The following is a 55,632-nucleotide window of genomic DNA, read 5'->3' as shown; positions in this document are numbered from 1 at the left end:
CTGCCCGGGCGCATAGCGCTGCCCTTGCATCGTCTCGCCATGTTCGGGGGGGATGCCCAGCAGGTGCGCGATCTTCTCGTCGATCGGCTGGAGCAGCGGGTGCCAGCGGTCGAGGTCGCAGCTGTCCGACGTCCGGAAATTGGGATCGTTGCTTTCGGTCAGCAACGTCGACTTGCGACTGCCATGGTCGATCGTCGCCATCAGCAGGTGGCATTCGGCCTCCGACAGGAAATCGGTCAGCGCGAACAGGACGGCGGCGTCGGTCTTGGCGCGGCGGATGCCGGGCACGGCGGACAGGGTCGCCTCGACCGACCGGCCCCATTCCGCCCGAACGGGGGAGGGGCCGCCGGGAGCCTTGCGGACGGGACTGTTCATGCAACGCGTTCAACCAGATAGGGGTGGGGGTGTCGAGGGGGCTGCTCTATCCGGCAGTCCATCGTCATTCCGGCGAAGGCCGGAATCCATTGTGTCGGGCGCCCTCGACTCCATCGGACTACTCAGCGACCATGGATCCCGGCCTGCGCCGGGATGACGATCAATGCTCCGGCGTCTCCATCAACTCGATCAGCACCCCGCCCATGTCGCGTGGATGGACGAAGACGATCGGCGTCCCATGCGCCCCGATCCGCGGTTTGCCCAGCACCCGCGCGCCCTTGGCAACCAGCCCGGCGACCGCCTCGGCGATGTCCGCCACCTCGAAGCACAGGTGATGCTGTCCACCGGCCGGGTTCTTCGCCAGAAACCCCGCGATCGGCGAACTGGCGTCATACGGCTCGATCAGCTCGATCTGCGTATTGGGCGCATCGATGAAGCACACCTTCACCCCCTGCGCCGGCAGGTCGAACGGCTCCCCGATCGCCTCCGCGCCCAGCAGGGTGCGGTACATCTTGATCGACGCCGCGATCGATGGCGTCGCGACGCCGACATGGTTCAAACGACCGAGGCTCATAGATCCTCCCCGGCACGGGGAGGGGGACCAGCGAAGCTGGTGGAGGGGGCGTGCCCCGCAGCGCAACCGTGGTGGAACAGGACGCCCCCCTTCGCCATCCTGCGGATGGTCCCGTTTCCCCTGCCGCGGAAAATTTCACAGCGGGATATTGTCATGCTTCTTCCACGGGTTCTCGAGCTTCTTGTTCCGGAGCTTGCGCAACCCCAGCGCCACCCGCCGCCGGGTGGAGTGCGGCAGGATCACCTCGTCGATGAACCCCTTGCTCGCCGCGACGAACGGGTTGGCGAAGCGCGCCTCGTACTCCGCCGTCCGCGCCGCGACCTCGACCGGGTCCTTCGACCGGAAGATGATCTCCACCGCGCCCTTCGCCCCCATCACCGCGATCTCTGCGGTCGGCCACGCATAGTTCAGATCGCCGCGCAGATGCTTCGACGCCATCACGTCATACGCCCCGCCATAGGCCTTGCGGGTGATGACCGTGATCTTGGGCACCGTCGCCTCGGCATAGGCGAACAGCAGCTTCGCGCCATGCTTGATGATCCCCGAATGCTCCTGCCCGACGCCGGGCAGGAAGCCCGGCACGTCGACGAACGTCACGATCGGGATCTCGAACGCGTCGCAGAAGCGCACGAACCGCGCCGCCTTCTTCGATGAATTGATGTCGAGACACCCGGCCAGCACCATCGGTTGGTTGGCGACGATGCCGACGGTGCGCCCCTCGATCCGGCCGAAGCCGATGATGATGTTGCCCGCATGCGCCGGTTGCAGTTCGAAGAACGCGCCGTCGTCGAGCGTGCGGACGATCAGCTCGTGCATGTCGTAGGGCTGGTTGGCGCTCGGCGGGATCAGCGTGTCGAGGCTGGGCTCGGTCCGGTCCCACGGATCGTCGCTCGGCCGCCCGGGCACGCCGCTGCGATTGTTGGCAGGCAGGAAGTCGACGAAGTCGCGCGCCGCCAGCAGCGCATCGATATCGTTCTCGAACGCGCAATCGGCGACCGACGATTTGGTCGTATGCGTGATCGCGCCGCCCAGCTCCTCCTGCGTCACGACCTCGTTCGTCACCGTCTTGACCACGTCCGGCCCCGTCACGAACATGTACGACGAATCCTTCACCATGAAGATGAAGTCGGTCATGGCGGGCGAATACACCGCGCCGCCTGCGCACGGCCCCATGATGAGCGAGAGCTGCGGCACCACGCCCGACGCCAGCACGTTTCGCTGGAACACCTCGGCATAGCCGCCCAGCGACGCGACACCCTCCTGAATGCGCGCGCCGCCCGAATCGTTCAGCCCGATGACCGGCGCGCCGACCCTCATCGCCATGTCCATGATCTTGCAGATTTTCTGCGCATGGCGTTCGGACAGCGACCCGCCGAACACGGTGAAGTCTTGGCTGAAGACATAGACGAGGCGGCCGTTGACCGTGCCCGATCCGGTCACCACGCCGTCGCCGGGGATCACCTGCTCCGGCATGCCGAAATCGACGCAATTATGTTCGACATACATGTCGAGTTCCTCGAAGCTGCCTTCGTCGAGGAACACGTCCAGCCGTTCGCGCGCGGTCAGCTTGCCCTTGGCGTGCTGCGCGGCGACCCGCTTCTCACCGCCGCCGGCCCGCGCCGCCACACGCCGCTTTTCCAGCGCTTCGAGTGCTTCGAGCATCGTCTCTCCTTGGCCCGTCGGTCGGGCATTTCCGCCCTTGTGCCAGCAGGCGGGGGCCAAGCGCAATATTCTTGCGCCATCCCGCTGTATCAGCCGAAGCGATATCCCGACACGACCCAGCCCATCACCACGTCGCGATACTCGCGCACCGCCGCGTCGTCGCTCCCCGCGCCCAATGCGACCATCAGCGGCAGGAGGTGTTCGGCCTCCGGATGCGCGAAGCGGGCATGGGGCAGGCTTTCCCATGCCGTCACCCGTTCGGCCCGCCGGGCCGGATCGGGATCGGTCACCGCCGCGCCCAGCGCATCGTCCCATGCCTCGGCGACCGGCGTCACCGACGGCCCGCGGGCGCGCAGGTTGTGGAAGCTCATGCCCGATCCGACGATCAGCACGCCCTCGTCGCGGAGCGGCGCCAGCGCCCGCCCCATCGCGATATGCCCCGCCGGGTCGAGCGAGCGGTCGAGCGACAGCTGTACCAGCGGGATATCGGCTGCCGGCATCGCGACCATCATCGGCACGAAGACGCCATGATCCCAACCGCGCGCCGCCTCCTCGTCCGTCGCGAAGCCGGCACCCCGCAGCAACGCCGCCGCCCGCCGCGCTACGTCGGGCGCACCGCCCGCGTCCCAGCGCAGGCGATAGGTATGTTCGGGAAAGCCGTAATAGTCGAACAGCAGCGCCGGCCGCTCACCGACATGCACCGTCGGCCGCGCCGCCTCCCAATGGCCCGACACCATCAGGATCGCACGTGGTCGTTCGGGCAGCGACGCGACCAGCCCGGCCAGGTAGGCCTGCATCGGCCGCCACATCGGATCGGGCGCCGCGCCGGGGTTCAGGAAGAAGCAGGGGCCGCCGCCATGCGGCACGAACAGGGTGGGGAGGGTCATGGCCGAAAGATCGGTCGCACCGCCGCCGCGCTCAAGCCCGCATCCGGAAACGGCCCGTTTCGCGGGGGTTGGCGTTGTACGGGCAACCCCCCTACAAGGTCGCCCGCATGACCCGTTTCACCGTCAACAACCTGCCGCAGGAATATCGGCTCGATCCCGACACGCCGCTGCTCTGGGCGTTGCGCGACGTGTCGAACCTGACCGGTACCAAATATGGCTGCGGCACCGGGCATTGCGGCGCGTGCACCGTCGATATCGACGGGCGCGCGGTGAAATCGTGCCAGGTCGCGATCGGCAGCCTCGAGGGGACGTTCGTCACCACGATCGAGGGGCTGGCGCGCGATCGCAGCCATCCGGTGCAGGCCGCGTTCCTTGCCGCGCAGGTCGTGCAATGCGGCTTCTGCATCCCCGGCTTCGTCATGGCGACGGTCGCGCTGCTGCGGCAGAACCGGAACCCGAGCGAGGCGGAGATCGTCGCCGCGCTCAACCAGCTGTGTCGTTGCGGCATCTATCCCCGGCTGATCGATGCCGTGCGACAGGCCGCGGCGGCGGCCCGCGGCGACGCGGCGCTGGCACCCCCGCCGCGCCCCGGCATCGACCGCGAGGAAGCGGCGCGCGAAACCCCGGCGCTGACCCCGCCCGCCCGATAGCGTCGTTCCTTTCAATCGGCTGTCATCGCCATTCAGCAACGGTTGATCGCACGCGTAATAAACCACATCCATCGACGCCGGCGACCCCCGGCGGTGGAGGATGGAATGAAGAGCCGTTTCCTGCTGGCATTGTTGAGCGTGTCGGCGCTGGTGCCGACGGCGGCCATGGCGCAATCCGATCCGGAGCAGCGCGGTCCGCGCGGACGCGAGCGGATCGAGCGGTCGCCGGGTGGCGAGACGCCGGGTGCGCGTGCCGAGTTCCGCAACGACATCCGTGTCGAAGCGCCACAGCCGCGTCCCGAGCGCCCTCGGATCGAGGAGCGTCGCAGCGAACCGCAGCCGGGCGGCGATGCGCCGCGCTGGCAGGGGCGCGGCGACCGCGGCGACCGCGGCGGCTTCGACCGTCGCGACCCGCCGCGCGACACGCGGGGGCAGATCGACCGCGAATCGCTGCGCCGCGACCGGCCGCAGGGCGACCGCCCCGATCGCGGGTGGCAGCGCCCGGATCGGCCCGACCGCGTCGAACGGCGCGATCCGCCCCGCGATGCGCAGGGACAGATCGACCGCGAGGCGCTGCGGCGCGACTGGCCGCGGGCCGACGGGCGCGGCGTGCAGGAACGCCGCGAACAATGGCGTCGGGAACAATGGCGCCGCGAACAGGGCGAACGCGACCGCTGGGATCGCGGCACCGAATGGGACCGGGGCAATCGCGACTGGAACCGCGGCGGCGACTGGAACCGTGGCGACCGCGACGGCAATCGCGGCGGCTGGGACCGCAACCGCGGCGGCTGGGACCGCAACCGCGGCGGCGGGCAATGGGATCGCGGCTGGCGACGTGACGACCGCTATGACTGGAACCGCTATCGCCAGCAGAACCGCAACCTGTACCGGCTGCCGCGCTACTATGCGCCGCAGGGCTGGGGCTATGGCTATCGCCGCTTCGGGGTCGGCGTCACGCTCAATTCGTTCCTGTTCGGATCGAACTACTGGATCAACGACCCCTATTCCTATCGCCTGCCGGAGGTGTGGGGACCGTATCGCTGGGTGCGCTATTACAATGACGCGCTGCTGGTCGATGTCCGCTCCGGACAGGTCGTCGACGTGGAGTACGACATCTTCTGGTAAGCCGGTGCGGCGGGGGGCGCCTCCGCCGCAATCGCGTTTGCGCTGGCGTTCGCGCCATCCTTTCCGCAAACCGTATCAAAAGATACGGGAGAGCGATTCGATGGCAGGCGATATCCGGGTGGAACGGGACGGCGATGTGCTCCGCATCGTCCTCGACCGGCCCGATCGGCTGAATGCCGCCCCACCGGCGATGTTCGATGCGATCCGCGACGCGCTGGCCGATCTGGGCAGTGCGCGGGCGGTGCTGCTGACCGGGGCGGGGCGGGCATTCTGCTCGGGCGCGGACGTGATGGCGGCGTTGGGTGGGGAGGACGCCCCGGCCGCGACCCACGCGGCGCTCACCGATCACTATAACCCGACAGTGCAGGCGATCGCCGATCTCGACGTGCCCGTCGTCAGTGCGGTGCGGGGCGCCGCGGCAGGCATCGGGTGCAGCCTCGCGCTCGCCGCCGATTTCTGCGTCGCGGCCGACGACGCCTATTTCCTCCAGGCGTTCGTCAATATCGGCCTCGTCCCCGATGGCGGGGCCAGCTGGATGCTGCCGCGCCTGATCGGTCGCGCCCGGGCCACGCGGATGATGCTGCTCGGCGAACGGGTGCCGGCGATCACCGCGCTCGACTGGGGCATGATCCACGCCGTCGTCGATGGTGCGGCGCTGGAGGACGAGGCGATGGCGCTCGCCCGGCGGCTGGCGGCGGGGCCGACGGTCGCGCTGGGGCTGATGCGCCGCAACCTCGCCTATGCGCTCGACCATGATTACCACGCAGCGATGGCGCGCGAGGCGGAGGCGCAGCGCACCGCCCGCGCCACGGCCGACGCGGTGGAAGGCGGCACCGCCTTCCTGACCAGGCGCGCACCGCGCTTTGCGGGAGCGTGACATGACCCGGCTCGACTTGACCCCCCGTCCGGCGGTAGGGGCCGTGCGATGACAGGTCCCACGATCGAAGACTGGCAGAAGCTCGCCGCACGCGAGGTGAAGGACGCCGACCTCACCTGGACCACGCCGGAGGGTATCGCGGTCAAGCCGCTCTACACCGCCGCCGACGCGCCCGATCCCGGCCTGCCCGGCTTCGCGCCGTTCACGCGCGGGGTGAAGGCGTCGATGTATGCCGGACGTCCGTGGACGATCCGCCAGTACGCCGGCTTCTCGACCGCCGAGGAATCGAACGCCTTCTACCGGCGCAACCTTGCGGCGGGGCAGAAGGGGCTGTCGGTCGCCTTCGACCTCGCCACGCATCGCGGATACGACAGCGACCATCCCCGCGTCGCGGGCGATGTCGGCAAAGCCGGGGTCGCGATCGACACGATCGACGACATGAAGATCCTGTTCGACGGCATCCCGCTCGACACCATGTCGGTCAGCATGACGATGAACGGCGCGGTGCTGCCGTGCCTCGCTTTCTACATCGTCGCGGCCGAGGAACAGGGCGTCGGCCCGGAGAAGCTGTCGGGCACGATCCAGAACGACATTCTCAAGGAGTTCATGGTCCGCAACACGTACATCTATCCGCCCGAGCCATCGATGCGGATCGTGTCGGACATCATCGCCTATACCGCGCAGCACATGCCGCGTTTCAACAGCATCTCGATCAGCGGCTATCACATGCACGAAGCCGGCGCGACGGCGGTGCAGGAACTGGCGTTCACGCTGGCCGACGGCATGGCCTATGTCCGCGCGGCGCTGGACCGCGGGCTCGACATCGACGCGTTCGCCGGGCGGCTGTCGTTCTTCTTCGGCATCGGCATGAACTTCTTCATGGAAATCGCGAAGCTGCGCGCGGCACGCACGCTGTGGAGCCGGATCATCGCCGATTTCGGCGGCTCGCCCCGCAGCCAGACGCTGCGCACCCATTGCCAGACCAGCGGCGTGTCGCTGACCGAGCAGGACCCGTACAACAACGTCATCCGCACGACCGTGGAGGCGATGGCCGCGACCTTCGGCGGCACCCAGTCGCTGCACACCAACAGCCTCGACGAAGCCGTCGCGCTGCCGACCGATTTCTCCGCCCGCATCGCCCGCAATACCCAGCTGATCTTGGCAGAAGAGACCGGCATGACCCATGTCGTCGATCCGCTGGGCGGCAGCTATTATGTCGAGGCGCTGACGAAGGAACTCGCCGACAAGGCATGGGCGCTGATCGAGGAGGTTGAGGCGGCGGGCGGCATGATCGATGCCGTCAATTCGGGGCTGCCCAAGGAACATATCGAACGTGCCGCCGCCGCGCGCCAGGCACGGGTCGACCGCGCCGAGGACGTCATCGTCGGCGTCAACAAATATCGGCTGGCGCAGGAGGACCCGATCGACATCCTCTCGATCGACAATGCCAAGGTCCGCGCCGACCAGATCCGCCGTATCGACCGGGTGAAGGCGACCCGCGACGAAGCGGCCGCCCAGGCCGCGCTGACCGCGTTGCAGGACGGCGCGTGCAGCGACGGCAACCTGCTGGCGCTTTGCGTCGCCGCCGCCCGCGCCCGCGCGACGCTGGGCGAGATGTCGGCGGCGATGGAGGTCGCCTTCGGCCGCCACGCCGTCTCGGTCACGCCGGTCAAGGGCATCTACGGCCCCGCCCATGCCAACGACAGCGGCTGGCTGCGCGCCGGCGAGGGCGTCGCGGCGGTCGAGCGGCGGTTGGGACGGAAACCCCGGATGCTGGTTGCCAAGATGGGGCAGGACGGGCATGACCGCGGCGCCAACGTCGTCGCCAGCGCCTTTGCCGACCTCGGCTTCGACATCGTCTCCGGTCCGCTGTTCCAGACGCCTGAGGAAACCGCGCAACTGGCGATCGCGCAAGGGGTCGACGTGGTCGGCGCCTCCAGCCTCGCCGCCGGGCACAACACGCTGATCCCCGAACTGATCGAACGGTTGGCGGCGGCGGACCGTGCGGATATCCGCGTCATCGCCGGCGGGGTGATCCCGCCACAGGATTATGCGCTGCTCCGCGAAGCCGGGGTGGCTGCGATTTTCGGACCGGGTACCAACCTGGTCCATGCGGCGGCGGAGGTACTGAAACTGCTCGGCCACAACCTGCCGCCGGTTGGAGAGACTGTGGAATGAACGTGATGACTGCTTCGCTTGCCCCGGTCGATGGACGTACCCCCGCGCAGGAGGGGGCCCAGGGCAACGGGCGCGACGCCGGTAATCCGGTCCGCACCGACTGGACCCGCGCCGAGATCGCCGACCTCTTCGACCTGCCCTTCGACGAACTGATGTACCGCGCGCAGACCGTCCACCGCGCGCACCACGCCGTCGGGCAGGTCCAGCTCTGCACGCTCCTGTCGATCAAGACCGGCGGCTGTCCGGAGGATTGCGGCTATTGTTCGCAATCCGCCAGCGCCGACACGCAGCTCAAGGCCGAAAAGCTGATGGACGTCGACGCCGTCCTCGCCAGCGCGGCGCAGGCGAAGGCGGCGGGATCGCAGCGCTTCTGCATGGGTGCGGCATGGCGCAACCCCAAGGACCGCGACATGGACAAGGTGGTCGCGATGGTTGAGGGCGTCCGCGCGATGGGCATGGAAACCTGCATGACGCTCGGCATGCTGACTCCGGATCAGGCGCAGCGGCTGGGGCAGGCGGGCCTCGACTATTACAACCACAATATCGACACCTCGCCTGAGAATTACGCCAACGTCATCACCACGCGGAGCTTCGACGACCGGCTCGATACGCTGGCGCATGTCCGCGACGCCGGGATCAACGTGTGCTGCGGCGGCATCGTCGGCATGGGTGAGACCCGCGCCGACCGCGTCGGCTTCGTCCACGCGCTGGCCACCCTGCCGCGCCATCCCGAAAGCGTGCCGGTCAACGCGCTGGTCCCGGTCAAGGGCACCGTGCTCGGCAACATGCTGGCCGACACGCCGCTGGCGAAGCTCGACGATATCGAGTTCGTCCGCACCGTCGCGGTCGCACGCATCACCATGCCGATGAGCATGGTCCGCCTGTCGGCCGGGCGCGAGAGCATGTCGGACGCGACGCAGGCGCTGTGCTTCATGGCCGGCGCGAACTCGATCTTCACCGGCGACCGGCTGCTGACGACCGGCAACGCGGGCGACGATGCCGATGCGGCGCTGCTGGCGAAGCTGGGTATGACGCCGATGGTCGGGGAGGAACCGATGCGAAAATCCTCGTGCTGCTGACCCTGCTCCTCCTTGCCGATGCGGTGGGTGGCAACTGCGCCAAGGCTCCGACGCAGGCCGCAGCGAACCGCTGCGCCGAATTGGGCTGGCAGGCCGCCGACAGGGACATGAACCGCGAATGGCGGGCGGCGCGGTCGACGATGCAGGCACGCGACGCCCGCGACCCGACCCGCGGCGGCGGGTTCGGCTATGCTGCCGCGCTGCTGGATAGCCAGCGGGCATGGCTTAAGTTTCGCGACACGCAATGCGTCCTCGAAGGAGGAATTGATGGCCGGAACGGCGATGGCAGCGATGCCCGGGCATTGGTGCGCTTTTCGTGCATGGAACGTATGACGATCGCGCGGACGCAGGCATTGCGCCATTTGCGCGGGGGTTGACGCTGACCCCGAAAGCACGGGGCGGATAGGGAGAGCGATTTGTTCAAGAAGATTCTGGTCGCCAATCGCGGTGAAATCGCCTGCCGGGTGATGCGGACGGCCAAGCGGATGGGGATCGCGACCGTCGCGGTCTATTCCGACGCTGATGCGCGCGCGCCGCACGTCATGATGGCCGACGAAAGCGTCCGGCTGGGGCCGGCGCCTGCCGCGCAGAGCTATCTCGACCCCGAACTGATCCTGACCGCGGCACGGGCGACCGGCGCGGACTGTATCCATCCGGGCTATGGTTTCCTGTCTGAGCGGGAGAGCTTCGCGCGCGCCTGTGCCGATGCCGGCATCGCCTTTGTCGGGCCGCCGCCGAATGCGATCGCGGCGATGGGCGACAAGATCGAATCGAAGAAGCTGGCGCAGGCCGCCGGCGTCAACGTCGTCCCCGGCTTTCTGGGGGAGATCGCCGATACCGAACACGCCGTCCGCATCGCCAGCGACATCGGCTACCCGGTGATGATGAAGGCATCGGCCGGCGGCGGCGGCAAGGGGATGCGCCTCGCGTGGAGCGAGCAGGACGTCCGTGAAGGCTTCGAGGCGACGAAGCGGGAGGGGTTGGCGAGTTTTGGCGACGACCGCGTCTTTATCGAAAAGTTTATCGAGAGCCCGCGGCATATCGAGATCCAGGTGCTGGGCGACCGGCACGGCAACATCGTCTATCTCGGCGAGCGCGAATGCTCGATCCAGCGCCGCCACCAGAAGGTCGTGGAGGAAGCGCCGTCGCCCTTCGTCACGCCCGCGATGCGCAAGGCGATGGGCGAACAGGCGGTCGCGCTGGCCCGCGCGGTCGGCTATCATTCGGCCGGCACCGTCGAACTGATCGTCTCCGGCGCGGACGTGACGGGGGAGAGTTTCTACTTCCTCGAAATGAATACCCGCCTGCAGGTCGAACATCCGGTGACCGAGGAGATTACCGGCCTCGACCTCGTCGAGCAGATGCTGCGCGTCGCGGCGGGCGAACCGCTCGCCTTCACGCAGGATGACGTGAAGCTGACCGGCTGGTCGATCGAGAACCGCGTTTATGCCGAAGACCCGTATCGCGGCTTCCTGCCCAGCACGGGGCGGCTGACCCGCTACGATCCTGCCCGGACCGGGGACAACGATGGCGTCCGCACCCGCGTCGACGACGGTGTCGTCGAAGGTGGTGAGGTCAGCATGTTCTACGACCCGATGATCGCCAAGCTCATCACCTGGGCCCCGACCCGCGAAGCGGCGATCGATGCGCAGGTCGCCGCGCTCGACCGGTTCGAACTGGCCGGGGTCGGCAACAACATCGATTTCCTGTCGGCGATCATGCAGCACCCCCGCTTCCGTGCGGGGGCGCTGACCACCGGTTTCATCGCAGAGGAATATCCCGAAGGTTTCCACGGCGCGCCGGCCGACGCGGCGTTGCTGCGGCAACTGGCGGCGATCGCCGTCGTCGTCGATCTCGAACAATCGTACCGCGCCCGCTCGATCGACGGGCAACTGGGCAAGCAGGCGCCGCCCTCGACCGAACGCGTCGTCACCATCGGCGAGCATCGCTTCGACATCAGCGTCGACGGGTATGACGGGGGCCTGCTGGTCAATATCGACGGCGACGTGCCGCTCGACGTCGTGTTGCACTGGCGCCCGTCGCAGCGCGTCGTCACCGCGCGGATCGACGGCACCGAGCTGACCGCGCGCGTCGCCCGCACCATCGGCGGCTGGAAGCTGACCGCGCGCGGCGCGAGCCACGTCGTCCGCGTCCTGCCCCCCCATGTCGCGGCGCTGACCCGGCACATGATCGAGAAGGTCCCGCCCGACCTGTCGCGTTTCCTGCTGTGCCCGATGCCGGGCCTGCTGACCCGTGTCGAGGTGGCAGAGGGGCAGAAGGTCGAGGCCGGGCAACCGCTGGCGGTGGTCGAGGCGATGAAGATGGAGAATATCCTGCGCGCAGAACGCCCCGGCACCGTCGCGCGCATCGCCCATGCCGCGGGCGACAGCCTGGCGGTCGATGCGGTCATCATGGAATTCGAATAGGCGGAACGATTTGCCCGCTGGCGGCTTGTCGGCGGGTGATCGTTTCATCAGCGCAACCATGGTGGCAGGCCGCCACCATCTATCAGATCTATCCGCGCTCCTTCGCCGACAGCGACGGCGACGGGATCGGTGACCTGAACGGCATCGCCGACCGGCTCGACTATCTGGTCGATCTCGGCATCGATTGCGTGTGGATCTCGCCGATCTATCCGTCGCCGATGGCCGATTTCGGCTATGACGTCGCCGACTATACCGGCATCGACCCGCGCTTCGGCACATTGGCCGATTTCGATGCGCTGCTGGAAAAGGCGCATGGGCGCGGCATCCGCGTGCTGCTCGACTTCGTGCCGAACCACAGCTCGGACCGGCACGACTGGTTCGTCGAGAGCCGGTCGTCGCGCGACAATCCGAAGCGTGACTGGTATATCTGGCGCGATCCGGCGGCGGACGGCGGGCCGCCCAACAACTGGATCAGCGATTTCGGCGGGCCGGCATGGAGCTTCGATCCCGCCACCGGCCAATATTATTCGCGCGCCTTCCTGCCCGAACAGCCCGACCTGAACTGGCGCAACCCCGACGTGCAGTCGGCGATGCTGGCCGCGATGCGCTTCTGGTTCGACCGCGGCGTCGACGGGTTCCGCATCGACGTGCAGTGGCACATGGTCAAGCACGCCGACTTCCCCGACAACCCGCCCAATCCCGACTATCGCGAGGGGATGGGCGACATGCACCGCGTGTTGCAGCACCATTCGACCGACCAGCCGGAGGTCCACGCCATCGCCACCGCGATGCGGCGACAGGCGGACGAATTCGGCGCGGTGCTGGTCGGCGAAATCTATCTGCCGATCCCCAGGCTGATGACCTATTACGGCACGCCGCAAGCCCCCGGCGTCCACCTGCCGTTCAATTTCCAGCTGATCGAGGCGAACTGGAATGCCGCCGAACTGGCAAAGCGCATCGTCGAGTACGAAGCGGCGCTGCCGGACGGCGGCTGGCCCAACTGGGTACTCGGCAACCACGACCGCCCGCGCATCGCGACCCGCGTCGGCGCGGCGCAGGCGCGGGTGGCGGCGATGCTGCTGCTGACGCTGCGGGGCACGCCGACGCTGTATCAGGGCGACGAACTGGGACTGGGCGATGCGCAGGTGCCCGCCGACAAGGTACAGGACCCGCGCGAACTGCGCGAGCCGGGGCTGGGGCTCGGTCGCGATCCGGTGCGCACCCCGCTGCCATGGACGGCGGAGGGCGGCTTCACCACCGGTGATCCGTGGCTGCCGATCGATCCGGCGCACCTGCCGCGCAATGCGCAGGTGCAGGCGGGCGACCCCGCATCGATGCTGTCGCTCTATCGCCGTCTGCTGGCGCTGCGCCGCGCCACGCCTGCGCTGGCCACCGGCGCGATCGGCGAGGTACGCGCCGACGGCGACGTGCTCAGCTACATCCGCAGCGACGGCACCGACCGCTACCGCATCGTGCTGAACCTCGGCGACCGGCCGGCCCCCATCGAACCCGGCCGGGTCATCCTGTCGACCCATGACGACACCGATCCTACCCTGCGCCCCGCTGAGGGCCGTATCCTGAAAGTCGACTGATGCGCATCGCGATGATCGCCCCGATCGCGTGGCGCACCCCGCCGCGCCACTATGGCCCATGGGAACTGGTCACCAGCCTGCTGACCGAGGCGCTGGTCGCACGCGGGCTCGACGTCACGCTGTTCGCGACGCAGGACAGCCTGACCGCCGCGACCCTCGCCGGGGTGGTGCCTGCGCCTTATAGCGAGGACCCGTCGATCGACGCGAAGGTATGGGAGTTCGCGCACCTCGCCCATGTGTTCGAACGCGCCGGCGAATTCGACCTGATCCACAACCAGGCCGATTTCCCCGCCCACGCCTTTTCGGGCCTTGTCGACACGCCGATGGTCACCACCATCCACGGGTTCTCGTCCGACCGCATCCTGCCGATGTACGCGCCTTATCAGGACCGGGTGCGCTATGTCGCGATCAGCGATGCCGACCGCCACCCGTCGCTGCGCTATGCCGCGACGATCCATCACGGCATCCCGCTCGACGACTTTCCGTTCGATGCGGAGGGCAGCGACGACCTGCTGTTCTTCGGCCGGATGCACCCCGACAAGGGCGCGGCGGCAGCGGTCGCCGCGGCACAGGCCAGCGGACGCCGGCTGCACATGGCGGGCATCGTGCAGGACGACCGCTACTGGCGCGAGGAGGTCGAGCCGCATGTCGACGGCGAGCGCATCGTCTATCACGGCGCGGTCGGCGGCACCGCCCGCACCGACCTGCTGGGCCGGTCGCGCGCGTTGCTCCACCTGATCGGCTTCGACGAACCCTTCGGCCTGTCGGTCATCGAGGCGATGGCGTGCGGCACCCCGGTTATCGCGTACAACCGCGGATCGATGCCCGAACTGATCGAACACGGCGTCAACGGCTTCCTCGTCGACACGCTCGATGAAGCCGTCGCCGCGATCGAGGGGGTAGGGGAGATCGACCGTGCCGACTGCCGCCGGATCGTCGCCGAACGCTTCTCGGTCGAGGCGATGGCGGAGCGCTATCACGCGCTGTACCGGTCGATCCTCGGCGGCTGAGGTCGCACGGCGGCTGACCCGGCCAAACGGAACGTCGCCTCGGACCTTTCGCAACGATCGGCAACGGAGCCACGCACGGACCGTACCCCGGCGAAGGCCGGGGCCCAGTTGGGGGACGGCGGTGACGGATGGAAGAGCCTTTCCAACTGGACCCCGGCCTAAGCCGGGGTACGGATTGGCCACGTTTGCAGAAATCTCGATCAAACCTGCCCTTGCTGTTCGAACACCAGGTTCGGAAGGGGGGGCATGATTAAACCGATCAGGCGGCGTCGCACGCCTCGCCCAACGCGGCATAGATCGCGTCCAGATCGGCATCGTCGATGCAGTAGGGCGGCATCACGTACAGCGTCGACCCCAGCGGCCGCAGCAGCACCCCCGCCTCGCGGAACCGCGCCATCAGTCTGGGCGCACGGTCGGACAGATAGCCCTCGTCACCATCCAGCTCGAACGCCGCGATCGTCCCCAGCCGTCGCGGATTGGCCACCCGTCGATGCGTCGCCAGCGCCGCCAGCCGCACCGCCTGCCGTTCCCCCAGCGCCGCGACCCGCGCCGCCACCGGTTCCTCGCGCCAGATCGCCAGATTGGCGTTTGCCGCGGCGCACGCGACCGGATTGGCGGTGTAGCTCGACGAATGGAAGAACATCGTCGCCCGGTCCGGCCCGTAATGCGCCTGATAGATCGCCTCGCTCGCCATCGTCACCGCCAGCGGGATCGCCCCGCCGGTCAGCCCCTTCGACAGGCACATCAGGTCGGGCACGATTCCGGCCTGTTCGCACGCGGTCAGCGTGCCGGTGCGACCCCAGCCGGTCATCACCTCGTCGGCGATGAACAGCACGCCGTGGCTCGCGCAGATGCGGTGCATCTCTGCCAGCACCGCCGGCGGGTACATCCGCATGCCGCCCGCGCCCAGCACCAGCGGCTCGACGATGAACGCCGCCGCACCCGCCCGCGCCGCTGCCTCCAGCGCGTCGTAGGTCGCCTGCTCGCGCCCCGCGTCGGGGAAGGGGATCGATCCGACATCGAACAGCAGCGGCGCATAGGCACGGTTGAACACGCCGCGCGCGCCGACCGACATCGCGCCGATGGTATCGCCGTGATAGCCGTGATCGAGCACGAGGATGCGGTCGCGCGCCTCGCCCCGGTTGCGCCAGTACCCCAGCGCCATCTTCAGCGCGACCTCGACGCTGGTAGATCCCGAATCGGAAAAGAACACGCGGGTCAACGCGTTCGGCAGTATCGCGCGCAACCCGGCGGCCAACGTTTCGGCGGGCTCGTGGGTGTATCCGGCGAAGATGATCTGGTCCAGCCGCCCCGCCTGTTCGGCGATCGCGGCGGCGATGCGCGGGTGGTTGTGGCCGTGGGTCGTCACCCACCATGACGAGATCGCATCGACGATCCGCCGCCCGTCCGCGCTCCACAGCGCCGCACCGTCGCCGCGCACGATCTGCGGGATCGGTTCGTTCAGCCCGTGCTGGGTGAAGGGATGCCACACCGCACTCATCGGAAATCCTCCACCGCGAACCCTTCGGCAAAGGCGCGCGCCAGACTGTGGGGGGTCAGTTCGGAGAGACAGGGCAACCGACCCAGCCGCCGCGTCGCGCCCAAACGGACGATCGTTTCCTCGCTGTCGGGCACCGCATCGCCGACGAACGCGACGCCCAGCAGCGGCACGCCGCGCGCGCGCAACGCCTCGATCGACAACAGGCTGTGGTTGATCGTGCCGAGCGCGGTGCGCGCGACCAGCACCACCGGCCGCCGCCAGCGCGCGAACAGGTCGGCAAAGGTCGTGGTCCCGACGATCGGCACCAGCACTCCGCCGGCCCCCTCCACCACCAGCGGCCCGGCGACCTGCGGCAACGCCAGCCGGTCGAGGTCGATCGTCACCCCGTCGATCGCCGCCGCGCGGTGGGGGGAACAGGGGGTAGCCAGCGCATAGGCTTCCGGCAGGATGCGCCCGGGTGCTACCCCCGCCAGCCGCGCGACCCGTTGCCGGTCGGTCCCGTCGTCGGTCCCGGCCTGTACCGGTTTCCAGTAATGCGCGCCGAGCGCCGCGGTCAGCGCGGCGGCGAACACCGTCTTGCCGACATCGGTATCGGTCCCGGTAACGACGATCACGGTCATGCGAACTGCTCCAGAACCTCGCCCAGCGCGTCGATATCGGCTTCGTCGACGTTCAGCGTCACCGAAATGCGCAGCCGCGCGGTCCCCGCCGGTACGGTCGGCGGGCGGATACCGCGCAGGTCGAATCCGGCGGCCTGCACCGCCTGCGCCAGGCGCATCGCCCGGCCGTCGTCGCCGACGATCAGCGGCAGGATCTGCGTCCCCGTCACGTTCGCGCCGAGCGGCCCCAGCCGTGATCCGGCATGGGCTACCAGCGCCGCGAGCCGCTCGCGCCGCGCGGGCTGCTGCGCCAGCACCCGCAGCCCCGCACGCACCGCCGCCGCCATCACCGGCGACGGCGCGGTCGAGAAGATGAACCCGCGTGCCCGGTTGACCAGAAAGTCGATGACGACCGCCGGTCCGCACACCAGCGCGCCCTCGCTGCCCAGCGCCTTGCCACAGGTGCGCAGGGTGACGACGTTCGACTGCCCCTCCAGCGCGGCGGCAAGGCCGCGCCCCTGCGGCCCGAACACCCCGGTCGCATGTGCCTCGTCGATCAGCAGCATCGCATCGTGCCGCGCCGCGACCGCCGCCAGCGCATCCAGCGGCGCGCGGTCGCCGTCCATGCTGTAGAGGCTCTCGACCGCGATCCACGGACTGCCCGTGCCGCCCTGCCGCCGCCAGTCGCGGATCGCGTCGTCGATCGCCTGCGGATCATTGTGCCCCGCTGCGACCGCAGGCGCGCGCGCCAGCCGCATCCCCTCATGCGCGCTGGCATGGATCAGCGTGTCGTGGACGATCAGGTCGCCGCGCTGCGGCAGCGTCGCCAGCAGCGCCGCATTCGCCGCGAAGCCGCTGGAGAACCACAATGCACGCTCGCTGCCGAAGAACGCGGCCGCCTCGTCCTCCAGCGCCTCGTGTTCGGCATGGTTGCCGCGCAGCAGCCGCGAGCCGCCCGACCCCACCGGCACGCCGCGCGCGATCGCTTCGGCCACGGCGTCGCGCAGCACCGCCGACCCCGCCAGCCCCAGATAATCGTTCGACGCGAAATCGCGGCCCGCGATCGGCATCAGCGACCGCCGCCGGTCGATCGCCGACAGTCGCGCCAGATCGGCGGCGATCGGGCGCAGCGCCGGGGGCAGGGGGCTGGCAGGCTGTCGCTGGTCGGTCATGGCGCCTCCGCCGGCCGGGTGCCGGGGCGACGCCCATATCGTCCGGCCCGGCGTGGCGCAAATCTGGGTCGCCGCGCGTTACGCCGCCAATGGCGCGGACCACGGATAAGGACTAGGCTCGATACATGGCAGAAACCGCACCTCAATCCGATCCGTCCCGGCCCCCCGTCGACCGGACGGGGGCGAGCGGGACGGCGGCGACGCCGCCGGCCGACCCGGTCGATGCGCTGGTCGATGCCCCGACCGAGGAACTGCGCCGCGACCGGCTGCTCGCCGCGCTGACGCTGATCGCCGGGATCGGTCTGGTGCTGGCGCTGCCGTTCGCGTTGCAGGCGGGCGCGCGCTTCTTCCTGCCGCTGACCGCCGCGATCGTGATCGCCATCGCGCTTGTCCCGCTGCTCGAATGGCAGGAACGGCACCGCGTGCCGGCCCCGCTCGCCGCGCTGTTCTGCGTCCTGCTGTTCCTGCTGGTCGCCAATGGCGCACTGGCGTCGATCGTCGTGCCGGCATGGGGCTGGGCCCAGATCCTGCCCGACCGGATCGACCGGGTGCAGGAAAACGTCGCGCCGCTGATCGATTTCTACGCCAGTCTCGAAAGGTTCGTGAACGGCCTGATCGCCAATGTCGCGACCGCGCCCGCCAAGCAGACCGCCAGCAGCGTCGCCCCGCCGCAGTCGCTGCTCGACCTCGTCACCACCTCGGCGCCGTCGGCGCTGCTGGAGATGTTCTTCGCGATCCTCGTGATCTACTTCTTCCTGGCCGGCTGGACCGACCTGCGCCGCGCGGCGATTACCGGACGCAGCAGCTTCGGCGGGGCGATGGCGACGGCGCGGGTGATCCAGAACGTCGTCGACGACACCTCGGCCTATCTCGGCACGATCACGCTCATCAACCTGATGCTGGGCGTCATCGTCGCGCTGGCGCTGTGGTATATCGGCATGCCGACGCCCCTGATGTGGGGCGGGATCGTCGCGCTGCTGAACTACGTGCCCTATCTTGGCCCCATCTTTGCCGCGCTGCTGCTGGCGCTGGGCGGGCTGATGACCTTTACCGATATCTGGTGGGCGCTGCTGCCCGCCGCGATCATGGTCGGCGCGCATCTGGTGGAAGCGAACGTGATAACCCCGCTGGTCGTCGGCCACCGCCTGACGATCAATCCGTTGATGATCCTCATCACACTCAGCTTCTGGGGCTGGGTCTGGGGCACGCCCGGTGCGTTGCTGGCGGTGCCGCTGCTCATCATCATCCAGACGGTGCTGAAGGGCGCGGGCAAGCCCGACATCGCCGGCTTCCTGTTCGAACACGGCACGCTGGTACAGGATGTGCCGCCGCCGTCGCGAAATCCGCCGGGAGCCGTTGACAGCCCCGGCAGCGCTCCGTAAAGGCCGCCTCCTCGCTAGAGAGCGGGTGTAGCTCAGTTGGTTAGAGCGCCGGCCTGTCACGCCGGAGGTCGCGGGTTCGAGCCCCGTCACTCGCGCCACGGCGCATCACAGGATGCGCCGCTCGCGGACCCTCAATATCCCCGATCGCGCGTGACGACGCCGACCAGCGGCTCGCCGGCACGATGCCGCCGGATGTTGGCGAGGACGGCCTTGCCCGATCCCTCATGGTCCGTCGTCGCGGCAACGTGCGGCGTCACGACCACCCGCGGGTGCCGCCATAGCGGGTCGCCGGCCGGCAACGGCTCGACCGGCGTCACGTCGAGGATCGCACGCGACAGTCGTCCCGCATCCAGCGCCGCGACCAGCGCTTCGGCATCGAGATGCCCGCCACGTCCCGCACTGACGACCGCCGCCCCCGGCGGCATCGCCTCGAACAGCGCTCTTCCCAGAAACCCGCGCGTTTCGGGCGTCAGCGGCAGCAGGTTGACCAGAATATCCGTCTGCGCCGCAAAGGCGTGCAGGCCCCGTTCCCCGTGAAAGCACGTCACCCCGGTCATGCTGCGCGGCGACCGGCTCCACCCCGACAGCGCGAACCCGAACGGCGCCAGCGCCGCGATCGCCGCCGAACCCATCTGCCCCAGTCCTGCGATACCGACGCGACGCTCCCCCGCCGGTACCTGCGGCAACTGACGCCACACCGCGTCCCGCTGCTGGTCGGCATAGGCGTACAGGTCGCGGTGCAGCGCCAGCACCGACATCGCGACATATTCGGCCATCGCCGCGGCGAGGTTCGGTTCGACCAGCCGCACCACGGCGACGTGCGGCGGCACCTGCGACAGGTCGAGCTGATCGACCCCCGCACCGATCGAGAACAACACCTCCAGACGGGGCAGCGTCTCGATCAGCCCCGGCGGCAGCGTCCACGCCGCCAGGTAGCGGATGTCCTCCGGATCGCCGATATCGGGCGCCAGCCGGACGTCGAGTTCGGGCATCGCCTGCGCGAACATCGCCGCCCAAACCGCGCCCCGCGCCAATTGCGCGGTATAGAGCAATGCCATCGATCGCCTCCCTGTGCGAAACTGCGGCAGCCGTGCCGCATCGTCGAACGGCCGGTCAAGCGCGCATCGGGTTGACAGTGATATGTTATTACGTTGAAAGCGCCGCCGATGACCGAACCAGCGAAGCGTCCGACCATCCGCCTGCAATCGATCGACGCGTTGCGCGGGCTGGTCATGGTCGTGATGCTGCTCGACCATGTGCGCGAGACGTTCTTCGTGCATTTGCAGGTCGCTGATCCCGTCGATGCGCGCAGCGTCATGCCCGCGCTGTTCTTCACCCGGCTGCTCAGTTCGATCTGCGCACCGGTATTCGTCGCGCTGACCGGGCTGTCGGCATGGCTATACGGCCAGAAGCATTCGCGGGCCGAGGTTTCCGGCTTCCTGCTGCGGCGCGGGGCATTCCTGCTGGTCCTCGAAATAACCTTCGTCTCGTTCGCATGGAGCGCGAAGTTTCCGCCGCAGACGCTGTGGTTGCAGGTCATCTGGGCGATCGGCGCGAGCATGATCGTCCTCGCCGGGGCGGTGCATCTGTCGCGGGGGGTGATCGTGGCGCTCGGGCTGGCGATCGTCGGCGGCCATAACCTGCTCGACGGCATCGTGCTGGCGCCGGGCGACGCCTTTTTCGTGCCATGGGCGCTGCTGCACCAGCGCGCCGCCTTCGAATTCCTCGGCATCACGTGGAAGACGACCTATCCGGCATTGCCATGGATCGGGGTGATCCTGCTCGGCTACGGCATCGGCCCGTGGTTCGCGACCGCCACCGCGCCCGCAGTGCGACAGCGGCGGCTGGTGCTGCTCGGGGTGCTGCTGCTCGCCGGCTTCGTGATATTGCGCGCGCTCGACCTGTATGGCGACCGGCCATGGTTCGATGCGGGCACGCCGCTGCGCATCGCGATCAGCTTCCTTGCGCTCACCAAATATCCGCCGTCGCTGCTGTACCTGATGCCGACGCTAGGGCTCGGCGCGCTGCTGCTGGCGGCGCTCGAGTCGGGGCAGGGGTCGCGCTGGCTGCCGGCGCTGGCGATCTTCGGCGCCGCGCCGATGTTCTTCTACCTGCTCCACCTCTATGTGTTGCGCGCCATCTATCTCGGGGTCCTCGCGTTGTACGGGCCGAACCATGGCGAGGTGTACGGGTTCGATCACATCATCGGCGTCTGGGCGCTGTACGCGGTACTGCTCGCGCTGCTTTATCCGCCGACCCGCCGGTTCGCGCAGTTCAAGCAACGCCGCCGCGACATCCCGTGGCTCAAATATCTCTAGCCCTGGCGCGCACCGACCAGCCGTTCGGCCAGCGCCGCGATCCAGGCGATTCCGGGGCCGATGATCGCATCGTTGAAGTCGTAGCGCGGATGATGGAGCGCCGGGTTCTCGCCCTCCGCCCGCGCCTGTCCCAGCCAGACATAGGCGCCCGGACAGGCCTGTAGCATGAACGCGAAATCCTCGGCGGTCAGCGCCGGATCGGGTGCCTCGCCATGGACCAGCCCGGCGGCCGCCGCCGCGTCCAGCGCGATCGTCGCCGCGCGCGGATCGTTGATCGTCGGCGGATACATGCGGGTATAGGTCAGCTCGACCCGCGTGTCGGTGGCGATGCCGATCCCCGCCGCCATCGCGCCGATCGCCGCCTCGATCCGCGCCTGCACGGCCGGGTCGAAGCTGCGCACGGTACCGACCAGCGTCACCGCTGCGGGCAGGACATTGTGCGTGTCGCCGCCATTGATCTGCGTGACCGACAGCACCGCCTGGTCGGTCGGTGCGATTCGCCGCGCGACGATGGTGTTGAGCTGCGTCACCAGCTGCGCCGCCGCCAATATGGCATCGGGCGTGCCATGGGGCATCGCGGCGTGGCCGCCCCTGCCGTGGATCGCGATCGCGAACTTGTCCGCCGCCGCCATGATCGGCCCGGCACGCGTCCGAAGCTCGCCGGCGGGCAGGTCTGGCCAGTTGTGGAGCGCGAAGACATGGTCGCACGGGAATCGATCGAACAACCCGTCCTCGATCATCGCCCGCGCGCCGGCCTGTCCCTCTTCGGCCGGCTGGAACAGGAAATGGATCGTGCCGTCGAACGGCGGCAGGGTGGCGAGATGCCGCGCCGCGCCGATCAGGATCGCGGTATGTCCGTCATGGCCGCAGCCGTGGAACACGCCGGGCACCGTGCTGGCATGGCGCGGCGTGCCCTGTTCTTGGAATGGCAGCGCATCCATGTCGGCACGCAGCCCCAGCGTCGTTCCCGGCCGCCCATGGGTCAGCGTCGCCACCACCCCGGTCCCGCCGATGCCGGTCGTGACGGCAAGGCCCGCCGCGCGCAGCTGTTCGGCGACGATTCCCGCGGTGCGATGCTCGGCAAAGGCCAGTTCGGGATGGGCGTGGAGATCGTGCCGGATCGCGGTCACGGCATCGACGATCTCGGCAAAATGCTGGGTCATGGCGGTCCCTGAGAAAGCGCCAGCTTGCCGCCGCCGTCGCATCCCGGTCAACCACCCGCCGCCGCTGCTTTTTGCCGACGGGCGCGAAGAACACGCTTTACACCGCCGGTCGGCTATCCTACAGGCCGCCTCCTCGCTTGAGAGCGGGTGTAGCTCAGTTGGTTAGAGCGCCGGCCTGTCACGCCGGAGGTCGCGGGTTCGAGCCCCGTCACTCGCGCCATCCTCCCGCCCGTCGCGGAGGATCGGCGCTACCGCCAGCGGCCGGTTTCCATCCACAGAAGCATGCGTCGCATCGGCAGCACCCACAGCCACGCGATGCCGGCGACAAGGTAGAATGCGAGCTGCAGCACCCAGTGCCAGCCACCGACCACCGCCGACAGCATCGCGACTGCCACCGCCCACACGGTCAGCATGACCAGGATCGCCAGGACCCCGGCCGGTTTGCGCCAGGTCGGTTCGTTCACAATCATTCTCCCGGCAGGAACAGGTCGGTTTCGGTGACGATCGCATCCAGCGCGACGTCCCACGGATCGCACGGCAGGCGATCGACCTGCTGCACCGACCATGCGATGCCGATCTTGAGCGCGTCGGGCAATGCCGCAAACGCCCGGTCGTAATGCCCAGCGCCCTGGCCCAGCCGGTTGCACGCCGAATCGAACCCGACCAGCGGCGTCAGGATGATCGCCGGGGCGACCGGCGGCGTATCGGCGGCGGGCTGGCGCAACCCGAACGGTCCGTCGTGCAGCCGGTCGCCGGCGTGGAAGGCGATCGGCGATTTCCGGTCGATCACGACCGGCCACGCCAGCACCGCGCCCGCGGCCACCGCCATGCGATCGAACGCGGCCGGATCGGCTTCGCCGCCTACCGGGACATAGCTGGCGACGATCATGCCGGGCCGCAGCGCGCGCAGGAACAGCGGCGGCGGGGCAGGGGGCGCCGGACCGCCTGCCGCGAACGTCCGTCGCCGGGCGCGCAATCCGGCACGCAGGGCGGCCTTGTCGATCATCGATCGGGGGTGTGGCGGAACCACCATGGGCCGTTTGCCGCGTTATCCACTGACGCACGGTACGTCAGGTGGGGATCATGTACGTCAGACCAGGATCTGCGCAGGGACAACCCCCATGGATGAAGAAATAGCCTCAGGGATTATGCAAGGCTCGCACCGGGCAGTCCCGCCATCTCCTATCTAGGCGTCCGGACCCCGTACCTCAAGGGCCGAAGCGATCGCCTCCAGCCGCCCGGCGATCCGTTCCAGCACCGCAGCGGACGGATCGGCGGGCGTGTCCGCCGTTCCCTCGCTCAACTGGTCGGCCAGAATCAGCGCGATGTAGAGCAACGTCCGCTCCGACGATCCGCCCGACGCGCGCTGTGCCGCCGCGGCATGGCGTTCCAGCAGCGCGCCCAGCGCCCGCAGCTTGGGTTCCTCGCCGTCGCGACAGCCGACCTGGTGGCTGCGTCCGGCGATGTTCAGCGTGATCTGGCCCATCAGTCGGCGTCCGCTTCGCGCGCGATCACCGCGTCCAGCGCGCCGATCGCATCGCCGATCCGCGCCTTGAGCGCGGCATGTCGCGCGGCCAGCACCCGATTCGCCTCGCCCCGCGCATGGGCGGCGCGTTCGATCCGCGACAACGCCTGTTCGATCCGCGCGACGGCGGCTGCATGGGGGTCGTCGTTCATCCGATGAAACTATCCCTGCTATACATGTTAAACAACCCTTGGGTTTGGCGGTTGACTGAACCGCGTGACGGTTCCAAAGGCTCGCGCAACCCTAGTAGCGCCCAACAGGAGTGCGCGTGACCATATCCCAGCTCGAACTCGCCAACGCCATCCGCGTTTTGTCGATGGACGCGGTGGAGGCCGCCAACTCGGGGCACCCCGGCATGCCGATGGGCATGGCCGACGTCGCGACGGTCCTGTGGTCGAAATTCCTCAAATTCGATCCCGCCGACCCGCATTGGGCCGATCGAGACCGCTTCGTCCTGTCGGCGGGCCATGGATCGATGCTGATCTATTCGCTCCTCCACCTGACCGGTTATGCGAAGCCCACCATTCAGGACATTGCGGACTTCCGCAAGCTGGGCAGCCCGTGCGCGGGCCATCCGGAGAATTTCGAGCTGCCCGGCATCGAATGCACCACCGGCCCGTTGGGGCAGGGCCTTGCGATGGCGGTCGGCATGGCGACTGCCGAGCGGCACCTGAACACCGTGTTCGGCGACGAGCTCGTCGATCACCGCACCTGGGTGGTCGCCGGCGACGGCTGCCTGATGGAAGGGATCAACCACGAGGCGATCGGCCTGGCCGGCCATCTGAAGCTCGGCCGCCTGAACGTGCTGTGGGACGACAACCGCATCACCATCGACGGATCGACCGACCTGTCGACCAGCGAGGATGTGTCGGCCCGCTACGAAGCGACCGGCTGGCACGTCGTCGCTTGCGACGGCCACGACTTCGCCGACATCGAACGCGCGCTGGCGCAAGCCGCCGCCGACCCGCGCCCTTCGCTGGTCCGCTGCCGCACGGTGATCGGAAAGGGCGCGCCGAACAAGGGCGGCAGCCACAAGGTCCACGGTTCGCCGCTGGGTGCCGACGAAATCCTCGCCACCCGCGCTGCCCTGCTGTGGGAACATGACGCATTCCACCTGCCCGAGCCGCTGACCGATGCGTGGAAGGCTGTCGGCGCGCGCGGCGCTCCGGTCCATGCCGAGTGGAACGACCGGCTGTCGGCCCATGCCGATCGCGCCGAGTTCGAACGCCGCATGGCGAACAGGCTGCCCGACGGCTGGTCGCTGAAGGGGCATGTCGACGGCCTGATCGCCGAGCCGAAGAAGATCGCGACCCGCGTCGCATCGTCGCTGGCGCTCGAAGCCATCAACGCCTCGCTGCCCGAGACGATCGGCGGTTCGGCCGACCTGACGCCGTCGAACAATACCCAGACGAAGGCGCAGGTCGCGCTGACGGCACAGGATTATTCGGGGCGCTACATCCATTACGGCATCCGCGAGTTCGGCATGTCGGCGGCGATGAACGGCATGGCGCTGCACGGCGGCGTGCTGGCCTATGGCGGCACCTTCCTGGTGTTCGCCGACTATGCACGGCCCGCGATCCGGCTGTCGGCGCTGCAGAATGCCGGCGTCGTCTATGTCATGACCCATGACTCGATCGGTCTGGGCGAGGACGGCCCGACCCACCAGCCGATCGAGCATGTCATGAGCCTGCGGATCATCCCCGGCCTCGACGTCTATCGCCCCGCCGATGCGGTCGAGACGGCGGAATGCTGGGAACTGGCGGTGCAGCGCCGCGACGGTCCGTCGCTGCTGGCGCTGTCGCGTCAGAACCTGCCGCAGCTGCGCAGCGAGGCGAGCGAGAATCGCAGCGCGAAGGGCGCGTACCGGCTCAAGGCCGCCGATGCCGACCGCCGCGTCATCCTGATCGCGACCGGTTCGGAAGTGGAGATCGCGGTCGGCGTCGCGCAGCAGCTCGAATCGCACGGGATCGGTGCCGACGTCGTGTCGATGCCGTGCTGGTCGCGCTTCGATGCGCAGGATGCCGCGTATCGCGAGGACGTGCTGCCCCACGCCCGCCCGGACGAGATTCTGCGTGTGTCGATCGAGGCGGGGACGACGATCGGCTGGGAACGCTACACGATGGTCGACGGCCTGCGCTTCGGCATCGACCGGTTCGGGGCGTCGGCCCCGGCGGACAAGCTCTACGAATATTTCGGACTGACCGCCGACGCCATCACCGCGAAGGTGCTGGCGCGGCTTGGCAACTGAGGAGACGCGGATATGACGAAAGTAGCGATCAACGGGTTCGGACGCATCGGCCGTCTGGTGGCGCGCGCGATCCTCGAGCGCCCCGACAGCGGCCTCGAACTGGTCACGATCAACGACCTCGCCGATGCCAAGTCGAACGCATGGCTGTTCAGCCGCGATTCGGTCCACGGCAAGTATCCGGGCGAGGTTGCCGCCGAGGGCGACGATCTGGTCATCGACGGCAAGCGCATCCGCGTCACTGCCGAGCGTGACCCCGCCAACCTGCCGCACAAGGAACTGGGCGTCGAGCTGGTGCTCGAATGCACCGGCTTCTTCACGGACCGCACGTCGTGCCAGAAGCATATCGATGCGGGTGCGAAGCGCGTGCTGATCTCGGCGCCCGGCAAGAATGTCGACCTGACCGTCGTCTACGGCGTCAACCACGACAAGCTGGAAGCCGGCCACACGATCGTGTCGAACGCGTCGTGCACCACCAACTGCCTCGCGCCCGTCGCCAAGGTGCTGAACGATTCGATCGGCATCGAACGCGGCCTGATGACCACGATCCACGCCTATACCAACGACCAGAAGATCCTCGACCAGATCCACCCCGATCTGCGTCGCGCCCGTGCCGCCGCGATGTCGATGATCCCGACCACCACCGGCGCCGCCCGCGCGGTCGGCGAAGTGCTGCCTGAACTCAAGGGCCGTCTCGATGGTTCTGCGGTCCGCGTGCCGGTGCCGGACGGCAGCCTCGTCGACCTGACCTTCACGCCCAAGCGCGACACGACGAAGGACGAGGTCAACGCGATCCTGAAGGCGGCGTCGGAATCGGGTCCGCTCAAGGGCGTGCTGGTGTTCTCGGACGAACCGCTGGTGTCGATCGACATCGTCCACACCCCGGCATCGTCGACCGTCGACAGCCTCGAGACCGCCGTATTGGACGGCAAGCTGGTCCGCGTCGTGTCGTGGTACGACAATGAATGGGGCTTCTCGAACCGCATGGTCGACACCGCGACCGCGATGGCGAAGCTGGGGTAAGCCCGATGGCGGGTGGTATCCTCAAGGGCATCGCCCGCCACGCCTTTTCGCGCGGGCCGATCGAACTGGTGCAGACGGTGCGCGTCACCGTCGAAACCGGCCTTGACGGCGATTTCCGCGGCGCGCTGAAACCCGGCCGCAACAAGCGGCAGGTGTCGCTGATGGAAGTCGGCGACTGGGCGACCGCGATGCGCCTGATCGGCCACGAACTGCCATGGTGGGAACGCCGCGCGAACCTGCTGATCGAGGATTTCGACCTGCCGCAGACGGTCGGTGTGCGGCTTCGCGTCGGCGCGGTGCTGCTCGAAATCACCAAGGAATGCGATCCGTGCAGCCGCATGGAGACGATCGCCGAAGGGCTGCGAGCCGCACTTACCCCCGACTGGCGCGGCGGCGCGCTGGCGCAGGTGATCGAGGGCGGGCAGATCAGCGTCGGCGACACGATACGAATCGAACACACCCGTTAGGTTCGAGCTTGTCGAGAACTGTTCTCGACCGACGCATCTCGACTTCGCTCGATGCTGCTCGAACCGAACGGCATTTGGGAGCGAACATATGAGCCGCAATTTCAAGACGCTGGACGACATGGGCGACCTCACCGGCAAGCGCGTGCTGGTCCGCGAGGACCTGAACGTGCCGATGGCCGACGGCGCCGTTACCGACGACACGCGCCTGCGCGCCACGATCGGCACCGTGACCGACCTCGCCGATCGCGGTGCGATTGTCCTGATCCTCGCCCATTTCGGCCGTCCCAAGGGCCAGCCGAGCCCCGAATTCTCGCTGTCGCAGGTCGTCCGGCCGCTGTCGTCGGTGCTGGGCCGCGAAGTCCGCTATGTCGATTGGGAAGGGGCCGAGGCGAATGTCGCGACGCTCAACCCCGGCGACATCGCCGTCCTCGAAAACACCCGCTTCTTCGGCGGCGAGGAAAAGAACGATCCGGCGGTGATCGATCGCTTCGCCGCTCTGGGCGACTATTACGTCAACGACGCCTTCTCCGCCGCGCACCGCGCCCATGCCTCGACCGAGGGGCTCGCGCACAGGCTCCCCGCCTTCGCCGGGCGGCAGATGGAGGCCGAACTCGACGCGCTCGACAAGGCGCTGGGTAACCCGCAACACCCGGTCGCGGCCGTCGTCGGCGGCGCGAAGGTGTCGTCGAAGCTCGACGTATTGCGCCACCTCGTCACCCGCGTCGATCACCTCATCATCGGCGGCGGCATGGCCAACACCTTCCTCGCCGCGCGCGGCGTCAACGTCGGCAAGTCGCTGTGCGAGCACGACCTGACCGGCACGGCGGACGCGATCTTCGAAGCGGCGGAGAAGGCCGGCTGCACCATCCACCTGCCGTATGACGTGGTGGTCGCGACCGAGTTCAGGCCGAATCCGGCGACCCGCACCGTCAACGTCCACGAAGTCGCCGCCAACGAGATGATCCTCGACGTGGGGCCGGCGGCGACCGAGGCGCTGGGCGACGTGCTCAAGAACTGCCGCACGCTGGTGTGGAACGGGCCGATGGGCGCGTTCGAGACCCCGCCGTTCGACGTCGCCACCGTCGCGCTCGCCCGCACCGCCGCGGCGCTCACCGCCGATGGCTCGCTGGTGTCGGTCGCGGGCGGCGGCGACACCGTCGCCGCGCTCAACCAGGCCGGCGTCGCCGACCAGTTCAGCTTCGTCTCGACCGCCGGCGGTGCCTTCCTCGAATGGATGGAAGGCAAGGAACTCCCCGGCGTCGCCGCACTGGCACGCTGAAGGCTCACCAGCCCGCAACCGTACCCCCGCGCAGGCGGGGGTCCAGAGCGCCGAACGCGACGCTGCGTTGTCTGGCCCTGGACCCCCGCCTGCGCGGGGGTACTGCGTTTTTAACGTCCTAATGCCCAACATCCCGCTTGATCCCGCCGTCAACCGCGACTACCCGTTCAACACGTTAAACGAAGGGTAGCAGGTTGCTAGGGGTACGACTCGACACCGAACTGGAGGAGCGGCTCGCCAACGTCGCCCGGTCGCAGGGGCGCTCGAAGAGCGACATCGCGCGCGATGCCGTGCGCCGCTATGTCGAGTTGCACGACGAAGCCTTTCGCGCCGAAGCCCGCCGCCAGTCCGAACGCGCCGCCGCCCGCGACGACGGGGCCGACTGGGCGTTCTTCGACCGGGTGGAAGCGGAGGACGGCCGGTGGAGATAAGGCGCGGCATGATCGTGCTGGTCGAAGGCCCGGAGGGGCTGGCGGTCAAGCGCCGCCCGTTTTTGGTCGTGCAATCCGACCTGTTCAACGAAGCGCACGCATCGGCGACGCTGATCCCGATGACCAGCCTGACCGGCGGCGAGACGCTGTTCCGCGTCCCCTTCGCGCCGTCCGACACGACCGGCATCTCGGTCGAAAGCGAGGCGCAGGTCGACAAGATCAAGACGCTGCGTCGCAGCCGTATCGTGCGGGTGCTGGGGCAGGCGACCGCGACATCGATGGAGCAGGTGGACCAGGCGCTGCGGCGCTGGCTCGCGCTCTGACGCGCATTTTGAACGTACGGGGAGACGCCATGAATACCGCTGACATGACTGCGAAGATTGCCGACGGACAGGGTTTCATCGCCGCGCTCGACCAGAGCGGCGGTTCGACGCCCAAGGCGCTGAAGGGCTATGGCGTAGAGGATGGCGCGTGGAACTCGGACGAGGAAATGTTCGGCCTGATCCACGACATGCGCGCGCGCATCATCCTCTCGCCCACCTTCACGGGTGACAAGGTGATCGGCGCGATCCTGTTCGAACGCACCATGGACGGGCAGGCGGGCGGCAGGCCCGTGCCGCAGGCGCTGGCCGACAAGGGCGTCGTGCCGTTCCTCAAGATCGACAAGGGGCTCGAGGAAGAAGCCGACGGCGTACAGTTGATGAAGCCAATGCCGGAGCTTGACACGCTGCTGGCGCGCGCCGCGAAGCTCGGCATCTTCGGCACCAAGGAACGCTCGGTAATCAACCTCGCCAACGCCGAAGGCATCGCCGCGATCGTCGCGCAGCAGTTCGAGATCGCCGATCAGGTCCTTTCGCACGGCCTGATGCCGATCATCGAACCCGAAGTGAACATCAAGAGCGCCGAGCGCGCCGAGGCGGACCGGATCCTGCTCGACGAAACGCTGACGGCGCTCGACGCGATGACCGGCGACGACAAGGTCATGCTCAAGCTGTCGCTGCCGGCGAAGCCCGGCCTGTTCCAGCCGCTGGTCGACCATCCGCGCGTGCTGCGCGTCGTGGCGCTGTCGGGCGGGTTCAGCCGGACCGAGGCCTGCGCCGAACTGGCGAAGAACCCCGGCATCATCGCCAGCTTCAGCCGAGCGCTGCTGTCCGACCTGCGCCACCAGATGAGCGACGCCGATTTCGATCGGGCGCTGGGCGAGGCGATCGACGAGATCCACTGCGCCTCGACCGAGAAGTCGCTGATCGCGGCGTAACGCTTTCCTACAGACCGCCGGTCGTGACAAAAGGGCATCGGACGTTCGCGCGTTCGGTGCTCTTTGCCATCGTCACGATGATCGACGCGAAACCCGCACCCCGGGGAAAGGCGTTGCCGTTCGACGCGCCGCCCCACGTCGTTGTCCCGGACCTGATCGAGACCTCCGCGAAAGTCCTCGATCCGTACCCCGGCGAAGGCCGGGGTCCAGTTGGAAAGGCTTTTCCGTATCTTGCCAGTGGCCCCCCAACCGGGCCTCGGCCTTCGTGAGACCCTTGCATAAGTCTCGATTCCTCGCCTTCTCCCGTACCCCCGCGCAGGCGGGGGTCCAGGGTCACGAGCGCAAGCCGTTGTTATGCTTGGCTCTGGCCCCCCGCCTGCGCGGAGGTACGGTGCATTTTATGGATAGGTTCGAGACTTCTGCAGAGGTCTCGCCTTCGCTGGGGTACGGATTGGAGACTTTCGCAGAGGTCTCGACCTGATCCGGGGTCCCGCTTGTTCCACGGTTTCGAAGATGGCGGAATGCTGGCTCCGGTCCGAAGTAGCTCCGGAATGCGAATGTTTCGCAACAGTGCGCACAAAGCGTGGCTAGTGTGACTTTTGTGACCTTTGGCCCTCGCGCGCCCTTCCGTCGCTGCCGCCGCTGGGGCAGGGAGGTCCGATGACCCTGAACGAAGATCCGCTCGGCCCGCTGTCCCCCGATTTCGCGAAGCAGTTCGTCCGCGACGTGCGCCGGCCGCCCTGCCAGCTCTATCTGGTCTCGCCGCTCGACGTGACCGGGGCGTTCCCCGATCGGCTCGCGCGCGCGCTGGATGCCGGCCCGGTCGCCGCGTTCCAGTTTCGCGTGAAGGACATCGACCAGCATGCCGCCGCGCGACTGGCCGAGCCACTCCAGCGCATCTGCGCCGACCATGACGTCGCCTTCCTCGTCAACGACAGCATCAGCCTCGCCAAGCGCCTCGGTGCCGATGGCGTCCATCTGGGGCAGGACGATGGCGACCCGCGCGAGGCGCGCGACGTGCTCGGCCCCAATGCGCAGATCGGCGTGACCGCGCATGACAGCCGCCATCTGGCGATGGAGGCGGGCGAGGCCGGCGCGGATTACGTCGCCTTCGGAGCCTTCTATCCGACCACGACCAAGGATGTGCGCCACGTCCCCGAACCGGTCATCCTGTCATGGTGGTCGGCGCTGTTCGAACTGCCCAGCGTCGCGATCGGCGGGATCACGCCCGCCAACGCCGCGCCGCTGATCGCCGCGGGGGCCGATTTCCTCGCCGTATCGGGCGCGGTGTGGAACGGCGACGAGGCCGACGCGATCCGCGCGTTCGACGCGGTGCTCAAGGGCTAGGAAACTCTGCCCCGCCCGGTCGTTATCCAACCTCAACGATGTTTGGGGATTGGCGTATGAAGCGACTGGTATGGGCCGCACTTCTGGTTGGCGGCGTCGCGGCGGCACAGGCGCCCGCGCCACGACCGGCGTCCGCGATCGACGCGACGATCCTCCATGCGCAGGTGCTGCTCGACCGGCACGGCTTCACCACCGGCGTGATCGACGGCCGCAACAGCGCACTGTTCCGGCAGGCGCTGCGCGGGTTCCAGACCGCGCGCGACCTGCCGGTCACCGGTAAGCTCGACGCCGCGACGAAGCGCGCGCTGAACCCGGGGATGCGCCCGGCGACGGTCACGCTGACCCTGTCCGAACGCGCACTCGCCGGCCCGTACACCAACCCGATTCCGAAGGACTATGCCGACCAAGCGAAGCTGACGACGCTCGGCTATCGCTCGGCGCTCGAAAAGCTGGCCGAGATGTTCCACACCACCCCCGCCACGCTGGTCGCGCTGAACAGCCGCGAGACGATGTTGCGGCCCGGCACCCGCGTCGTGTTTCCGAACGTCCTGCCCACGTCGCGCAGCTATGCCGACAGCTGGTCGGGCGACTATCGCCAGACTCTGGCCAACCTGAACGTCGACGCGAACCAGCCACAGGCCGACCGCGTGGTGGTCGACAAGTCGGAGGGCTGGCTGCGCGCCTATGCCGGCGACAAGATTCTGGCTCAGTTCCCGGCGACCATGGGGTCGTCGCACGACCCGCTGCCGATCGGCGAATGGAAGATACAGGGCGTCGCGGCCAATCCCGACTGGCAGTATAATCCGGCGATCCTGCGCCATGCCGACAAGTCGGACAGCAAGGAGATCGTGCCGCCCGGCCCCAACAATCCGGTCGGCGTCGTATGGATTGACCTGTCGAAGGAGCATTACGGCATCCATGGCACGCCCGAGCCCGACAATATCGGCAAGACCGAAAGCAATGGCTGCATCCGCCTGACCAACTGGGACGCGGCGCGGCTGTCGCTGATGGTGAAGCCCGGCACGCCGGCGATCTTCCAGCCCTGAGGCAGCGGCGATGAACCGGATCGGCTGGGCGTTCCTTGCCCTGTTCCTGCTGGCGGCGGGACTGGTCGCGCTGCTGGTCGATTTCGGCAGCGCGCCTGCATCGCGCCCGCGCAGCCCCGCCGAAGCGCCGCCGCCTGCCGATCCGCTGCCGCCCGGCATGCTGACCCTGCCGGTCCGCGGCGTCGGCTGGTCCTACATCCGCGACAGCTATGGCGAGGAACGGGCAGGGGGAGAGCGGCGCCATACCGGCGTCGATATCATGGCCCCCGCCGGCATCCCGGTCGTCGCGGCGGCGCCGGGCACGGTCGAGAAGCTGTTCTACAGCGAGGGCGGCGGGGGCGTCACCGCCTATGTCCGCTCCCCCGACCGGCGGCTGTCCTATTACTACGCCCACCTCGCCGCCTATGCTCCGACCCTGCGCGAGGGTGCGCGGGTCCGCGCGGGCGATCCGATCGGCGCGGTCGGGGATACCGGCAATGCAGGGGCGGGCAATTTCCACCTGCATTTCGGGATCGAGCGGCTGAATCCCGACGAACCGTGGTATCGCGGCCGCGCGATCAACCCCTATCCCCTGCTTGCCCGCGGACGGTCGCAGCGGTAAGGGCGCAGCTTCGCTCTTTCCAACAGGTATGGTTCGTCATGAAGATCAGCGGCGTCGACATTCGCCCCGGCAACATCATCGAATATGAAGGCGGCATCTGGCGCGCGGTGAAGATCCAGCATACGCAGCCGGGCAAGGGCGGCGCCTATATGCAGGTCGAACTGAAGAACCTGCGCGACGGCCGCAAGAACAACGTCCGGTTCCGCTCCGCCGAAAGCGTCGAGCGAATCCGGCTGGATACCAAGGACTTCCAGTTCCTGTATCCCGAAGGCGACACGCTCGTGTTCATGGACAAGATCACCTACGATCAGGTGACGCTGCCCCGCGACCTGCTGGGCGATGCCGCCGCGTTCCTGCAGGACGGCATGGATGTCGTCATGGAAATGTACGACGAGGAAGCGATCAGCGTCCAGCTGCCCGACACGATCGAGGCGACGATCGTCGAGGCCGATGCGGTGGTGAAGGGCCAGACGGCATCGTCGTCCTACAAGCCCGCCGTGCTCGACAACGGCGTCCGCGTGATGGTCCCGCCGCATATCGCCGCAGGCGTGCGGATCGTGGTCGATGTGTATGAACAGACGTATGTCAGAAGGGCGGATTGAGGCGTAGCGGCCGGACGGAATAGCCACGCTATTCCGCCAAGCCGAAAGCCCGGCCGGCGCGCAACGCGCGACCGACGACGCGGGCTTCGCCCGCGGCGCTGCCCAGAGAAACTACAGGAACCAGAACATGTCCGCCCAGTCCGGCCTCATCACCGTCCTCGAACGCGCCGTCCGCAAGACCGGCCCGCGCCTGCGCCGCGACTTCGGCGAGGTCCAGCATCTCCAAGTCAGCCGCAAGGGGCCGGCGGACTTCGTGTCGCTGGCCGACAAGCGTGCCGAGGAGACGCTGGTCGACGAACTGCGCAAGGCGCGCCCCGACTGGGGCATGCTGCTGGAGGAAGGCGGCGAGATCGCCGGCGATCCCACCAAGCCGCGCTGGATCGTCGATCCGCTCGACGGCACCACCAACTTCCTGCACGGCATCCCGCATTTCGCGATCTCGGTCGCGGTCGAGGAGCCGAACGGCGCGGGCGGCAAGCCCGAAATCACCTGCGCGATGGTCTACAACCCGATCACCGACGAAGGCTTCTGGGCCGAAAAGGGCCGGGGGGCGTGGTTGCAGGGACAGCGGCTGCGCGTGTCGTCGCGTCGCGACCTGTCGGAAGCGCTGATCGCCACCGGCATCCCGTTCCTCGGCCATGGCAACTTCGCCGAATGGACCCGCATCTTCGGCGCGGTCGCGCCCGAGGTCGCCGGCATCCGCCGCTTCGGTTCGGCGGCGCTCGACCTCGCCTATGTCGCGGCGGGGCGTTTCGACGGCTTCTGGGAATCGGGGCTGAAGAAATGGGACATCGCCGCCGGCATCCTGCTGGTACGCGAGGCGGGCGGCTTCGTCACCGACTATCGCGGCGCCGACCGCGCCTATGAAAAGGGTGAGGTGCTGGCCAGCAACGAACAGATGCAGACCCGCCTGCACAAGCTGGTCGCCGGCTCGCTGCGCTGACCGACCGGGGTGACGGCACCGCGCCGCCCCCCCGTCCGGATCAGAAGTCGATCGTTTTCTGAAATTCGCCGACCAGCGAATCCCATGTCGCAAGGTTCGCCTGGAACAGCTTGGTCGGCAGGCCGCCATGGTCGAGGTCGACGTCCATCTCGATTCGCGGGTCCTTCTCGTCGTCGAGATAGGCGCGGGCAAAGCGATGGGTCGCGTTCCACGTGTTGATCGTGTCGAGCGTCACGCCCTTCTTCACGAACCCGGCATGGAACTGCACTGTCTTGCACGCCTTGTTCGCGGTGCAGTTGTAGAAATAGACCGAGAAGTCGACGCCCGCCGCGCCGCTCTTGACCAGCGGGTCGCCGCTATTGTCCTTGTCCAGCACCGCCCGGTAGCCGGCCTCGCGCAGCGCCGCGACCACCGTGTCGGGCCTGGTGGCGTCGACGTTCTGCGCCGCGGCCGGCTGCGCGACGATCGCGCCGGCGATGATGGCGGGTGTCGCCCAGATCCGCATCGATTTCCCCCTGTTCGGCGACCGCAGCATTCCCCGGCGGTCGGTCCGGGCGGAGCATAGCGCGGATGGTCGAGGAATTGCGAGTGATTCTCATCCTGTTCCGCCCTTGATGCCCCAACGGCATCGTCCTAAAGCCGGCTCCATTCATACCGCAACCGCGAGAGACCCCACCTTGGTCGACCTGTCGCAATATCTGCCGATCCTGATGTTCCTGGGCGTCGCCCTGGTGCTGTCGACGGCCTTCGTCGTGCTGCCGATGGTGGCGTCGCGTTTCACCGGCGCGCACAAGCCGACGCCGGAAAAGCTGACCGAATATGAATGCGGCTTTCCCGCGTTCGAGGATTCGCGCAGCCAGTACGACGTCCGCTTTTATCTGGTGGCGATCCTGTTCATCATCTTCGATCTCGAAGCGGCGTTCCTATATCCTTGGGCAGTCACGGTTTTCGACCTCGGCTGGACCGCGTGGATATCGATGATGATCTTCATCGGCGAACTGGCGCTGGGCCTCGTATATGCTTGGAAGATGGGAGCTCTCGAATGGGAGTAGAACTGACCACGCCGCCGCATGGCTTCGGCGCGGGGAACGCCGCCGGCGTGCCGGTGCAGGCGCCCGAACAGGGCTTCTTCAACGACCTGAACGGCGAGCTGACCGACAAGGGCTTTCTGGTCACCACGACCGAGGATCTGTTCACTTGGGCGCGCACGGGTTCACTGTGGTGGATGACCTTCGGTCTGGCGTGCTGTGCGGTCGAGATGATCCACGTCAACATGCCGCGCTACGACATGGAGCGCTTCGGCGCCGCCCCGCGCGCGTCCCCGCGCCAGTCGGACGTGATGATCGTCGCCGGCACGCTGTGCAACAAGATGGCCCCGGCGCTGCGTCGCGTGTACGACCAGATGTCGGAACCGAAATACGTGATTTCGATGGGCAGCTGCGCCAATGGCGGCGGCTATTACCATTATAGCTACAGCGTCGTGCGCGGCTGCGACCGCGTGGTCCCGGTCGACATCTATGTCCCCGGCTGCCCGCCGACCGCCGAGGCGCTGCTCTATGGCGTCATGCAGCTGCAACGGAAGATCCGCCGTTCGGGGAGCATCGAACGGTGAGGGCGCCTGCTCCCCGTTACGCGCCCAATGACGGCGTGATCGATGCGGCGACCGCGGCGCTGGGCGACATGCTGCTCGATGCGCAGGATCTGGTCGGCGAAGTCTCGCTCACCGTCGATCGCGACCGGCTGGTCACCGCCATGGAAGCGCTGCGCGACACGCCGGGCCTGAAGTACGAGATGCTGGCCGAAATTGCCGGCGTCGATTACCCCGAGCGGGCCGAGCGGTTCGACGTCGTCTACCACCTGCTGTCGATGACGCGGAACCACCGCATCCGCGTGCGCGTGACCACCGACGAGGAAGCGCCGGTGCCGTCGGTGACGGGTATCTGGTACAATGCCGGCTGGTTGGAGCGCGAGGTGTACGACATGTACGGCGTGCTGTTCACCGGCAACCCCGACCTGCGTCGTATCCTCACCGACTATGGATTTCGCGGCCATCCGCTGCGCAAGGACTTCCCGCTCTCCGGCTATGTCGAGATGCGTTATTCGGAAGAGGCCAAGCGCGTGGTCTATGAGCCGGTGCAGCTGGCGCAGGATTTCCGCACCTTCGACTTCATGAGCCCGTGGGAGGGCGCCGAATACGTCCTGCCCGGTGACGAGAAGGCGGCCGGGCCCAGGCCCGCCGTCGGTCAGGCACCCGGTGCGCAGTCGCCCGCGACGGCCGATCAGGTCAAGCGCGCGGATGATCGGAACAAGGACGTGACGGCGCAGGTCGACAAGCCGAAGGTGACCGAGAGTCCGGCCGATACCGGTGCCGGCAAGCCGCATCCCGGCAACCGGCCCGAATCGAAGCCGGTCGATCCCGACGTGCCGTCGCCCGATGCGGGCAAGCCGCCGGTGGAGGACAAGTAATGGCCGATTACGACCATCAGATCGACGCCGCCAACCCGACGCCCGGCGATGTCGAGATCCAGAACTACACGATCAATTTCGGTCCGCAGCACCCGGCGGCGCACGGCGTGCTGCGCCTCGTCACCGAACTGGACGGCGAGATCGTCGAGCGGATCGATCCGCATGTCGGCCTGCTCCACCGTGGCACCGAAAAGCTGATCGAGTACAAGACGTACACGCAGGCGCTGCCGTACATGGACCGGCTCGATTACTGTTCGCCGATGTGCATGGAGCACAGCTACGTCCTTGCGGTCGAAAAGCTGCTGGATATCGAGGTGCCGCTCCGCGCCCAGTATCTGCGCGTGTTCTTCGCCGAACTGACCCGCATCATGAACCACATGCTGAACCTGGGTTCGCACGTGATGGACGTGGGCGCGATGACGCCGAACCTGTGGATGTTCGAGCTGCGCGAAGACACGATGAACTTCTACGAACGGGCATCGGGTGCGCGGATGCATGCGAACTTCCTGCGCCCGGGCGGTATCCGGCAGGACGTGCCGCTCAAGCTGCTGACCGACATCGCCGAATGGCTCGATACCCGCCTGCCGCGGCTGTTCGGCGATGCCATCAGCCTGGTCGCGGAAAACCGCATCTTCAAGCAGCGCAACGTCGACATCGCGATCGTCAGCCGCGAGGATGCGGTGCGCTGGGGGTTCTCGGGGCCGATGATCCGCGGCGCGGGCATCCCGTGGGATATCCGCAAGGCCCAGCCTTATGACGCCTATGACCGGGTCGAGTTCGACGTGCCGGTCGGCACCCGCGGCGATTGCTACGACCGGTTCATGGTCCGCGTCGAGGAAGTCTGGCAGTCGGCACGCATCATGAAGCAGTGCCTGGCGCAGATGCCCGACGGACCGATCGCGTCGCTCGACCGCAAGGTCGTGCCGCCCAAGCGCGGCGAGATGAAGCAGTCGATGGAAGCGCTGATCCATCACTTCAAGCTGTACACCGAGGGCTATCACGTCCCCGCCGGCGAAGTATATGTGGCGACCGAAAGCCCCAAGGGCGAGTTCGGGATCTACATGGTGTCCGACGGCAGCAACAAGCCGTACCGGGTGAAGATCCGTCCGACGGCTTTCAGCCACCTGCAGGCGATGGACTTCATGACGAAGGGCCACATGCTCGCCGACATCACCGCCATCCTGGGGGCGATGGACATCGTGTTCGGGGAGTGCGACCGGTGAGCCGGCTCGATACCGTGACTGCGATGATGGAGCGCTACAACGCGCGCGACGCCGCGGGCTATGCTGCGTTCTTCGCCGACGACGGCTGCGAGGCGCAGTATCGCGGCGATGTTGTGCGCGACGGGCGCGCGGGCGTGGAGAGCGGGATGGCGGCGGTCTTCGCCGAATTTCCGCAGAACCATGCCGAAGTCCTGCAATCGTTCGAACTGGGCGAGCGGGTCGTGCTGCACGAACGCGTCCGCCGCTCGGCCGATGCCGCCCCGTTCGACGTGATGACCGTCTATTCGTTCAGCGGCGACAAGGTCGGCCGCGTGGAGTTCATTCGCTGATGGCCGACGCCCCCAACATCCCCGACGAAGCCGAGGTCCGCGCGCGCTGGGGCAATTTCACCTGGAATGCCGCGAACGCCGAACGGGCGCGCGAGATCGTCGCGCGCTATCCCGAAGGGCGCCAGCAGTCGTGCACCATCCCGTTTCTCGACCTGGCGCAGCGTCAGGTGGGTAGCGAAACGCAGACGCAGGGCTGGCTGCCGGTGCCGGTGATCGAGTTCATCGCGCGCGAACTGGGCATGGCCTATATGCGGGTGTACGAGGTCGCGACCTTCTACACGATGTTCAATCTCGCCCCGGTCGGCCGCTATCATGTGCAGGTCTGCGGCACGACGCCGTGCATGCTGCGCGGGTCGGACGACGTGTTCGCGGCGTGCAAGAACCGCGGGCTGATGAAGGGCAAGACCACGCCCGACGGCCTGTTCACGCTGACCGAGGTCGAATGCATGGGCAATTGCGCATCGGCGCCGATGGTCCAGATCAACGACGACAATTACGAGGACCTCGATTACGATCGCATGACCGTGATCCTCGAGGCGCTGTGCAAGGGCGAGACGCCGAAGCCCGGCACGCAGGAACCGGGCCGGCACACCGTCGAGCCGGTCGGCGAGCCGACCAATCTGGCGGCGATGATGACCGGGAACCACGACTACCGCCCCGAATGGGGTACGGCGCAGGGTTCGGTCGCATGAAGGCGCTGGGCAGCCTGTTGATCGCGGTGCTGGTCGGCATCGTCGTGCTGTGGATCGCGCTGGAACTGTTCGTCGGCGCGCTGAAGCTCGTCGGCGTCGCCATCGGCATCGCCGCGATGGTCGCCGTATATTTCATCGCCGAAAAGGCGATCGGGAAGGGACGATAAGGATGCTGGCCGACAAGGATCGCATCTTCACCAACGTGTACGGGTTCCAGCCGTGGAATCTCGACTCCGCCGTGATGCGCGGCGACTGGGACAATACCAGGGCGCTGTTGCAGCTGGGTCCCGACACGATCATCGACCGGATCAAGGCGTCGGGCCTGCGCGGTCGCGGCGGCGCGGGCTTCCCGACCGGGACCAAATGGTCGTTCATGCCGAAGGCGCCCAAGCCCGACCGGCCGAACTTCCTCGTCATCAACGCCGACGAATCCGAACCCGGTTCGTGCAAGGATCGCGAGATCATCCGCCACGATCCGCACAAGCTGATCGAGGGTGCGCTGGTCGCGGGTTTCGCGATGCGCGCGCGCGCGGCGTACATCTACATCCGCGGCGAATATATCCGCGAGGCGGAGACGCTGTTCGCGGCGATCGCCGAAGCCTATGCCAAGGGGTTGCTCGGCAAGAACGCCTGCGGCTCGGGCTATGACTTCGATGTGTTCGCGCATCGCGGCGCGGGCGCGTATATCTGCGGTGAAGAAACCGCGATGCTCGAAAGCCTTGAGGGCAAGAAGGGCCAGCCGCGGTTGAAGCCGCCGTTCCCGGCGGGCGCGGGCCTCTATGGTTGCCCGACCACGGTCAACAACGTCGAATCGATCGCGGTCGTGCCGACGATCCTGCGCCGCAGCCCGGAATGGTTCGCCAGCTTTGGCAACGAGAACAACAAGGGCACCAAGCTCTTCCAGATCAGCGGGCACGTGAACCGGCCCTGCGTGGTCGAGGAAGCGATGAGCATCCCGTTCCGCGAGCTGATCGAGAAGCATTGCGGCGGCATTCGCGGTGGCTGGGACAACCTGCTGTGCGTCATCCCCGGCGGATCGTCGGTGCCGCTGGTGAAGGCGGAGCACATCATCGACGCGCCGATGGACTTCGACGGGTTGAAGGCGGTCGGTTCGGGCCTCGGCACCGCGGCGGTCATCGTCATGGACAAGTCGACCGACGTCGTCCGTGCGATCAGCCGGCTGTCGTACTTCTACAAGCATGAGAGCTGCGGCCAGTGCACGCCGTGCCGCGAGGGCACCGGCTGGATGTGGCGGGTGATGGAGCGGCTGCGCACGGGCGATGCCGATATCTCCGAGATCGACACGCTGCATCAGGTGACGAAGCAGGTCGAAGGCCACACCATCTGCGCGCTGGGCGACGCGGCGGCGTGGCCGATCCAGGGCCTCATCAAGAATTTCCGTCCCGAGATCGAACGACGCATCCATGAGAAGCGTGGCGGCGGTGCGTCGTCGATGCAGGAGGCTGCGGAATGATGTTCGCCGCGGTTCTGCTTACGGCTGCGCTTGCCGGCGGTCAGCCGGATCGTGACGGCATGCGCCCGGTAAAGACGGCTGAAGCGAACCGGACCATGCAGATGTTTGCTGACTGCGTGGTCGCGCGATCGAGCGACCGGGCGAAGGTCGATACGCTGCTGCGCCAACCCAGTGACGGACCGGGCCTGAACGCTGCGGGAATGGCGCTGGTGCGTGGCGAGTGCATGCCAAGGGCGTTGGCGAAGACCGAAATGCGGATGCCGCCGACTCTGATGCGGGCGGCGCTGTTCGACGCGCGTTATCGCCGGGAGTTCGGCAAGCGGAGTGTCGATCTCGGCAATGTCGCACCGCTCGTTGTTGCGTCCGAATTCGACGGGGCGCCGAGCCCGGTCGATACCTACAGCCGGCGGTTGGGCGATTGCGTTGCGCGCCGCGAGCCTGCCGGTGCCCGCGCCTTCATCCTCAGTCGCGCGAACAGCGACGCAGAGAACGCAGCGGTCAATACCTTGCGTCCCGCGCTGGCGGAATGCGTCAGCAAGGACAACACGTTGCGTCTGAGCCGCCCGATGGTGCGCGGCATCGTGGGCGAGGCACTGTACAAACTATCGCTGGCCGCTTCCGCAAATGCGGGCGGCAATGCAGGAACGAAGAACTGATGCCCAAGGTCAAAGTCGATGGGATAGAGGTCGAGGTACCGCAGGGTGCCACCGTCCTCCAGGCATGCGAAGCCGCGGGCAAGGAAATCCCGCGCTTCTGCTATCACGAGCGGCTGTCGATCGCCGGCAATTGCCGGATGTGTCTGGTCGAGGTGAAGCCGGGGCCGCCCAAGCCGCAGGCATCGTGCGCGCTGCCCGCCGCCGACAATCAGGAAATCCGCACCGACAGCGCGATGGTGAAGGCCGCGCGCGAAGGCGTTATGGAGTTCTTGCTCATCAACCACCCGCTCGACTGCCCGATCTGCGATCAGGGCGGCGAGTGCGACTTGCAGGACCAGTCGATCGCCTATGGTCGCGGCTCGTCGCGCTATGACGAGAACAAGCGCGCCGTCACCGAGAAATATATGGGTCCGATCGTCAAGACGGTCATGACCCGCTGCATCCAGTGCACGCGCTGCATCCGTTTCGCGGAGGAAGTCGCGGGCGTGGAAGAGATCGGCGCGATCTATCGCGGCGAGAACATGCAGATCACGTCGTACCTCGAACAGGCGGTGACGAGCGAACTGTCGGGCAATGTCGTCGACCTTTGCCCGGTGGGGGCGCTGACGTCGAAGCCCTATGCGTTCGAAGCGCGTCCGTGGGAGCTCAAGAAGACGCTCGCGATCGACGTGATGGACGCGGTCGGCACCAATATCCGCCTCGACAGCCGCGGTCGGCAGGTGCTGCGCTGCGTGCCGCGCATCAACGAGGACGTGAACGAGGAATGGGCGCACGACAAGACGCGCCACGCCGTCGACGGTCTCGTCCGTCGTCGCCTCGACAGGCCCTATGTCCGCAAGGACGGCAAGCTGGTCGCGGCCGACTGGGACGAGGCGTTCGCGGCAATCGCGGCAGTTGGCGCCGGTAGCTCGGTCGCGGCGATCGCCGGCGACCTGCTCGATTGCGAGACGATGTTCGCCGCAAAGGCACTGGTGAACGCGCTCGGCTCGTCGCTGCTCGAAGGGCGGCAGACGGGCATGGCGTACGACGTCACCAATCTGGGCGCGGTCGCGTTCAATTCGACGATCGCCGGGGTGGAGGACGCCGATGCGATCCTGCTGGTCGGCACCGACCTGCGCCACGAAGCACCGCTGATCAACACCCGCGTCCGCAAGGCGATCAAGAAGGGTGCGCGCGTCTTCGCGATCGGGCCGCAGGTCGACCTGACCTACAAGGTCGAATGGCTGGGCGACGACCTCGGCCTGCTCGGCGGATTGCCGGATCGCGCGGCCGAGGCGATGGACGCTGCCAGGCGGCCGATGGTCATCGTCGGTCCGGGCGCGCTCAAGGACGGCCATGGCGCCGCGCTGAAGCTGGCGCAGGACGGCAATCTCGTCCGCACGCTGGAGGACGGTACGCAGTGGAACGGCTTTAACGTCGTACACTTGGCAGCTGCCCGCATGGGTGCGCTGATGCTCGGCTATGCGCAGGCGGGCGGCATCGCCGACATCGTCGCGGCGAATCCGAAGCTGGTATTCTTCCTCGGCGCGGACGAGGTCGATTTCGCGAAGTTCGCCGGTGCGACCAAGGTGTATGTCGGCCATCATGGCGACAAGGGTGCGGCGGCCGCCGACATCGTGCTGCCGGGCGCCAGCTATGCCGAAAAGGCCGGGACCTATGTCAACCTCGAAGGGCGCGTGCAGCGCGGCGATCGTGCGGTGTTTCCGCCAGGCGACGCGCGCGAGGACTGGACGATCTTCCGCGCGCTTGGCGAAGTGCTGGGCGTGACGCTACCGTTCGACGACTTCGCAGGCATGCGCCGGGCGATGGCGGCGGCGGTGCCTGACCTGGGTCGCGAAGGACTGGTGCGGTTTGACTGGAACCCGCCGGCACTCGACGCTAAGGGGGCGGGCGCGGTGACCTATCCGGTTGCCGACTTCTACCTGACCAACGCGATTTGCCGGGCGAGCCCGACGATGCAGCGTTGTTCGGCCGAACTTGTCCATGGCCAGGATTTCGCGGAGGCCGCCGAGTGACCTCGTTCTTCGAAACTACCGTCGGTCTGCCGTACGGCGTAGCGTGGACCGTCGCGACGCTGGTCGGCATCCTCGTCATCGCACTGCCGCTGATGCTGGCGGTGGCGATGATTATCTATGCCGATCGCAAGATCTGGGCGGCGATGGCGCTGCGCCGGGGGCCGAACGTCGTCGGTCCGCTGGGCCTGCTTCAGTCGTTCGCCGACGGCCTGAAGGTATTCCTTCAGGAAACGATCGTGCCGTCGTCGGCCAATCGCGGGCTGTTCCTGCTGGCGCCGATCATCACCTTCACCGTCGCGCTGATCGTGTGGGCGGTGATCCCGTTCGACGTCGGCGTGGTGGTGGCGGACATCAATGTCGGCCTGCTCTACATCCTCGCGGCGTCGTCGCTCGGCGTGTATGGCGTCATCATCTCGGGCTGGGCGTCCAACTCGAAATACCCCTTCTACTCGGCGCTGCGTGCGGCCGCGCAGATGGTGTCCTACGAAGTCGCGATCGGTTTCGTGCTGATCTCGGTCGTGCTGTGGGCCGGGTCGTTCAACCTGACGACGATCGTGCTCGAACAGCGCGCGCATATCTTCGGCTTCCTCAACGGGTTCGGCTTTAACCCGCTGCTGTTCCCGATGGCGGTGGTGTTCCTGATCTCGTCGCTCGCCGAAACCGCGCGTGCGCCGTTCGATCTGACCGAGGCGGAATCGGAACTGGTCGCGGGTTATCAGACCGAATATTCGTCGATGGCCTTCGCGCTGTTCTGGCTCGGCGAATATGCCAACGTCATCCTGATGTGCGCGCTCAACGCGCTGCTTTTCTGGGGTGGCTGGCTGCCGATCGTCGACTGGGCGCCGCTGTACTTCATTCCGGGGATCATCTGGTTCCTCGTGAAGACCTTCGCGTTCTTCTTCATCTTCAGCTGGATCAAGGCGACGGTGCCGCGCTACCGCTACGACCAGCTGATGCGGCTGGGCTGGAAGATATTCCTGCCGCTGTCACTGACCTTCGTCTTCCTCATCTCCGGTTATCTGATGATCGACCGTGTAGGATTGCCGTCATGAGTATCGCCCAGACCATTCGATCGTTCACCCTGTGGGAGTTCGTGAAGGCCCATGCGCTGACGCTGCGGTACTTCTTCAAGGCCAAGGCGACGATCAACTACCCCTATGAGAAGAACCCGATCTCGCCCCGATTTCGCGGCGAGCACGCGTTGCGCCGCTATCCCAATGGCGAGGAGCGCTGCATCGCGTGCAAGCTTTGCGAGGCGGTGTGTCCGGCGCTGGCGATCACGATCGAGGCCGAACCGCGCGAGGACGGCAGCCGCCGCACCACGCGCTACGACATCGACATGACCAAGTGCATCTATTGCGGGTTGTGCCAGGAAGCATGTCCGGTGGATGCGATCGTCGAGGGGCCGAATTTCGAGTTCGCGACCGAAACGCGCGAAGAGCTGATCTATCACAAGGACAAGCTGCTCGCGAACGGTGACCGCTGGGAACGCGCGATCGCCGCGAACCTTGCGAGCGACGCGCCCTACCGGTAATGGCGCGCATGTTCCGTACCGGCGGGGGCCCTATGCTCCGCTTCGCCGGCCAATCGATTAGCGTATCGTCCCGCACACGCATGCGGGGCGGGCAGGGGGAAGAGCAGCGCTCGTGATCCAGACACTCGCCTTCTATCTGTTCGCCACGATCGTGGTGGCATCGGCCGCGCTGACGATCACGTCGCGCAATCCGGTCCATTCGGTACTGTGGCTGATCCTCGCCTTCTTCAACGCCGCGGGCCTGATGGTGCTGTGCGGCGCCGAGTTCATCGCGATGCTGCTGGTCATCGTCTATGTCGGCGCGGTCGCGGTGCTGTTCCTGTTCGTGGTCATGATGCTCGACATCGACTTCACCGAGTTGCGCGCCGGGTTCGTCCGCTACTTGCCTGCCGGCCTGGCGCTGGCGGTGCTGCTCGCGGTCGAGCTGATCGTCGGCACCTATGCGTGGACGACGGGCCGGATCGACATGGCGAAGCGGATCGCGCCGACCGACGTCGTGATGCCGAATATCGAGGCGATCGGGCAGCTGCTCTATTCGCGCTACCTCTACGTCTTCGAAGGCGTCGGGCTGGTCCTGCTGGTCGCGATGATCGGAGCGATCGTGCTGACCCAGCGCAAGCGCGCGGATGCGAAGGCGCAGAACATCAACCGCCAGATCAATCGCCGCGCCAAGGATGCGATCCGTAACGTCAATCAGCCAATCGGGCAGGGGGTCGAGCTGTGATCGGACTGACGCATTACCTGGTCGTAGCGGCGATCCTGTTCACGCTGGGCGTGCTCGGCATCTTCCTCAACCGGAAGAACCTGATCGTCATCCTGATGTCGATCGAGCTGATCCTGCTGGCGGTGAACATCAATTTCGTCGCGTTCTCGGCGCAGCTGGGCGACATGGTCGGCCAGATCTTCGCGATGTTCGTGCTGGCGGTGGCCGCCGGCGAGAGCGCGATCGGGCTGGCCATCATGGTCATCTATTTCCGTGGTCGCGGTTCCATCGCGGTCGACGACGTCAACCGGATGAAGGGGTGATGCCGGTGGCTTTTCGGGTTTCGGGGGTGCTCGCGTGAGCGCCATCCATATCGTCGTGTTCCTGCCGCTGCTGGCGTCGATCGTCGCGGGGCTGGCGAACCGCGCGTTCGGCATTGCCGTGCCGAAGATCATCACTACTGCGGGTCTGCTGCTTGCGGCGGGGCTGTCGTGGTCGATCTTCATCCCGTTCCTGACCGGGACGGCGCAGGCCAATGTCGCGCCGGTGTCGACGTGGATCCTGTCGGGCGGCATGGATATCGCGTGGGAACTGCGCGTCGACGCGCTGACCGCGGTCATGCTGGTCGTCATCACCAGCGTCTCGGCGCTCGTCCACCTCTATAGCTGGGGCTATATGAGCGAGGACCCCGACCAGCCGCGCTTCTTCAGCTATCTGTCGCTGTTCACCTTCGCGATGCTGATGCTCGTTACCGCGAACAATCTGGTACAGATGTTCTTCGGCTGGGAAGGCGTCGGGCTCGCGTCCTATCTGCTGATCGGTTTCTGGTTCAAGAAACCCTCGGCCAACGCTGCCGCGATCAAGGCGTTCGTGGTCAACCGCGTCGGCGATCTCGGCTTCATGCTCGGCATCTTCGGCACTTATCTCGTGTTCGGAACGATCTCGATCCCGGCGATCCTCGAAGCCGCGCCGACGATGGCCGGTTCGACCATCGGCTTCCTGTGGTTCCGGGCCGACACGATGACCGTGCTGTGCCTGCTGCTGTTCGTCGGCGCGATGGGCAAGTCGGCGCAGCTCGGCCTGCACACGTGGTTGCCCGACGCGATGGAGGGTCCGACCCCGGTGTCGGCGCTGATCCATGCCGCGACGATGGTGACTGCCGGCGTGTTCATGGTGTGTCGCCTGTCGCCGATGTTCGAAACCTCGCCGACCGCATTGGCGGTGGTGACCGCCGTCGGCGCCGCGACCTGCCTGTTCGCCGCGACGATCGGGCTGGTGCAGACCGACATCAAGCGGGTCATCGCCTATTCGACCTGTTCGCAGCTCGGCTACATGTTCTTTGCGGCCGGCGTCGGCGCCTATGGCACGGCGATGTTCCACTTGTTCACCCACGCCTTCTTCAAGGCGCTGCTGTTCCTGGGTGCCGGGTCGGTCATCCACGCGATGCACCATGAACAGGACATGCGGTTTTACGGCGGCCTGCGGAAGCATATTCCGATCACCTTCTGGGCGATGATGGCGGGTACGCTGGCTATCACCGGTGTCGGGATCTACTGGCTGCACGCGGGTTTCGCCGGCTTCCATTCGAAGGACGCGATCCTCGAGGCGGCCTGGGCCGCGGGGCCGCGTGGCTATGGCGCCTTCTATGTCGGTACCTTCGCGGCGTTGCTGACCAGCTTCTATTCGTGGCGGCTGATGTTCCTCACCTTCTTCGGCGCGCCGCGCTGGGCTGGGTCGGAGCATATCCAGCATGCGGTGCACGATGCGCACGGGCATCACGGGGCTGACGACCATGCCCATGACGCGCATCCGGCGGCGGAAGATGCGGGCCATGCCCCGTCGACGCATGACGCTCATGCGAGCGATGTAGCCGAAGGCACGGCAGGCTATCACCCGCATGAAAGCCCGCTCGTCATGTTGATCCCGCTGATCGTGCTGACGGTCGGGGCGGTGGCCGCAGGCTATGTCTTCAACCACTGGTTCATCGGCGGCGATGCGGGTGAAGGCTTCTGGAAAGGCAGCCTGTTCTACAACGAGCATCTGATGCATGCGATGCACGACGTGCCGTTGCTCGTGAAGCTGGCGGCGACGATCGTCATGCTGGTCGGTCTGATCAGCGCGCTCTACGTCTACATTCTTCGTCCGGGCACGGCGGCGGCGATTGCGGACACGTTCCGCGTGCTGCACAGCTTCCTGCTCAACAAATGGTATTTCGACGAGCTGTATCACCTGATCTTCGTCCGTCCGGCGTTCGCGCTGGGCCGCTTCTTCTGGAAGCGTGGCGACGAACAGACGATCAACCGCTTCGGCCCGGACGGGTCGGCGGCGCTGGTCGGCCTGTCGAGCCGTCTCGCGGTGCGGATGCAGACCGGCTATCTCTACACCTATGCCTTCGTCATGCTGATCGGCCTGACGGCGGCGGTTACCTGGGCGATCGCGTCGTGACGCGCGGTTTCACGCAAATGGTTCGGGGGAATAACTCGTGAACGGCTTCCCGATCCTGTCGGTGATGCTGCTGGTGCCGGCGGCCGCAGCGGTGCTGTGCCTGTTCGTATCGGCGAATGGCGCGCGCTGGACGGCGCTCGCCGCCACGCTGGTCAACTTCGCGCTCGGCGTGCTGCTCTGGGCCAGTTTCGACGTGGGCGGCGCGCAGTGGCAGTTCGTCGAGGCGCCCGCGCTCGGCGACTTCGGCGTGTTCCGCTATGCGCTGGGCATCGACGGTTTCGCGCTGATGCTCATCATGCTCAGCGTCTTCCTGATGCCGATCTGCATCGGGGCGTCGTGGAAGTCGGTGACGAACCGCGTGCCCGAATACATGGCGCTGTTCCTCAGCGTCGAAGTGCTGATGATCGGCACGTTTGCGGCGCAGGACCTGCTGCTGTTCTACATGTTCTTCGAAGCCGGCCTGATCCCGATGTACCTCATCATCGGCATCTGGGGCGGCGCGAACCGCATCTACGCGTCGTACAAGTTCTTCCTCTATACGCTGCTCGGCTCGCTGCTCATGCTGATCGCGATGATCTACATGATCCAGACGACGGGCACGTCGGACATCCCGACGCTGATGGCGTACGACTTCCCGGCGCATGTCCAGACGTGGCTGTGGCTGGCATTCTTCGCATCGTTCGCGGTCAAGATGCCGATGTGGCCGGTTCACACCTGGTTGCCCGACGCGCACGTGCAGGCGCCGACCGCGGGTTCGGTGATCCTGGCGGGCGTGCTGCTGAAACTGGGTGGCTACGGCTTCCTGCGCTTCTCGATCCCGATGTTTCCGGAAGCGTCGGGCCAGTTCACCTGGCTGATCCTGACGCTGTCGGCGGTGGCGGTCGTCTACACCTCGCTCGTCGCGCTGGTGCAGTCGGACATGAAGAAGCTGATCGCCTATTCGTCGGTCGCGCATATGGCGATCGTCACGATCGGTCTGTTCGCTTTCAACCAGCAGGGGATCGAGGGCGCGATGATCGTGATGCTCAGCCACGGGCTGGTGTCGGGCGCGCTGTTCCTGTGCGTCGGCATCATCTACGACCGGCTGCACACCCGCGAGATCGCGCGCTATGGCGGTCTGGCGATCAACATGCCGCGCTACGCCGTGTTCTTTCTGCTGTTCACCATGGCGTCGATCGGCCTGCCGGGCACGTCGGGTTTCGTCGGCGAGTTCCTGAGCCTCGCCGGCACCTATCGCGTGTCGACCTGGGCGGCGCTGATCTGCACCACCGGCATCATCCTCGGGGCGGCCTATTCGCTGTACCTCTATCGCCGGATCGCGCTGGGCGACCTCGTCCATGACGATGTGAAGGCGATGCCCGACGTGTCGGGTCGCGAATTGGCGCTGCTGGCACCGATCGCGGCGGTGGTGTTGTGGATGGGCGTTTACCCTGAAAGCTTCCTCGCACCGATGCGCGGCGACGTGGCACTGCTGATCGCGCGGATCGAGCGGGCGGCACCGGTATCGGATTCACGACCGACCCCGGGCAACCCGGCGGCGGCAGCGGCGAAAGCCGCGGAACATGGGACGGGCGCAGCAGCGGCGCACGGGGAATCGCACTGATGAGCTACGCCGAACAACTTTCGATGACCCTGCCCGAGCTGGTGCTCGCGGTCGGGGCGATCGTCCTGATGCTGGTATCGGCATGGGGCAAGCAGGCGGCGACGCGCGGTGTCAGCATCGCGGCGGTGTTCGTACTGGCGGGCGCCGCGGTGGCGCTGGTCGGCAACGGGTCGTCGGGCGGTACCGCGTTCGGCGGGATGTACCGCGCCGATGCCTTTGCGGCGTTCGCCAAGATACTGATCTATCTGGCCTCCGCCGTGGCGATCATCATCGCGCCGCGTTTCTTCGAACGCACCAGCGGGGACGACCTCAAGCCCGAATATCCGGTGCTGATCCTGTTGTCGGCGTGCGGCATGGGCATGATGGTGTCGGCCTCCGACCTGCTGCTGCTCTATGTCGGCCTCGAACTGCAGAGCCTTGCCGCATACGTGCTTGCCAGCTTCATGCGCCGCGACACCCGGTCGGCGGAGGCGGGCCTCAAATATTTCGTGCTGGGCGCGCTGGCGTCGGGCATCCTGCTCTACGGCATCAGCCTGGTGTACGGCTTTGCCGGTACGACGCTGTTCAGCGACATCGCGATCGCCTATTCCGGGCCGCGCAACCTGGGCCTGCTGTTCGGGCTGGTATTTGTGTTCGCCGGGCTGGCGTTCAAGCTGGCGGCCGTGCCGTTCCACATGTGGACCCCCGACGTCTATGAAGGCGCACCGACCCCGGTGACCGCGTTCTTCGCGTCGGCCCCCAAGGTCGCGGCGATGGCGATGGCACTGCGCGTCGCGGTCGAGGCGATGGGCCCGGCGGTCCTCGAATGGCGCCAGATCGTGATCTTCGCGGCATTGGCGTCGATCGTGCTCGGTGCGGTCGGGGCGATCGGGCAGCGGAACATCAAGCGGCTGCTCGCCTATTCGTCGATCAACAATGTCGGTTTCGCGCTGGTCGGTCTCGCTGCCGGTTCGGCGCAGGGTGTCGCCGGCGTGCTCTTCTACCTCGCGGTCTATATTGTGATGACGCTGGGATCGTTCCTGATCGTTCTCCAGATGCGGGGCGAGGACGGGCAGCCGGTCGAGGACGTCGCCAGCCTGTCGGGGCTGTCGCGCAGTCGTCCGGCACTGGCGCTGGCGCTGGCGATCTTTATGTTCTCGCTCGCCGGTATCCCGCCGCTGTTCGGTTTCTGGGCGAAGTACGCGGTGTTCGACGCGGCGGTGCAGGCGGGGCTGTTGCCGCTGGCGGTGATCGGTATCGCGGCGTCGACGATCGGCGCCTATTATTACCTGCGCGTCGTCAAGACGATGTACTTCGACGAACCCGCCGCACCGTTCGGTCGTGAACCGGCGATGGTGGAGGGCGGACTGACGCTGGCCGCGGCGATCGTGATCTCGCCGGTCAGCCTGTTCCTGATCGCGCCGCTGTCGGCATGGTCGCTGACCGCAGCACGGGCGCTGTTCTGACGGTTCGCGTCGTCGGCGAGACCGGGTCGACCAATGCCGACCTGCTCGCCGCTGCCGAAGCGGGTGCCGAGGAAGGGCTGTGGCTGCGTGCCGAACGGCAGATCGCCGGGCGCGGCAGACTGGGGCGCAGCTGGTCAGATGGCCGGGGCAACCTGTTCGCCAGCACGATCGTCCGCTTGCAACCGGACGATCCGCTGGCGCCGACGCTGACGCTGGTCGCGGCGGTCGCGCTGGCGGAAGCCGTCGCGAGCGTCGCGCCCGCCCGGGTGACGATCAAATGGCCGAACGACCTGCTGATCGGTGGCGCCAAGTTGTCGGGCATCCTGCTGGAACGTGGCGGCGGCAATGCGGTGGTGATCGGCTTCGGTGTCAACCTGGCGTCGCACCCCGGTCTGGCCGACCGGCCGACCACCAGTCTGCACGCGCAGGGGATCGATGTGACGCCGGGGGCGATGCTCGACCGACTGCGCGCGCGGTTCGCGGCATGGCTGACCGTCTGGCGACGGCATGACCTGTCGGCAATCCGGACCGCATGGGAAGCGCTGGCGCATCCGCGGGGCACGCCGCTGCGCGTGCGGTTGCCCGATGGGGGCGAGCGGGAGGGCGCGTTCGACGGGCTGGATGTCAGCGGCGCGCTGCGATTGTGGGTCCGCGAGGACGCGGTGCTGCTGGTTCACGCCGGTGACGTCTTTGCGTGACGTTGCCGATCCGGACGCAGCCCGCTACAGGCGGCGCTTGTCGTTGCTGTCCTTAGCCTCTAGCGAGATGCGAGACGTGCCGTTCGGGCGCGGCGGGGAAGGTCGATGCTGCTAGCGATCGATGCCGGCAATACCAATATCGTGTTCGCGCTGGTCGATGGCGAGGCGATCGTCGCGCGCTGGCGCATCGCGACCGACCCGCGCCGGACCGCCGACGAATATGCGGTATGGCTCAGCCAGCTGCTGGCGCTTGACGGGCGCGACCGTTCGGTCGTGACCGCCGTCATCATCGGCACGGTCGTACCGCGCGCGCTCCACAACCTCGAAGTGCTGGCGGTCAAGTATTTCGGGGTCGAGGCATCGGTCGCGGGGCGCGGCGCGGCCGGGTTCGGCATCGCGCTGGACGTCGAGGAACCGCACGCGGTCGGCGCCGACCGCGCGCTGAACGCGATCGCGGCCCATGCCGCTCATGCCGGCGACCTGATCGTCGTCGATTTCGGCACGGCGGCGACCTTCGACGTCGTCGACTATACCGGGGCGTACAAGGGCGGTATCATCGCGCCGGGCATCAACCTGTCGCTCGACGCGCTGGTGACGGCGGCGGCTAAGCTGCCGCGCATCGCGATCGAGGCGCCGGCATCGACTAGCGTCATCGGCCGCAATACCGCGGACCAGATGCATATCGGCATCTATTGGGGCTATATCGCGATGATCGAGGGGCTGGTCGCGCGGATGAAGGCGGAAATCGGCCGCCCCGTCCATGTGATCGCCACCGGCGGGCTCGCGATCCTCTTCGAAAAACATACGCAGGTGTTCGATTCGATCGAACAGGACCTGACCATCACGGGACTGGCGATGCTGTGGCGCCGCACCCATATCACTACAGCAACGTAACGAAGCAAACCGAACCCGCGAATGGGCGCGGGCATTGAAAGAGATTGAGTGACACCAAAGAAAGAACTGCTCTTCGTCGCACTCGGCGGATCGGGCGAGATCGGCATGAACGTCAACCTGTACGGCACCGCCGGCAAATGGCTGATGATCGATTGCGGCGTGACCTTTGCCGACCCGGCCTATCCCGGGATCGACGTGATGCTGCCCGACGTCCAATTCATCGAGGAACGCGGCGACCAGCTGCTGGGCATCGTCATCACCCATGGGCATGAAGACCATATCGGCGCCTTGCCGTATCTGGCCGCCGATCTGGGCGTGCCGATCTATGCGACGCCGTTCACCGCCGGGCTGATCCGCGGCAAGCTGGACGAGGAAGGCATCGCCGACCGCGTGAAGCTGAAGATAGTGCAGCTGGGCGGCGATATCACCGTCGGGCCGTTCGGCGTGAAGTTCGTGCCGATGGCGCATTCGATCCCCGAATCGACCTCGCTCGTCATCTCGACGCCGCATGGCAAGGTGTTCCATTCGGGCGACTGGAAGCTCGACCCGCAGCCGATGGTCGCGACCCCGGCCACACCGGCGGAACTGACCGCGATCGGCGACGAGGGCATCCTTGCGCTCGTGTGCGATTCGACCAACGTCTTCAATACCGAGGCGTCGGGGTCGGAAGCCGATGTACGCAAGGGGCTGTTCGAACAGATCGCCTCGGCCGAAGGGCGGCGGGTGATGGTCACCAGCTTCGCATCGAACGCGGCGCGGCTGCACACGCTGGGCGAGGTCGCACGCGACACCAACCGCAAGGTATGCGTGGCGGGCCGCTCGCTCGACCGCATCCTGAAGGTCGCCAAGGCTACCGGCTATCTCAAGGAATTCCCGCAGACGGTCGATTTCGACACCGCGATGCGCCTGCCGCGCGATCAGGTGCTGATTATCGCGACTGGCGGACAGGGGGAGGCGCGCGCCGCGCTCGCCCGCATCGCCAATCGCGAACATCAGCTGAGCCTCGAATCGGGCGACCGGGTGATCTTCTCGTCGAAGCAGATTCCGGGCAACGAAGTCGCGATCGGCCGCATCCAGAACCAGCTGGCAGCCGCGGGGATCGAGATGATCACCGATCGGCAGGCGCATGTCCATGTGTCCGGTCACCCGGGACGGCCGGAACTGGCCAAGCTCTATGGCTGGCTTCGACCGAAGGTGCTGATGCCGGTGCATGGCGAGATGCGGCATTTGATGGAACATGCCCGTTTCGCGCTGTCGCAGGGGATCAAGCAGACGCTGGTCCAGACCAACGGCGACATCGTCCGTCTGGCGCCGGGCAATCCGGTGAAGGTCGGCAATGCGGTCGTCGGTCGCCTTGCGCTCGACGGCGACGTCATCCTGCCGGCGGACGGCACGACGATCAACGAGCGGCGCAAGCTCGCGGCGTTCGGCCATATGTCGGTCGCCGTCGCGATCGACCGGCGCGGGCAGCTGATCGGCGAACCGCAGATCCGCGTACAGGGTGTGCCGGTGGAGGAGGATCGCGAGCCGTTCCTCGAGGAAGCGGTCGATGCCGCAGCCGAAGCGGTGGCGGCCAAGGGGCGCGAACGCGGCAAGCTGCCGGAGGCGATCCGCCTTGCCGTGCGCCGTGTCGCCACGCGCTGGACGGGCAAGAAGCCGGTCGTCGACGTCCTCATCATCCCGGCCTGACGACCGCCATGGCGTGGCAATCGGCACTGGCGATCTACCTGTTGTTCTGGGTGTTCGCGATGTTTCTGGTATTGCCGTTCGGGGTTCGCACGACACATGAAGCGGGCGAACCCCCGGTCCCCGGACAGGCCGACAGCGCGCCGTCCGGGTTCCGCTTCGGACGGATGGCGTGGCGCACGACGATCGTCGCCACCATCCTGTTCGCGCTGTTCTACCTGAACTTCGTCTTCGGGTGGGTGACGGCGGACATGCTCGATTTCTATCGCTGAGGGTGTGCGCTGGGCATCGGATCGCCTAGTAACCTAGAGCATTGAGCGTGAAGCAGGAATCATGGGTGATTCCGCTTGACGGGAAAGTGTGATTCACCTGGATGTGGAGGTGGATCATGGGTCGAGCGTATTCAGGCGATCTGCGGGACCGGATATCGGC

At 67.2% G+C, this 55,632-nt stretch carries 58 protein-coding genes and 2 tRNA genes (1 of these 60 only partly in view); 46 read left to right on the top strand and 14 right to left on the bottom strand.

The features are described 5' to 3' along the window. The 4 genes from QLH51_RS09715 to QLH51_RS09700 all read right to left on the bottom strand — a co-directional run. A protein-coding gene (locus tag QLH51_RS09715) for a prolyl hydroxylase family protein (RefSeq protein WP_125658433.1) crosses the window boundary here: on the bottom strand, window positions 1–375 show its 5' portion. 318 nt of this gene lie to the left of the window's left edge; only the first 375 of its 693 coding nucleotides appear in the window; its start codon is at window positions 373–375; its stop codon lies beyond the left edge, outside the window. Between the two features lie 160 nt (window positions 376–535). Continuing rightward, complete coding sequence (gene mce, locus QLH51_RS09710; RefSeq protein ID WP_125658436.1) at window positions 536–949, bottom strand: methylmalonyl-CoA epimerase; 414 nt, start codon at window positions 947–949, stop codon at window positions 536–538. Between the two features lie 135 nt (window positions 950–1,084). Next, window positions 1,085–2,611, bottom strand: coding sequence for an acyl-CoA carboxylase subunit beta (locus tag QLH51_RS09705; RefSeq protein WP_125658439.1), 1,527 nt, complete (start codon window positions 2,609–2,611; stop codon window positions 1,085–1,087). A gap of 89 nt (window positions 2,612–2,700) precedes the next feature. Further along, window positions 2,701–3,498: a DODA-type extradiol aromatic ring-opening family dioxygenase gene (locus QLH51_RS09700; RefSeq protein ID WP_125658442.1), complete on the bottom strand. Its 798-nt coding sequence runs from the start codon at window positions 3,496–3,498 to the stop codon at window positions 2,701–2,703. A 107-nt stretch (window positions 3,499–3,605) separates the two neighbouring features. Between QLH51_RS09700 and QLH51_RS09695 the strand changes: the two genes are divergently transcribed. From QLH51_RS09695 to QLH51_RS09655, 9 genes are all read left to right on the top strand, one after another. After that, the gene (locus QLH51_RS09695) at window positions 3,606–4,148 is read left to right on the top strand and encodes a (2Fe-2S)-binding protein (protein ID WP_125658445.1); all 543 of its coding nucleotides are present in this window, start codon (window positions 3,606–3,608) and stop codon (window positions 4,146–4,148) included. A gap of 105 nt (window positions 4,149–4,253) precedes the next feature. Beyond that, a complete protein-coding gene (locus tag QLH51_RS09690; protein WP_125658448.1) occupies window positions 4,254–5,273 on the top strand; it encodes an RcnB family protein in 1,020 nt (339 codons plus the stop codon). A gap of 100 nt (window positions 5,274–5,373) precedes the next feature. Beyond that, complete coding sequence (locus tag QLH51_RS09685; RefSeq protein ID WP_125658451.1) at window positions 5,374–6,150, top strand: enoyl-CoA hydratase-related protein; 777 nt, start codon at window positions 5,374–5,376, stop codon at window positions 6,148–6,150. Window positions 6,151–6,198: 48 nt separating this feature from the next. Continuing rightward, window positions 6,199–8,328, top strand: coding sequence for a methylmalonyl-CoA mutase (scpA, locus tag QLH51_RS09680; RefSeq protein ID WP_125658454.1), 2,130 nt, complete (start codon window positions 6,199–6,201; stop codon window positions 8,326–8,328). 5 nt (window positions 8,329–8,333) lie between these two features. After that, window positions 8,334–9,407: a biotin synthase BioB gene (gene bioB, locus QLH51_RS09675; protein ID WP_125658457.1), complete on the top strand. Its 1,074-nt coding sequence runs from the start codon at window positions 8,334–8,336 to the stop codon at window positions 9,405–9,407. After that, entirely contained in the window at window positions 9,398–9,784 is a 387-nt protein-coding gene (locus QLH51_RS09670) for a lysozyme inhibitor LprI family protein (RefSeq protein ID WP_164516156.1), read from the top strand. The genes bioB and QLH51_RS09670 overlap by 10 nt, the downstream gene beginning before the upstream one ends. Window positions 9,785–9,823: 39 nt before the next feature. Beyond that, the gene (locus QLH51_RS09665) at window positions 9,824–11,833 is read left to right on the top strand and encodes an acetyl-CoA carboxylase biotin carboxylase subunit (protein ID WP_125658463.1); all 2,010 of its coding nucleotides are present in this window, start codon (window positions 9,824–9,826) and stop codon (window positions 11,831–11,833) included. Between the two features lie 35 nt (window positions 11,834–11,868). Further along, complete coding sequence (locus QLH51_RS09660; protein ID WP_206429061.1) at window positions 11,869–13,425, top strand: alpha-amylase family glycosyl hydrolase; 1,557 nt, start codon at window positions 11,869–11,871, stop codon at window positions 13,423–13,425. Further along, entirely contained in the window at window positions 13,425–14,435 is a 1,011-nt protein-coding gene (locus QLH51_RS09655) for a glycosyltransferase family 4 protein (RefSeq protein ID WP_125658466.1), read from the top strand. The genes QLH51_RS09660 and QLH51_RS09655 overlap by 1 nt, the downstream gene beginning before the upstream one ends. Before the next feature lie 259 nt (window positions 14,436–14,694). On the opposite strand, the gene QLH51_RS09650 is transcribed toward QLH51_RS09655, so the two are convergent. Genes QLH51_RS09650 through QLH51_RS09640 form a run of 3 tightly spaced genes read right to left on the bottom strand, consistent with a single transcriptional unit; the run spans window position 14,695 to window position 17,707 of the window. Beyond that, window positions 14,695–15,936, bottom strand: a complete 1,242-nt coding sequence (locus tag QLH51_RS09650) for an adenosylmethionine--8-amino-7-oxononanoate transaminase (RefSeq protein ID WP_125658469.1) — start codon at window positions 15,934–15,936, stop codon at window positions 14,695–14,697. Next, window positions 15,933–16,556 (bottom strand): dethiobiotin synthase, encoded by a 624-nt coding sequence (gene bioD, locus QLH51_RS09645; RefSeq protein WP_125658471.1) that lies wholly within the window; start codon window positions 16,554–16,556, stop codon window positions 15,933–15,935. Before bioD ends, QLH51_RS09650 begins: the two co-directional genes overlap by 4 nt. After that, on the bottom strand, window positions 16,553–17,707 hold the full coding sequence (locus QLH51_RS09640) for an 8-amino-7-oxononanoate synthase (protein ID WP_125658473.1): 1,155 nt from the start codon (window positions 17,705–17,707) through the stop codon (window positions 16,553–16,555). The genes bioD and QLH51_RS09640 overlap by 4 nt, the downstream gene beginning before the upstream one ends. Window positions 17,708–17,832: 125 nt before the next feature. On the opposite strand from QLH51_RS09640, the gene QLH51_RS09635 reads away from it, so the two are divergent. Both QLH51_RS09635 and QLH51_RS09630 read left to right on the top strand, forming a co-directional pair. Continuing rightward, a complete protein-coding gene (locus QLH51_RS09635; RefSeq protein ID WP_125658476.1) occupies window positions 17,833–19,089 on the top strand; it encodes an AI-2E family transporter in 1,257 nt (418 codons plus the stop codon). A gap of 21 nt (window positions 19,090–19,110) precedes the next feature. Beyond that, window positions 19,111–19,187: transfer RNA gene (locus tag QLH51_RS09630), tRNA-Asp, on the top strand. A gap of 33 nt (window positions 19,188–19,220) precedes the next feature. Here QLH51_RS09630 and QLH51_RS09625 read toward each other — a convergent pair. Then, window positions 19,221–20,147: a 2-hydroxyacid dehydrogenase gene (locus tag QLH51_RS09625; protein WP_125658478.1), complete on the bottom strand. Its 927-nt coding sequence runs from the start codon at window positions 20,145–20,147 to the stop codon at window positions 19,221–19,223. A gap of 108 nt (window positions 20,148–20,255) precedes the next feature. Between QLH51_RS09625 and QLH51_RS09620 the strand changes: the two genes are divergently transcribed. Next, complete coding sequence (locus tag QLH51_RS09620) at window positions 20,256–21,407, top strand: DUF1624 domain-containing protein (protein ID WP_125658481.1); 1,152 nt, start codon at window positions 20,256–20,258, stop codon at window positions 21,405–21,407. Here the strand turns inward: QLH51_RS09620 and QLH51_RS09615 are convergent. Then, window positions 21,404–22,570 carry an amidohydrolase gene (locus QLH51_RS09615; protein WP_125658484.1) on the bottom strand — a complete coding sequence of 389 codons (1,167 nt, stop codon included), beginning with the start codon at window positions 22,568–22,570 and terminating at the stop codon, window positions 21,404–21,406. The two genes, QLH51_RS09620 and QLH51_RS09615, sit on opposite strands and share 4 nt — an antisense overlap. Before the next feature lie 143 nt (window positions 22,571–22,713). Here QLH51_RS09615 and QLH51_RS09610 point away from each other — a divergent pair. After that, window positions 22,714–22,790, top strand: a tRNA-Asp gene (locus tag QLH51_RS09610). Between the two features lie 28 nt (window positions 22,791–22,818). Here QLH51_RS09610 and QLH51_RS09605 read toward each other — a convergent pair. The 4 genes from QLH51_RS09605 to QLH51_RS09590 form a co-directional block, all read right to left on the bottom strand. Next, window positions 22,819–23,034, bottom strand: coding sequence for a DUF2842 domain-containing protein (locus QLH51_RS09605; RefSeq protein WP_206429062.1), 216 nt, complete (start codon window positions 23,032–23,034; stop codon window positions 22,819–22,821). A 2-nt stretch (window positions 23,035–23,036) separates the two neighbouring features. Beyond that, complete coding sequence (locus QLH51_RS09600; RefSeq protein ID WP_125658490.1) at window positions 23,037–23,576, bottom strand: 5-formyltetrahydrofolate cyclo-ligase; 540 nt, start codon at window positions 23,574–23,576, stop codon at window positions 23,037–23,039. 180 nt (window positions 23,577–23,756) lie between these two features. Then, the gene (locus QLH51_RS09595; RefSeq protein ID WP_125658493.1) at window positions 23,757–24,056 is read right to left on the bottom strand and encodes a cell division protein ZapA; all 300 of its coding nucleotides are present in this window, start codon (window positions 24,054–24,056) and stop codon (window positions 23,757–23,759) included. Beyond that, window positions 24,056–24,247 carry a hypothetical protein gene (locus QLH51_RS09590; protein ID WP_125658496.1) on the bottom strand — a complete coding sequence of 64 codons (192 nt, stop codon included), beginning with the start codon at window positions 24,245–24,247 and terminating at the stop codon, window positions 24,056–24,058. Before QLH51_RS09590 ends, QLH51_RS09595 begins: the two co-directional genes overlap by 1 nt. Before the next feature lie 116 nt (window positions 24,248–24,363). Here QLH51_RS09590 and tkt point away from each other — a divergent pair, with 116 nt between their 5' ends. The 12 genes from tkt to QLH51_RS09530 all read left to right on the top strand — a co-directional run bounded on the left by tkt (window position 24,364) and on the right by QLH51_RS09530 (window position 35,337). After that, complete coding sequence (tkt, locus tag QLH51_RS09585; RefSeq protein WP_125658499.1) at window positions 24,364–26,343, top strand: transketolase; 1,980 nt, start codon at window positions 24,364–24,366, stop codon at window positions 26,341–26,343. A gap of 12 nt (window positions 26,344–26,355) precedes the next feature. After that, window positions 26,356–27,363 (top strand): type I glyceraldehyde-3-phosphate dehydrogenase, encoded by a 1,008-nt coding sequence (gene gap, locus QLH51_RS09580; protein WP_055783919.1) that lies wholly within the window; start codon window positions 26,356–26,358, stop codon window positions 27,361–27,363. Between the two features lie 5 nt (window positions 27,364–27,368). Then, on the top strand, window positions 27,369–27,830 hold the full coding sequence (locus QLH51_RS09575) for an MOSC domain-containing protein (RefSeq protein ID WP_125658501.1): 462 nt from the start codon (window positions 27,369–27,371) through the stop codon (window positions 27,828–27,830). A gap of 88 nt (window positions 27,831–27,918) precedes the next feature. Next, window positions 27,919–29,109 carry a phosphoglycerate kinase gene (locus QLH51_RS09570; protein ID WP_125658504.1) on the top strand — a complete coding sequence of 397 codons (1,191 nt, stop codon included), beginning with the start codon at window positions 27,919–27,921 and terminating at the stop codon, window positions 29,107–29,109. A 194-nt stretch (window positions 29,110–29,303) separates the two neighbouring features. Further along, entirely contained in the window at window positions 29,304–29,540 is a 237-nt protein-coding gene (locus QLH51_RS09565) for a ribbon-helix-helix protein, CopG family (RefSeq protein WP_055755878.1), read from the top strand. Window positions 29,541–29,548: 8 nt separating this feature from the next. Beyond that, window positions 29,549–29,863 carry a type II toxin-antitoxin system PemK/MazF family toxin gene (locus tag QLH51_RS09560; RefSeq protein WP_206429064.1) on the top strand — a complete coding sequence of 105 codons (315 nt, stop codon included), beginning with the start codon at window positions 29,549–29,551 and terminating at the stop codon, window positions 29,861–29,863. Window positions 29,864–29,892: 29 nt separating this feature from the next. Continuing rightward, complete coding sequence (locus QLH51_RS09555; protein ID WP_125658507.1) at window positions 29,893–30,798, top strand: fructose bisphosphate aldolase; 906 nt, start codon at window positions 29,893–29,895, stop codon at window positions 30,796–30,798. A gap of 660 nt (window positions 30,799–31,458) precedes the next feature. Beyond that, window positions 31,459–32,145: a thiamine phosphate synthase gene (thiE, locus tag QLH51_RS09550; RefSeq protein WP_125658510.1), complete on the top strand. Its 687-nt coding sequence runs from the start codon at window positions 31,459–31,461 to the stop codon at window positions 32,143–32,145. 56 nt (window positions 32,146–32,201) lie between these two features. Beyond that, window positions 32,202–33,191 (top strand): L,D-transpeptidase family protein, encoded by a 990-nt coding sequence (locus QLH51_RS09545; protein WP_125658513.1) that lies wholly within the window; start codon window positions 32,202–32,204, stop codon window positions 33,189–33,191. Window positions 33,192–33,201: 10 nt separating this feature from the next. Then, window positions 33,202–33,792 (top strand): murein hydrolase activator EnvC family protein, encoded by a 591-nt coding sequence (locus tag QLH51_RS09540; RefSeq protein WP_125658516.1) that lies wholly within the window; start codon window positions 33,202–33,204, stop codon window positions 33,790–33,792. A 38-nt stretch (window positions 33,793–33,830) separates the two neighbouring features. After that, the gene (gene efp, locus QLH51_RS09535; RefSeq protein ID WP_125658519.1) at window positions 33,831–34,394 is read left to right on the top strand and encodes an elongation factor P; all 564 of its coding nucleotides are present in this window, start codon (window positions 33,831–33,833) and stop codon (window positions 34,392–34,394) included. A gap of 127 nt (window positions 34,395–34,521) precedes the next feature. Beyond that, a complete protein-coding gene (locus tag QLH51_RS09530; RefSeq protein WP_125658522.1) occupies window positions 34,522–35,337 on the top strand; it encodes an inositol monophosphatase family protein in 816 nt (271 codons plus the stop codon). A 40-nt stretch (window positions 35,338–35,377) separates the two neighbouring features. Here QLH51_RS09530 and QLH51_RS09525 read toward each other — a convergent pair whose 3' ends face one another. Next, a complete protein-coding gene (locus QLH51_RS09525) occupies window positions 35,378–35,842 on the bottom strand; it encodes a YbjN domain-containing protein (protein WP_164516157.1) in 465 nt (154 codons plus the stop codon). A 172-nt stretch (window positions 35,843–36,014) separates the two neighbouring features. Between QLH51_RS09525 and QLH51_RS09520 the strand changes: the two genes are divergently transcribed. The 21 genes from QLH51_RS09520 (at window position 36,015) to QLH51_RS09420 (ending at window position 55,472) form a co-directional block, all read left to right on the top strand. Further along, window positions 36,015–36,389: an NADH-quinone oxidoreductase subunit A gene (locus QLH51_RS09520; RefSeq protein WP_125658528.1), complete on the top strand. Its 375-nt coding sequence runs from the start codon at window positions 36,015–36,017 to the stop codon at window positions 36,387–36,389. Further along, on the top strand, window positions 36,380–36,949 hold the full coding sequence (locus tag QLH51_RS09515; RefSeq protein WP_206429067.1) for a NuoB/complex I 20 kDa subunit family protein: 570 nt from the start codon (window positions 36,380–36,382) through the stop codon (window positions 36,947–36,949). Before QLH51_RS09520 ends, QLH51_RS09515 begins: the two co-directional genes overlap by 10 nt. After that, on the top strand, window positions 36,946–37,803 hold the full coding sequence (locus tag QLH51_RS09510; protein WP_125658531.1) for an NADH-quinone oxidoreductase subunit C: 858 nt from the start codon (window positions 36,946–36,948) through the stop codon (window positions 37,801–37,803). The genes QLH51_RS09515 and QLH51_RS09510 overlap by 4 nt, the downstream gene beginning before the upstream one ends. After that, on the top strand, window positions 37,803–39,026 hold the full coding sequence (locus QLH51_RS09505) for an NADH-quinone oxidoreductase subunit D (protein WP_125658534.1): 1,224 nt from the start codon (window positions 37,803–37,805) through the stop codon (window positions 39,024–39,026). Before QLH51_RS09510 ends, QLH51_RS09505 begins: the two co-directional genes overlap by 1 nt. Beyond that, entirely contained in the window at window positions 39,023–39,355 is a 333-nt protein-coding gene (locus QLH51_RS09500; RefSeq protein WP_206429068.1) for a nuclear transport factor 2 family protein, read from the top strand. The genes QLH51_RS09505 and QLH51_RS09500 overlap by 4 nt, the downstream gene beginning before the upstream one ends. After that, entirely contained in the window at window positions 39,355–40,047 is a 693-nt protein-coding gene (locus QLH51_RS09495; protein ID WP_125658537.1) for a complex I 24 kDa subunit family protein, read from the top strand. The genes QLH51_RS09500 and QLH51_RS09495 overlap by 1 nt, the downstream gene beginning before the upstream one ends. Continuing rightward, window positions 40,044–40,214 (top strand): hypothetical protein, encoded by a 171-nt coding sequence (locus tag QLH51_RS09490; protein ID WP_164516158.1) that lies wholly within the window; start codon window positions 40,044–40,046, stop codon window positions 40,212–40,214. Before QLH51_RS09495 ends, QLH51_RS09490 begins: the two co-directional genes overlap by 4 nt. Window positions 40,215–40,216: 2 nt before the next feature. Continuing rightward, window positions 40,217–41,521: an NADH-quinone oxidoreductase subunit NuoF gene (nuoF, locus tag QLH51_RS09485; protein WP_125658540.1), complete on the top strand. Its 1,305-nt coding sequence runs from the start codon at window positions 40,217–40,219 to the stop codon at window positions 41,519–41,521. Then, complete coding sequence (locus QLH51_RS09480; RefSeq protein WP_125658543.1) at window positions 41,518–42,177, top strand: hypothetical protein; 660 nt, start codon at window positions 41,518–41,520, stop codon at window positions 42,175–42,177. Before nuoF ends, QLH51_RS09480 begins: the two co-directional genes overlap by 4 nt. Next, window positions 42,177–44,192: an NADH-quinone oxidoreductase subunit NuoG gene (nuoG, locus tag QLH51_RS09475; protein WP_125658545.1), complete on the top strand. Its 2,016-nt coding sequence runs from the start codon at window positions 42,177–42,179 to the stop codon at window positions 44,190–44,192. The genes QLH51_RS09480 and nuoG overlap by 1 nt, the downstream gene beginning before the upstream one ends. Next, entirely contained in the window at window positions 44,189–45,244 is a 1,056-nt protein-coding gene (gene nuoH, locus QLH51_RS09470) for an NADH-quinone oxidoreductase subunit NuoH (RefSeq protein WP_125658548.1), read from the top strand. The genes nuoG and nuoH overlap by 4 nt, the downstream gene beginning before the upstream one ends. Then, window positions 45,241–45,726 (top strand): NADH-quinone oxidoreductase subunit NuoI, encoded by a 486-nt coding sequence (nuoI, locus tag QLH51_RS09465; RefSeq protein ID WP_125658552.1) that lies wholly within the window; start codon window positions 45,241–45,243, stop codon window positions 45,724–45,726. Before nuoH ends, nuoI begins: the two co-directional genes overlap by 4 nt. A gap of 112 nt (window positions 45,727–45,838) precedes the next feature. After that, on the top strand, window positions 45,839–46,450 hold the full coding sequence (locus tag QLH51_RS09460; RefSeq protein WP_125658555.1) for an NADH-quinone oxidoreductase subunit J: 612 nt from the start codon (window positions 45,839–45,841) through the stop codon (window positions 46,448–46,450). After that, entirely contained in the window at window positions 46,447–46,752 is a 306-nt protein-coding gene (nuoK, locus tag QLH51_RS09455; protein WP_125658558.1) for an NADH-quinone oxidoreductase subunit NuoK, read from the top strand. Before QLH51_RS09460 ends, nuoK begins: the two co-directional genes overlap by 4 nt. Before the next feature lie 34 nt (window positions 46,753–46,786). After that, window positions 46,787–48,874: an NADH-quinone oxidoreductase subunit L gene (gene nuoL / locus QLH51_RS09450; RefSeq protein ID WP_125658560.1), complete on the top strand. Its 2,088-nt coding sequence runs from the start codon at window positions 46,787–46,789 to the stop codon at window positions 48,872–48,874. A 37-nt stretch (window positions 48,875–48,911) separates the two neighbouring features. Next, a complete protein-coding gene (locus QLH51_RS09445; protein WP_125658563.1) occupies window positions 48,912–50,477 on the top strand; it encodes an NADH-quinone oxidoreductase subunit M in 1,566 nt (521 codons plus the stop codon). Further along, a complete protein-coding gene (nuoN, locus tag QLH51_RS09440) occupies window positions 50,477–51,922 on the top strand; it encodes an NADH-quinone oxidoreductase subunit NuoN (RefSeq protein ID WP_125658566.1) in 1,446 nt (481 codons plus the stop codon). The genes QLH51_RS09445 and nuoN overlap by 1 nt, the downstream gene beginning before the upstream one ends. Further along, window positions 51,889–52,620 (top strand): biotin--[acetyl-CoA-carboxylase] ligase, encoded by a 732-nt coding sequence (locus tag QLH51_RS09435; RefSeq protein ID WP_125658569.1) that lies wholly within the window; start codon window positions 51,889–51,891, stop codon window positions 52,618–52,620. Before nuoN ends, QLH51_RS09435 begins: the two co-directional genes overlap by 34 nt. 105 nt (window positions 52,621–52,725) lie before the next feature. Continuing rightward, window positions 52,726–53,514, top strand: a complete 789-nt coding sequence (locus tag QLH51_RS09430) for a type III pantothenate kinase (protein ID WP_125658572.1) — start codon at window positions 52,726–52,728, stop codon at window positions 53,512–53,514. A gap of 48 nt (window positions 53,515–53,562) precedes the next feature. Next, entirely contained in the window at window positions 53,563–55,203 is a 1,641-nt protein-coding gene (locus QLH51_RS09425) for a ribonuclease J (RefSeq protein WP_206429069.1), read from the top strand. An 8-nt stretch (window positions 55,204–55,211) separates the two neighbouring features. Beyond that, window positions 55,212–55,472 carry a DUF1467 family protein gene (locus tag QLH51_RS09420; protein ID WP_125658575.1) on the top strand — a complete coding sequence of 87 codons (261 nt, stop codon included), beginning with the start codon at window positions 55,212–55,214 and terminating at the stop codon, window positions 55,470–55,472. Window positions 55,473–55,632 lie beyond the last annotated feature (160 nt).

Source organism: Sphingomonas sp. 2R-10 (assembly GCF_030062225.1).
Classification (GTDB): domain Bacteria; phylum Pseudomonadota; class Alphaproteobacteria; order Sphingomonadales; family Sphingomonadaceae; genus Sphingomonas.
This window is presented reverse-complemented; position numbering and strand designations above follow the sequence as displayed.

What these genes read in the sequence shown, in the direction of transcription:
- mce (WP_125658436.1), bottom strand. Translation starts at nt 949, where the DNA reads ATGAGCCTCGGTCGTTTGAACCATGTCGGCGTCGCGACGCCATCGATC.
- QLH51_RS09705 (WP_125658439.1), bottom strand. Translation starts at nt 2,611, where the DNA reads ATGCTCGAAGCACTCGAAGCGCTGGAAAAGCGGCGTGTGGCGGCGCGG.
- QLH51_RS09700 (WP_125658442.1), bottom strand. Translation starts at nt 3,498, where the DNA reads ATGACCCTCCCCACCCTGTTCGTGCCGCATGGCGGCGGCCCCTGCTTC.
- QLH51_RS09695 (WP_125658445.1), top strand. Translation starts at nt 3,606, where the DNA reads ATGACCCGTTTCACCGTCAACAACCTGCCGCAGGAATATCGGCTCGAT.
- QLH51_RS09690 (WP_125658448.1), top strand. Translation starts at nt 4,254, where the DNA reads ATGAAGAGCCGTTTCCTGCTGGCATTGTTGAGCGTGTCGGCGCTGGTG.
- QLH51_RS09685 (WP_125658451.1), top strand. Translation starts at nt 5,374, where the DNA reads ATGGCAGGCGATATCCGGGTGGAACGGGACGGCGATGTGCTCCGCATC.
- scpA (WP_125658454.1), top strand. Translation starts at nt 6,199, where the DNA reads ATGACAGGTCCCACGATCGAAGACTGGCAGAAGCTCGCCGCACGCGAG.
- bioB (WP_125658457.1), top strand. Translation starts at nt 8,334, where the DNA reads ATGACTGCTTCGCTTGCCCCGGTCGATGGACGTACCCCCGCGCAGGAG.
- QLH51_RS09655 (WP_125658466.1), top strand. Translation starts at nt 13,425, where the DNA reads ATGCGCATCGCGATGATCGCCCCGATCGCGTGGCGCACCCCGCCGCGC.
- QLH51_RS09650 (WP_125658469.1), bottom strand. Translation starts at nt 15,936, where the DNA reads ATGAGTGCGGTGTGGCATCCCTTCACCCAGCACGGGCTGAACGAACCG.
- bioD (WP_125658471.1), bottom strand. Translation starts at nt 16,556, where the DNA reads ATGACCGTGATCGTCGTTACCGGGACCGATACCGATGTCGGCAAGACG.
- QLH51_RS09640 (WP_125658473.1), bottom strand. Translation starts at nt 17,707, where the DNA reads ATGACCGACCAGCGACAGCCTGCCAGCCCCCTGCCCCCGGCGCTGCGC.
- QLH51_RS09635 (WP_125658476.1), top strand. Translation starts at nt 17,833, where the DNA reads ATGGCAGAAACCGCACCTCAATCCGATCCGTCCCGGCCCCCCGTCGAC.
- QLH51_RS09625 (WP_125658478.1), bottom strand. Translation starts at nt 20,147, where the DNA reads ATGGCATTGCTCTATACCGCGCAATTGGCGCGGGGCGCGGTTTGGGCG.
- QLH51_RS09620 (WP_125658481.1), top strand. Translation starts at nt 20,256, where the DNA reads ATGACCGAACCAGCGAAGCGTCCGACCATCCGCCTGCAATCGATCGAC.
- QLH51_RS09615 (WP_125658484.1), bottom strand. Translation starts at nt 22,570, where the DNA reads ATGACCCAGCATTTTGCCGAGATCGTCGATGCCGTGACCGCGATCCGG.
- QLH51_RS09600 (WP_125658490.1), bottom strand. Translation starts at nt 23,576, where the DNA reads ATGATCGACAAGGCCGCCCTGCGTGCCGGATTGCGCGCCCGGCGACGG.
- QLH51_RS09595 (WP_125658493.1), bottom strand. Translation starts at nt 24,056, where the DNA reads ATGGGCCAGATCACGCTGAACATCGCCGGACGCAGCCACCAGGTCGGC.
- QLH51_RS09590 (WP_125658496.1), bottom strand. Translation starts at nt 24,247, where the DNA reads ATGAACGACGACCCCCATGCAGCCGCCGTCGCGCGGATCGAACAGGCG.
- gap (WP_055783919.1), top strand. Translation starts at nt 26,356, where the DNA reads ATGACGAAAGTAGCGATCAACGGGTTCGGACGCATCGGCCGTCTGGTG.
- QLH51_RS09575 (WP_125658501.1), top strand. Translation starts at nt 27,369, where the DNA reads ATGGCGGGTGGTATCCTCAAGGGCATCGCCCGCCACGCCTTTTCGCGC.
- QLH51_RS09570 (WP_125658504.1), top strand. Translation starts at nt 27,919, where the DNA reads ATGAGCCGCAATTTCAAGACGCTGGACGACATGGGCGACCTCACCGGC.
- QLH51_RS09560 (WP_206429064.1), top strand. Translation starts at nt 29,549, where the DNA reads ATGATCGTGCTGGTCGAAGGCCCGGAGGGGCTGGCGGTCAAGCGCCGC.
- QLH51_RS09555 (WP_125658507.1), top strand. Translation starts at nt 29,893, where the DNA reads ATGAATACCGCTGACATGACTGCGAAGATTGCCGACGGACAGGGTTTC.
- thiE (WP_125658510.1), top strand. Translation starts at nt 31,459, where the DNA reads ATGACCCTGAACGAAGATCCGCTCGGCCCGCTGTCCCCCGATTTCGCG.
- QLH51_RS09545 (WP_125658513.1), top strand. Translation starts at nt 32,202, where the DNA reads ATGAAGCGACTGGTATGGGCCGCACTTCTGGTTGGCGGCGTCGCGGCG.
- QLH51_RS09540 (WP_125658516.1), top strand. Translation starts at nt 33,202, where the DNA reads ATGAACCGGATCGGCTGGGCGTTCCTTGCCCTGTTCCTGCTGGCGGCG.
- efp (WP_125658519.1), top strand. Translation starts at nt 33,831, where the DNA reads ATGAAGATCAGCGGCGTCGACATTCGCCCCGGCAACATCATCGAATAT.
- QLH51_RS09530 (WP_125658522.1), top strand. Translation starts at nt 34,522, where the DNA reads ATGTCCGCCCAGTCCGGCCTCATCACCGTCCTCGAACGCGCCGTCCGC.
- QLH51_RS09525 (WP_164516157.1), bottom strand. Translation starts at nt 35,842, where the DNA reads ATGCGGATCTGGGCGACACCCGCCATCATCGCCGGCGCGATCGTCGCG.
- QLH51_RS09515 (WP_206429067.1), top strand. Translation starts at nt 36,380, where the DNA reads ATGGGAGTAGAACTGACCACGCCGCCGCATGGCTTCGGCGCGGGGAAC.
- QLH51_RS09505 (WP_125658534.1), top strand. Translation starts at nt 37,803, where the DNA reads ATGGCCGATTACGACCATCAGATCGACGCCGCCAACCCGACGCCCGGC.
- QLH51_RS09495 (WP_125658537.1), top strand. Translation starts at nt 39,355, where the DNA reads ATGGCCGACGCCCCCAACATCCCCGACGAAGCCGAGGTCCGCGCGCGC.
- QLH51_RS09490 (WP_164516158.1), top strand. Translation starts at nt 40,044, where the DNA reads ATGAAGGCGCTGGGCAGCCTGTTGATCGCGGTGCTGGTCGGCATCGTC.
- nuoF (WP_125658540.1), top strand. Translation starts at nt 40,217, where the DNA reads ATGCTGGCCGACAAGGATCGCATCTTCACCAACGTGTACGGGTTCCAG.
- QLH51_RS09480 (WP_125658543.1), top strand. Translation starts at nt 41,518, where the DNA reads ATGATGTTCGCCGCGGTTCTGCTTACGGCTGCGCTTGCCGGCGGTCAG.
- nuoG (WP_125658545.1), top strand. Translation starts at nt 42,177, where the DNA reads ATGCCCAAGGTCAAAGTCGATGGGATAGAGGTCGAGGTACCGCAGGGT.
- nuoI (WP_125658552.1), top strand. Translation starts at nt 45,241, where the DNA reads ATGAGTATCGCCCAGACCATTCGATCGTTCACCCTGTGGGAGTTCGTG.
- nuoN (WP_125658566.1), top strand. Translation starts at nt 50,477, where the DNA reads ATGAGCTACGCCGAACAACTTTCGATGACCCTGCCCGAGCTGGTGCTC.
- QLH51_RS09435 (WP_125658569.1), top strand. Translation starts at nt 51,889, where the DNA reads ATGGTCGCTGACCGCAGCACGGGCGCTGTTCTGACGGTTCGCGTCGTC.
- QLH51_RS09430 (WP_125658572.1), top strand. Translation starts at nt 52,726, where the DNA reads ATGCTGCTAGCGATCGATGCCGGCAATACCAATATCGTGTTCGCGCTG.
- QLH51_RS09420 (WP_125658575.1), top strand. Translation starts at nt 55,212, where the DNA reads ATGGCGTGGCAATCGGCACTGGCGATCTACCTGTTGTTCTGGGTGTTC.